Here is a 57,671-nt window from a genome sequence, read left to right as displayed (position 1 = left end):
AAGTGCAGGCACACCGTGGGGTCGATGACCGGCGTATTGGGCACGCTCTGCGGCGAATTGCGGTGGATGGCCTTGCGCGTGCCGATGCCTTCCTCGAACTCGCTCTGCACGGTGCGGGGGCACTTCTCCATGCACAGGCCGCAGCCGGTGCACAAATCCTGGTTCACGTAGCGCGGCGTGGTGCGGATGCGCACCTGGTAGTTGCCCACGTAGCCCTTCACCTCCACAACCTCGCTCATGGTCATGAGGTTGATGTTGGACTCCTGGGCCACGGCCACCATCTTGGGAGTGGAAATGCAGGCCGCGCAGTCGAGGGTGGGGAAGGTCTTGTCGAATTGGGCCATGTGCCCGCCGATGGACGAGCTTTTCTCCACCAAATGCACCTTGTGGCCAGACTTGGCGATGTCGAGCGCGGCCTGGATGCCCGCGATGCCGCCGCCCACGACGATGACATCCGGATGCACGCTCTCCACGCGGGAGAACAGCTCGTCGTGATGGTTCACGCGGGCCACGGCGGCGGCCACCAGGGTGCGGGCCTTGGCCGTGGCCTCTTCCCGGTCGGCCACCACCCAGGAGCAGTGCTCGCGGATGCAGGTCATCTGGAACAGGAAGGGGTTCAAGCCGCCGCGCTGGCAGGCCTTCTGGAAGGTCTTTTCGTGCAAACGCGGCGAACACGACGCCACCACCACCCGCGTCAGCCCAAGCTCGCGGATGTCCTTGATGATGAGATCCTGGCCGGGGTCGGAACACATGAACTTGTAGTCCCGCGCCACGACGACGTTCTTGAGTCCCGCCGCAAAGCGCGCCACCCCTGCTGAATCCACCCGGCCCGCGATGTTGGTGCCGCAGTGGCAGACATACACGCCGATTCTGCTGGCCATGTGGCGACCTCCCCTTTCTGTCGACCCGGCGCGCGGGACACATTGCCCTGGCGCGCGGGTCGTTTTGAACGCCACCATCTCAAAAACCGTGCCGATTGGCGCAGTCCAGTATTTTCATACAATACCGGAACGATGCATTTCACATACAATATGCGTGTGTTTTAATTCATCTGGGAATTGTCTTGCATCGCAAGACGGATTCTTGCATAGCAAGACTGAATCAGACTTTTGCCTGGGGTGTTCCAGGCGCCAAACGGCAAGCGGGGTGGGCAATGAGGACTTCGCGTTTCAGCCGTGGGAAAGCGCGCGCGCCGCGCGCCCAACGCGACGACATGGCCTGTGCGCTCTTGAACGCGGCCTCGGACCACGCGCTTCTGCTGCACGCCGATGGCACGGTGCTGACCTGCAACCGCTCCATGGCTGCCCTGTTCCATCTTGAGCCGGAACAGCTGGCGGGCGAGCGCATCTACGATTTCCTGCCCCTGGAGCAGGCCGTGCGGCTGGCGCAGGCCGTGGAACGGTGCGCCGCCGGGCGCGCGCCGGAGACCTTCGAGGAGTCGCTCTTTGGCGGGCAGGAGCTGGAGGTGCGCATACGCCCGGTGCCGGGCGAAACCCAGGGCCATACCCCGCAGGTGGCGGTGTTCTGCCGCGATGTCAGCGCGCAGCGCGCGGCCGAACGCGAGCGCACGCGGCTGGCCTCGGCCCTGGAGCAGGCGGCGGACGCGGTGATCCTTTTCGACGAACAGATGCGCGTGGAGTATCTGAACCAATCCTTCGAGGCCATGACCGGCTACACCCTGCGCGAATTGCGCGGCCGCCCCGTGGGCGTGCTCTACGAAGGGGACGAGCAGCGCAGATGTCTGGGGGAGATCGCCGAAAGCCTGTCCCGGGGCGACGCCTGGAGCGGCAAGGGCTGCAACACCTGCAAGGACGGCCGGGTCATCTGCTGCCACAAGACCGTTGCGCCCATCCGGGGCAAGGGGGGCCGCATTCTCGGCCATGTAAGCGTCTGGCGCGACGTGACCGATGTGGAAATTCTGGAGCGCCAGCTGCGGCAAGCGCAAAAGATGGAGGTCATCGGCACCCTTGCCAGCGGCATCGCCCACGACTTCAACAACATCCTTGCGCCCATCGTGCTGCTTTCCGATGTGGGGCTGAACGGCCTGCCCGAGGACGACCCCATGCGCCCGACCCTGGAGCGCATCCTCAAGGCCTCGCTGCGCGCGGGGGATCTGGTGCGGCAGATACTGAGCCTCGGGCGGAAGCTGGAATCCGACCAGCCCAGGCCGCTGCGCCTTGGCGCGGTGCTGCAGGAATGCCTTGCGCTGCTGCGGCCGGGGCTGCCCAGCACCATCGGCATCAGCATCCAGGTCCACACAAACGCCGACCTCATCCTGGCCGACCCGGCGCAGACCGGCCAGCTGGTGATGAACCTGTGCACCAACGCGGCCTGGGCCATGCGCGGGGCGGGGGGCGTGCTGTCCTTCAGCCTGGGGGAGCGCCTCGTGCCGCCGGGCGGCGACCCGCTCTTTCCGGAGGCCCAACCCGGCCGCCATGTGCTGTTACGCGTCCAGGACACCGGCCAGGGCATCGCCGCGGAACACCTGGAGCGCATCTTCGACCCCTTCTTCAGCACCAAGACCGATGGCTCCGGCACGGGCCTTGGGCTCGCCGTGGTGCGCAACATCGTCACCCATCTGCACGGGGCCATCCGCGTGGAAAGCCAGCCGGGCAAGGGCGCGGCCTTCGAGGTCTTGCTGCCCCAGGCCGACAGTCTTCCCGAAAGCGCGGCGCAGGGTCCGTCGCCCTCCCCGGCGCCGCCACTGGGCGGCGGGCGCATCCTGGTGGTGGATGACGAACCCGACATCCTGGACGCCTGCGCCCTGGGCCTGTCGTCCTTCGGCTACCAGACGGAATGCCGCCAGAGCGGCGAGGAGGCCCTGGAGCTTTTCCGGCGCGACCCGCACGGATTCGACGCCGTCATCACCGACACCACCATGCCGGGCCTGGCCGGGCCGGAGCTTGTGCGCGAGCTGCTCAAGATCGACCCGCACCTGCCGGTGATCCTGACCACCGGCCACAGTGCGCTGGTGTCCCGCGAACGGGCGTGGAGACTGGGGGCGCAGGAATACCTGATCAAACCTTTCCGGGCGGACGTGCTGGCCGGGGCCCTGGCCCGGCTGCTCAAAGGCCGTGGCGCGGGGCGTCCGGCCCGCAGGCCCATGCAGGAGGACGCATGATGCGCGGCGTGCTCATCGTGGACGACGACTCCATGCTCTGCGAAGCCCTGGCCCTGGCCGTGACGCAAATGGGCTTCGATCCGGACATGGCCGGAAGCCTCAAAGAGGGCTTGGACAAGGCCAGGTCCGGAGACTACAGCGTCGTGGTGCTGGACGTGCGCCTGCCCGATGGTTGCGGCCTGGAGGCCCTGTCCCGGTTCCAGGCCTGCCCCTCGGCCCCCGAAGTCATCATCCTCACCGGCGCCAGCGACCCAGAAGGCGCGGAACTGGCCATACGCAGCGGAGCTTGGGGCTACATCGCCAAGCCGCCCACCTTGAGCACCATCCGCCTGCCCATCCAGCGCGCCATGGAGCACCACCAAGGCAGGCAAAAGGTGCTGCCGCTGGGCCTCAAGCGCAGCGGCATAATCGGGGAAAGCCGCGCCATACAGGCCTGCCTGGACCTTGTGGCCCAGGCTGCGTCCACCCAGGCGGCGGCGCTCATCACCGGCGAAACGGGAACCGGAAAGGAGCTTTTCGCCCGGGCCATACACGACAACAGCGCGCGGGCCGACAACCCTTTCGTCATCGTGGACTGCGCCGCCCTGCCGGACAAGCTGGTGGAGAGCGAACTGTTCGGCTACGAGCGCGGGGCCTTCACCGGGGCCGACCGCCGCTTCGAGGGGCTCATCCGCCAGGCGCACCGGGGCACCCTGTTCCTGGATGAAATCGGCGAGCTGCCTTTGGCGGTGCAAAAGGCCTTTCTGCGCGTCCTGCAGGACGGCCGCTTCCGGCCCGTGGGCGGCGTCAAGGAGGTGGAAAGCGATTTCCGCCTGGTGGTGGCCACGAACCGTGACCTGGACGCCCTCGTCGCTTCCGGAGGATTCCGGCAGGATCTGCTGTTCCGGGTGCGCACCATGAACGTGGCGCTGCCCCCGCTGAAGGAGCGCGCGGGCGACATCGACCTGCTGTGCCGCCATTTCGTGGCCCGGCAATGCCGACTCAGGGGCATTCCCTCCAAGCGCATTTCGCCGGACTACCTGGAGGCGCTCGAGCTCTATAACTGGCCCGGCAACGTGCGCGAGATGATCCACGCGGTGGAGCATTCCCTGGCCGCGGGCATGAACGACCCGGTCCTGGTGCCGTCCCACCTGCCGACGAACATCCGCGTCAGCCTGGCGCGCGGCGCGCTGCCGCAGCAGCGAGCCGAAGGCCGGACGGCCGCCCCGCGCGCCACGGCGTTTGGCGCGGCAGGGTGTCTGCCGCCCCTGCGGCAGGTGCGGCTCAAGGCGATCGCCGAAACCGAGGCGAACTATCTGCGGGAACTGCTTGCCGCAACCGGGGGGAACATGACCCGGGCCTGCGCCGTGTCCGGCCTGTCGCGCCCCAGGCTCTACGCCCTGCTGAAAAAGCACCAGGCAGGCTGATCGCCCTGCCCCCCTTCGCGCCGCGCCAAAGCCAGCTCCGCGCTACGCGCCGAAGTACGGCGTTATGAACGGCCAGAGCATCTTGGTGCCCATGGCGAGAAGCAGAAAGGCGAAGATCTTCTTGAGCTTGCCCACGGGCAGGCTGTGGGCGAGCTTCGCGCCCAGGGGCGCGGTGAGGATGCTTGTGGCGGCCACGCCCACAAGGGCGGGCAGGTAGAGAAAGCCCAGATACCCGGCCTGCCAGCCGGGCAGCGCCGCGTCCATGCCGTTCACGATGTACCCGGCCGTGCCCGCGATGGCGATGGGAAAGCCGATGGCCGCGCTGGTGCCGATGCAGGTGTGCAGCGGCACGTTGCACCAGGTCATGAAGGGCACGGAGAGCGTGCCCCCGCCGATGCCCACCAAGCTGGACACCCCGCCGATGACCCCGCCGGCGCCGAACATGCCCGCCGTGCCCGGCACCTGGCGCGAGGCCTTGGGCTTGATGTTGAGCAGCATCTGCGCGGCCACGTAATACAGAAAGACCACAAAAAAGACGGAAAGAAACTGCGTGGACAGGTGCGCCGCCACCTTGGAGCCCAGGAACGTGCCGATGAGGATGCCCGGGGTGATGGCCTTGACGATGGGCCAGACCACGGCTCCGCGCTGGTTGTGCGCCCGCAGGCTGGAAACGCTGGTGAACATGATGCTGGCCAGCGAGGTGCCCAGCGCCAGATGCTGGATGTAGTCGCCGGGCAGTCCCACCTGGTGGAACACGAAGTTGAGCATGGGCACGATGACGAGCCCGCCGCCCACGCCAAGGAGTCCGGCCAGGACTCCGGCAAAGGCGCCGGTGGCGATGTACAGCAACCAGGCGGTGATCATGGGGGGCCTCCGGGGGGGTTGACGCCCCCTGTTCTCTGCATCAGCGGGGCGCGCGAATCGCAGCCGCCTTTCTACGTCCGCCATCGGCGCTTGTAAAGACACGCCCGCCATCCTGCCTTCGCCCGCCATTGCCACGGCCGACGCGACCTGATATCAGGCGGGATATGTGCGGCATTGCGGGCATTTTCGACCCAACCGGCGGTTTGTCCGCCGACGCCCTGGCGGAAACAGCCGGGCGCATGGCCGATTTCCAGGCCCATCGCGGCCCGGACGGGCGCGGTGTGTGGACCGATGCGGAGAGCGGACTGGCCTTTGGGCACCGCAGGCTCGCGGTGCTTGAACTCTCCGAGGCCGGAGCCCAGCCCATGCACAGCGCCTGCGGCCGCTTCGTGCTGTGCCTGAACGGCGAAATCTACAACCATGCAGACCTGCGCGCCCAGGTGGACGCCGCCCGCGCCTACTCCGGCCGTCCGGCCCTGGCCTGGCGCGGCCGCAGCGACACTGAGACCCTGCTGGAGGCCCTGGCCCTGTGGGGACCCAAGGAGGCCCTGGCCCGCTGCGTGGGCATGTTCGCCCTGGCCCTGTGGGACCGCCGGGACAAGACCCTCGCCTTCGCCCGCGACCGGCTGGGCGAAAAGCCGCTCTTCTACGCCGCCACCCGCGGCCGACTCCTTTTCGCCTCCGAATTGCGCGCGCTCACCATCGGCACGGGCTTCTGCCCCGGAGTGGACAGGAACGCCCTGGCGCTCCTGCTGCGGCTGTCCTGCGTGCCCGCGCCCCACAGCATCCTCTCCGGCGTGCGCAAACTGCCCGCCGGACGGCTGCTGACCCTGCGCGCAGACGACCTGGCGACCGGAATCCTGCCCGCGCCGGAGGCTTACTGGTCCCTCAAGACCGTAGCCGAGGCGGGCCTCGCCCTGCCCTTCGCCGGATCGGACGGGGAGGCCCTGGAGCGGCTGCTTGCCCTGCTGCGGCAGAGCGTGCGCGGCCAGATGCTGGCCGATGTGCCCGTGGGCGCGCTGTTGTCCGGCGGCATCGACTCCTCCCTTGTGGCGGCGCTGATGGCCGAGGCGGCGCGCGGCGACGGCGGCGAGGCCGTGCGCACCTTCACCATCGGCTACGCCGGAGGCGAGGGCGCAGCCTACGACGAATCGCGCCAGGCCGAGGCCGTGGCGCACCACCTGGGGGCGCGCCACACCACCCTAGTCTTCCACCCGGCGGAGGCCCTGGAGCTGGCAAGAAAGCTCTCGCACGTGGCGGGCGAGCCCTTCGCCGACGCCTCGCTTCTGCCCGCCCGGCTGGTGGCTGGCTTGGCGCGGGAGCAAGTGACCGTGTGCCTTACCGGCGATGGCGGGGACGAAATTTTCGCGGGCTACAACCGCCACGCCAAGGGCGCGGCCCTGTGGGCGCAGCTGGCCGGGGTGTCGCCTGGTCTGCGCGGCGCCGCAGCGAGCGCCCTGCAAAGCCTGTCCCCACGCACCTGGGACCGCGTGTTCTCCCTTTTGGCCCCGCTGCTGCCCAAGGACGCGCGCCAGCGCCTGCCGGGCGAGAAGCTGCACAAGCTGGCACTGGCCCTGCCCGTGCGCGTGGCCCCGGCCTTCTACTCGGCCCTGGTCTCGGCCTGGCCCGATCCCGGCGCGCTGGTGCCCAACGCCAGCGAGCCGCCCTGGGTGCTGCGCCAGCCCGCCAGCTGGCCCGCGCCCGCCCTGTGCCCGGAGGGCGGCACCGCCTGGATGCAGTTCCTGGACTCCTCCTGGTACCTGCCCGAGGACATTTTGACCAAGCTGGACCGCGCGGGCATGAGCGTGGGGCTGGAGGCGCGCGCCCCCTACCTGGACCACCGCGTGGCGGAGTTCGCCTGGACCCTGCCGCCGCACATGCGCGTGCGGTCCGGCCAGGGCAAATGGGCCCTGCGCGAACTGTTGGCGCGTTTTGTGCCCCGGCCCCTGTGGGAGCGTCCCAAGACGGGCTTCGGCGTCCCGCTGGACGCCTGGCTGCGCGGGCCGCTCAAACCCTGGGCCGAGGCCCTCATCGACCCGGAGCGCCTGGCCATGGAGGGCTATTTCGAACCCGCGCCCGTGGCCCGCGCCTGGGCCGAACACCAAAGCGGCCGCTACAACCGCCAGTACCGCCTGTGGCCCGTGCTCATGTTCCAGTCCTGGCTGGAAAGCGCGGGCATTTCGGGGTAGAGGTCCGTCCATGCGCATCGTCGTCGTCACGGCTCACGCCCCGTCCCTGGTGAACTTCCGCGCCCCGCTGCTGGCCGCGCTTGTGGCGCGCGGGCACGAGGTCCTCGCCCTGGCCCCGCCCGAACCCGGCGGCGGCGCGGCCACAAGGGCCGCCCTGCGCGGCCTGGGCGTCGGGCTCATGGCCTATCCGCTGGAACGCGGCGGCCGGAACCCCCTGCGCGACCTGCACAGCCTGCTCGCCCTGCGCGACCATTTCCGCACCCTCCGGCCGGACCTTGTGCTGCCCTACGCCATCAAGCCGGTGCTCTATGGCTCGCTGGCGGCGCGCTGGGCCAAGGTGCCGCACACGGCTTCGCTCATCACCGGCCTGGGCTACGCCTTTGGCGGGCTTTCCGACACGCTGGCGCAGGACTTTCCCGGCCGACCGCAAACCATGGGCCGCCGCTGCCTCACCGAGCTGGTGACCCGCCTGTACGCCAAGGCTCTTGCGAAGAACCGCGCCGTCATCTTCCAGAACCCGGACGACCGCGACCTGTTCCAGCGCCTGGGCATCCTCTCGCCCGGCCAGCGCGTGGCCGTGGTGGGCGGCAGCGGCGTGGACCTGGACCATTTCGCCCCGGCCCCGCCCGTTGCCGCGGAAGCGGGCCAAACGCCGGTATTCACCTGCGTGGCCCGGCTGTTGTGGGCCAAGGGCGTAGGCGTGTTCGTGGAGGCCTGCCGGATGCTCAAGCGCAGGCACCCGCACGTTGTCTGCCGCCTCATCGGCCCGCAGGACGCCGTGCCCGACGCCGTGGCCCCGGAGATGTTGCGCCGCTGGCGCGAGGACCGCGTGGTGGAGATTCTGGAGCCGGTGGAGGACATCCGCCCCGTGCTTGCCGCCACCAGCGTCTTTGTGCTGCCCAGCTACAGGGAGGGCGCGCCGCGCTCCAGCCTGGAGGCCATGGCCATGGCCCGGCCCGTGGTCACCACCGATGTGCCCGGCTGCCGCCAGACCGTTGAGGACGGAGTGACGGGCTTTCTGGTGCCGCCGTTCGAGCCCGGCGCGCTCATGCGGGCCATGGAACGCTACGTGCTGGAGCCCGAGCTCATCGCCCAGCAGGGCGCGGCCGCGCGCAAACTGGCCGAGGAGCGCTTCGACGCGCGCCGCGTGACGGCCGACATGCTCGCCGCCCTGCCCCTGCCGGAGAACACGGCCCCGGCCGAGGCCCGATGACCGCCAAGCGGCTGCTGGACCTAGCCCTTGTCCTGCCGGGGCTGGTCCTTGCCGCGCCGCTCATGCTCCTGGTCGCCCTGCTCGTGCGCCTGGGCCTGGGACCGGGGGTCATTTTCCGCCAGACGCGCCCCGGACTCGACGCCAAGCCCTTCACCATCCTCAAATTCCGCACCATGCGCCACGGCCCCGGCCCGGACGCGGAGCGCCTCACCCCGCTGGGGCGGCTGCTGCGCAGAACCTCCCTCGACGAGTTGCCAGAGCTGTGGAACGTGGCGCGCGGCGACATGAGCCTTGTCGGCCCCCGGCCGCTTCTGATGGAGTATCTGCCGCGCTACAGCCCGGAGCAGGCCCGCAGGCACGAGGTTCGCCCCGGCATCACCGGGCTCGCCCAGGTGCGCGGCCGCAACGCCCTGTCCTGGGAGGAGCGCCTGGCCCTGGACGTGTGGTATGTGGACAACCGCAGCCTGGGGCTTGACCTGCGCATCCTGGGCCGCACGGTCCTGGCGGTGCTCTCGGGCCGGGGCGTCTCGGCCCCGGGACAGGCCACCATGAGCGCGTTCACGGGCACGGGCGCCCCCCCTTCCGCCCAGGCCCCGGCACCCCGCAAGGGCCAGAGCGGCCGCGATTGAACATCCACGCGGCTTGTGGTACCCATGCGGAATAAAATCCGACAATCCGGGCCAATGGATGCCCCGCACGGTCCGCAAGGCCGCGCACGGGATGCGGAGGGCCGGACAACGGGTTGCGGCGTTTCTGAACAGACGCGCCCCCGCTTGCGGAATGCCGCAAAATCACGAGTGCGGCCACTGCACGCGCCCGCGCATTCGGGCAGAACGACACCAGCACGGAACAACCAGGCAGCACAATGAAAAACGCATTTATCCCCTTTGCAAATCCCGGCGCCGCGTTCCAGGCGCGCAAGCACGAATACGACGAGGCCTTTTCCCGGGTGATCGGCAGCGGCCAATATATTCTCGGCCCCGAAGTTGAAACCTTCGAGCGGCGCTTTGCCGAGTGGCTTGCCGACGCCTCCTGCGCTGCGGGGGATTGCATCGGGGTCGCCAACGGAACGGACGCCATCGAGATCGCTTTGCGCGCGCTGCAAGGCCTGTTCCCCGTGCCGTCGGGCAAGCTGCCGGCCGTTTTCACGGTTTCGCACACGGCGGTGGCCACGGTCGCGGCCATTGAACGCGCTGGCTGCGTCCCCATTCTGGTGGACATTGACGAAGCGTCCTACACGATGTCGCCGGGTTCGCTCGAAGCCGCCGTAAACATGGTGGCCGCGGAACGGCCCGACCTCGCCCCCATGGCCGTCATCCCCGTGCATCTCTACGGGCACCCTTGCGATCTGGACGCCATCATGGGCATCGGGGAACGCCACGGGATGCGGATCATCGAGGACTGCGCGCAGGCCCATGGCGCGGCCTACCGCGGCAAGAGGGTCGGCACTCTGGGCATTGCGGGCACATTCAGCTTTTACCCGACCAAGAACCTCGGCGCCATTGGCGACGCCGGGGCCGTCTACACCGGGGATTCAGCGCTCGCCGCAGAGATGCGGGCGCTGCGGCAATACGGCTGGAAGCAGCGCTATGTCAGCGCCATTCCGGGCATCAACTCGCGCATGGACCCCTTGCAGGCAGCGTTTCTGGACATAAACCTCCGCCACCTTGACGCGGACAACGCCGCCCGCCGCTCCATCGCCGCACGCTACGACGCCCTGATCAGCAGGGCCACCATCACGCCGCCAGTCGCCAAACCGGAAGTGGAGCACGCCTTCCACCTGTACGTTCTCCGAAGCAAACGGCGGGATGCCCTCGCAGCATTTCTGCACGAGCGGGGAGTGGGCACCGCCGTGCATTACCCCCAAGCGGTGCATTCCCAACCCGCATACGCCGGGCGTGTCATCATCGCACCCGACGGCCTGCCCATCACGGAGCGTGTGGTCCCCGAGCTTCTCAGCCTGCCCATGTTCCCGCAACTTATTCAGGCGGACGTGGAACGCGTTGCACACGCCCTTCTGGCCTGGGACAAGGAGCAGTCGTCATGAGCTTCGCCAATGCCAATGTCCTGATCACCGGCGGTGCCGGCTTCATCGGCTCCAACCTCGCAATCCGGCTCATAGGGGCAGGGGCGAACGTCACCATCGTGGACAGCCTCATCCCGGAATATGGCGGCAATCTCCGCAATTTGGCATCCGTGCACGGCTTATGCCACCTGAACATCTCAGATGTCCGCGACCCCCATGCCATGCGCTACCTCATCCAATCCAAGGACTATCTGTTCAACCTCGCCGGACAGACCAGCCACATGGATTCCATGACCATGCCGTTCACGGACCTCGAAATCAACGCGCACGCCCAACTCTCCATCCTGGAAGCCTGCCGCCAATACAACCCCGCCATCCGCATCGTTTTCGCCGGAACGCGGCAGGTCTACGGCCGCCCCCAGTATCTGCCCGTGGACGAGAACCATCCGATCCGTCCCGTGGATGTCAACGGAATCAACAAGGTCGCGGGCGAAAGCTACCACCTGCTCTACGGAGACGTATACGGCATCCCCTCAACGGTTCTCCGCCTTACCAATACCTACGGGCCGCGCATGCGCGTCAAGGATGCCCGCCAAACCTTTGTGGGCATTTGGCTCCGGCTGCTGCTGGAAGGCAAGCCCTTCGAAGTGTGGGGCGGCGAACAGCTGCGCGATTTCACCTACGTGGATGACTGTGTGGACGCCCTGCTGCTCGTCGCGCAAGATGACAAGGCAATAGGCAAGATCTACAACATCGGCGGGGAGAAGAACGTCTCCCTGCTGCACCTTGCCAAGTTGCTCATTGAGGCCAATGGCGGACGCGGCGAGTATGCGCTCCGCCAGTTTCCGGATGAACGCAAAAAAATCGACATCGGCGACTACTATTCCGACGACACGCGCATACGGAAGGAACTTGGCTGGATGCCACGCATTTCGCTTGAAGAGGGGCTCTCCAGAACCGTGGCCTACTACACCACGGAGCTGAAGCACTACATTTGATTGTGCCGCTCGATCCGGCGGCACTCACGAAGAAGCCGCGGCAACGGGAACAGGCCAAGCCAAGTTGACGGAGCGACTGGCGGGACGCGGCCTCCGGGTTCGGGCTTGCGCCGCTTCCTCCGGCTCGCCCGGCTGCGCCGCAATCAATGAAGGCACTTCAGGACGCCAGGCCACGCACGGCCACGGCGGGCGTCACGAGTCCGGGCCCCACGTCTCCGGTCCTGCGGCGCGTACATACTTGAGGAAGGCGTAGAACGCTCCGTGAACGGCGTTGATGAACCCGGCACGACCGTCCAACAGGCCCAGCTTGAGTATGTAGAGCTTGACGAAGCGGCCGAGCCCATGCACGACGCCAGCCAGCACGCCTCCCTTACGACCGTTGCGGCGCAAATCGTCTGCGCCCTGCTGGGCATAGGAATTGATCTTGTCCAGGTGCTCGCGAAAATTGCGGTAGGGATAATGGATGATGTCGCCGTCCAGCTGCCCCGTGGAGCCCAGCGGATTAAAGCTTTCATGCGCGCCGCTCACGCGGATCTCCATGCCGCCGGGGCGGAACAGCCGCAGAAGCCGGTCCGGATACCACCCGCCATGGCGCATGAACCCGGTGAAATAATAGGACGATCGCGCCATCCAGAACCCGGCGTTGGCCGTATCCGACGCTGTGGCCTTCTGGATGTTCGCGGCGAGCTCCTCACTCAGCCACTCGTCCTGGTCCAGGCTCACCACCCAGTCCACCTGGGGTTCCATAGCCCGGATGTGTTCCAGGGCGAACCGGAACTGCGGCCCCGGTCCCTCCCAGCGGCGCTGAAGCACCTCCGCCCCGGCGGCGCGGGCGATGGCCACGGTTTCGTCCGTGCTCTGTGAATCCACCACGAGGACATGCTCGCAGAAGGCCAGCGAAGCCAGACAACGCGCCAACAGGCGCTCACCATTGTAGGTGAGGACGAGGCCGACTGTTCGGGAGGCCTTGCGTGGGGCCGCTGTCAGGGGCATCCGCACTCACTTGGTTGCAGGGTTGGTCGAGGCGTTTGTCGCGGTCTGGCTTCTACTCTACGCCGACTGGCCGGTCAAGGAGCCGAAACATTGCGCGCGTACGGCCAGCGCGTCACGCCCCCCTTCCATGGATCAACCGCCCGCCTTGGCCAGGCATCCGACTCATGATTGAACATCCGCCCCGCATCTGATACGATTGAAAGATACGCCGCACGGGCGGTAAACGTCCGCCTTCCGGCACGCAGCCCCAAGAGAAAGGCACAATGTCCGAGCGCCCTCCCGTCCGCACCAAGGAGAATTTCCTCGTCTTCGGTTCGCCCGCCATTGAGCAGGCCGAGATCGACGAGGTGGTGTCCTGCCTGAAAAGCCGCTGGATCGGCACCGGGCCGCGCACGGCGCAATTCGAGCGCGACTTCGCCGCGTACAAGGGCGTTCCCGCCGCCGTGGCCCTGCACTCCTGCACGGCGGCCCTGCACCTGGCCATGGTGGCCCTGAACCTCAAGCCCGGCGACGAGGTCATCACCACCCCGCTCACCTTCTGCGCCACGGTGAACGCCATCCTGCACGCGGGCGGAAACCCCGTGCTGGCCGACATCGACCCCATCACCCTGAACACCGCTGCAGATGGCGCTGCGCTTCGACCCCGACTTTTGCCCGAAATGCACCCCCAAAAAAGCAATGGGAGCCCAGGCAGCAGGAGCTGCGTCCCCAGTCCCCGGAGCTGGTTTCGAACGACTGGAATCGGCAGCTGGCATGTAGACGCCGGGCTTTGCTTTCCTTTATAGTCTAAAGGTCAAACCAACGCGGCGGACCATCCGCCGGAGGCATGCATGAAGATCGTTGTGCTGGGCGCAAGCGGACACGGCCAAGTGGTGGCGGACATCCTGTTCCAAATGTGGACCAAGGGCCGCGAAATGGAGCTGGTGGGCTTTCTGGACGACGACCCCGCCCTGGCCGGGACACGGATCCTGGGCCTGCCGGTGCTCGGCACGCTTGCCGACCTGTCGTCCGTTCCGCACGACTGCGTGGCCCTGGGCATAGGCGACAACGCCGCCCGGGCCCGCGTGTACGCGGAGCTGGCCAAGGCCCGCAAGCACTTCGTCACGGCCATCCACCCCTCGGCCATCCTTGCGCCGGACGTGATCGTTGGCGAAGGCGCGGTGCTGGCCGCAGGGGCCATCGCCAACCCTGGCGCGCGCATCGGCGAAAACGCCGTCCTGAACACCGGGGCCAGCATCGACCACCACTGCGTGCTCGGCCCCCATGCCCATGTGGCCCCCGGCGCGCACCTGGCCGGCGGGGTGCACGTGGGCGAGGGCGCCCTGGTGGGCATCGGCGCCTGCGCGGTGCAGGGCGTGGCCATCGGCGCGTGGAGCACCGTCGGCGCAGGCGCTGCCGTTACCCAGGACGTACCCGAGCGCGCCTGCGTGGGCGGCGTCCCGGCCCGGCCGCTCTAAGGCCATGACGGACCCTGGCCAGCCCCGGCTGTTCCTGTCCCCGCCGCATATGGGCGGCGGCGAACGGGCGCGCGTGGCCGCGGCCTTCGCCAGCAACTACATCGCGCCCCTGGGACCGCAGGTGGACGCCTTCGAGGCGGATTTTTCCGGGTACACGGGCATACCCCACTGCCTGGCCGTCAGCAGCGGCACGGCGGCCATGCACCTGGCCCTGCGCTGCCTGGGAGTGAAGCCCGGCGATGTGGTGCTGGCCGCAAGCCTCACCTTCATCGGCTCCGTGGGCCCTGCCGCGCAGCTCGGCGCGGAGCCGGCCTTCGTGGACAGCGACCCCGCCACCTGGAACATGGACCCGGATCTGCTGGCCCGGGCCCTGGACCACTTCGCCGCCCAAGGCCGCCGGGTGGCCGCCGTGATCCCCACGGACCTTTACGGCCAGTGCGCCGACTACGCCCGGCTGCTGGAAGTCTGCGCGCCCTTCGCGGTCCCGGTGGTGGCCGACTGCGCCGAAAGCGTGGGCGCGCGCTTTGGCGAGGGCCATGGCGCGGGCGACGGCTCCCGCCATGCCGGGGCCTGGCCGGGGCTGGCCGCAAGCATCTTCTCCTTCAACGGCAACAAGATTTTGACCACCTCCGGCGGGGGGATGCTGGCCTCTGCCGATGCGGGGTTGGTGGCCCACGCGCGCAAGCTGTCGCAGCAGGCCCGCGAGCCCGCCGCGCACTACGAGCACGCAGAGCTTGGCTACAACTACCGCCTGAGCAACATCCTGGCGGCCATCGGCCTGGGCCAGCTGGAGCTCGTGGAGGCCCGCGTGGCCAAGCGGCGGCGCATCTTCGGCTGGTACCGGGAACTCCTGGGCGGCCTGCCCGGCATCGCCTTCATGCCCGAGGCCGCCACGGGCCGCGCCAACCGCTGGCTCACGGTGATGCTGCTGGACGAGGACGAGTTCGGGGCCGGGCCGGAGGCCGTGCGCCTGGCGCTGGAGGCCCACAACATCGAATCGCGGCCCCTGTGGAAGCCCATGCACCTGCAGCCGGTGTTCGCGGGCCGCCGCATGTTCGGCGGCGCTGTGGCCGAGGGGCTGTTCCGGCGCGGCCTGTGCCTGCCTTCGGGCACGGCCATGGAACGCGCCGACGTGGAGCGCGTGGCCGGGATCATCGCGGAAACCGGACGCCGCGCCAAGGCACAGGGATAGCCCGGCCATGCTCTGCAACCCCAGGAACCGGCACTTCTATCTCATGCTCGGGGCGGAAGCCGCATGCTTCGCCCTGGCGCTTTCCGCAAGCTACCTGCTGCGCTTCGAGTTCCGCCTGCCCGAGGCCTACGCCGCGCAGCTGGCGGTCATGCTGCTCATCGCCCTGCCCCTCAAGCTGTGCGTGTTCCTGGCCCTGGGCCTGTACCGGGGCATGTGGCGCTACACCAGCCTGGCCGACTTCCGCCGCCTGGGCGAGGCCGTGCTGCTCTCCTCCGCCCTGCTGGTGTCCGTGGTGGCCTTCCGCTACGGGTTCGCGGGCTTCTCCCGCGCGGTGCTGCTTCTGGATTGCGCCCTGACCCTGCTTCTGACCGGAGGCCTGCGCCTTGGCATCCGCATAGCCCTCTCCGGCGGGGGCAAACCCGCCAGAAACCTCCCAAGCGGCCCGGCCCGGCGTGTGCTGGTCATGGGCGCGGGCAGCCTGGGCGAGCGGCTGCTGCGCGAAGTGGCGGACAATCCGGCCCTCAATTTCAACGTGCTGGGCTTTCTGGACGACGATCCGGACAAACAGGGGCGCGCCCTGCATGGCCGCGAGGTGCTGGGCAAAGTTGTGGACTGCGCCCGCCTGGCCCGCGAACATGGGGCCGAGGAGCTCCTCATCGCGGTGTCGCACGCCAGCGCCGCAGAGATGCGCAGCATGGTGGCGGCCTGCGCGGCCTCCGGCCTGCCGCACCGCATCCTGCCCGCCATGAGCGCCCTGCTGGACGGCAGCGCCGTGCTGGCTCCGCGCCCGCTGGACTACCAGGATTTGCTGGGCCGTGGCGAGGCCCGGCTTGACCTTGAGGGCGTGGCCGCCCTCATCTCCGGGCAGGTGGTGCTGGTCACCGGCTGCGGCGGCTCAATCGGCTCGGAGCTGTGCAGGCAGGTGGCGCGCCTTGGCCCACGCCTGCTCGTGCTCTTGGACGCCAGCGAATACACCCTCTACGCCATCGACCGCGCCCTCGCCAAATCCGGTTTTCGCGCCTGCGCGCGGGTGCTGGGCAGCGTGGCCGACAACGCCCTTGTCGACGGGGTCTTCGCGGAGCACAAGCCATCGCTGGTGCTGCACGCCGCAGCCTACAAGCATGTGCCCATGCTGGAAGAAAACCCCTGGGCCGCCGTCACCAACAACATCTTGGGCACACGCGAGCTCATGGAGGCCGCCGTGCGCCATCGCGCGGCACGCTTCGTCACCGTCTCCACGGACAAGGCCGTGAATCCGGCCAGCGTCATGGGGGCCAGCAAGCGCGTCACCGAACTGCTTATGGCCCGCTACTCCAGCGGCCCCACGCGCTTCTGCGCCGTGCGCTTCGGCAACGTGGTGGGCTCCTCCGGCTCGGTCGCGCCGCTGTTCCGCGCGCAGATCGAGGCGGGCGGACCGGTGACCGTCACCCATCCGGACATGGAGCGCTTCTTCATGAGCATCCACGAGGCCTGCCAGCTCATTCTGCAAGCGGCGGCCATGGACGGTGCGCACCGGGACCAAAACCGCCAGCCTTGCGGCGGCATCTATGTGCTGCACATGGGCCAGCCCGTGCGCATCGTGGACCTTGCGCGCGACATGATCCGGCTGAGCGGCCGGGACCCCGACGAGACGCCCATCACCTTCACCGGCCTCCGGCCTGGCGAGAAACTGCGCGAGGAACTCATCGGCCCAGGCGAGGAGGTCGCGCCCACCGGGAACGACAAGATCCTCACCCTGCGCGCCGCAAGCCCCCCGCCGCCGCCCGACGACGATACCCTTCACCGCCTGGAGCAGGCCGCCCGCAACCGCGACGCAGCCGCAATCCGCGCGCTGCTGCGGCGCATCGTGCCCGAATACCAGCCCTAGACGGCCTTCCAGAAGCTTCTGCGCACGCGTACCCCAAGCAGCATCGCCGCCAGGGTGATGGCCGCAATGAGCCCCACCCACCAGCCCATGACCCCCATTTGCGGCATCTCCCCGAACAGGGCCGAGGCCTCCCCGGACAGAGCATAGCCAAGGGGGATGCCCACCCCCCAGTAGCAAAGCGACGAAAGGATCAGCGGGACAGTGGTGTCGTGGATGCCGCGCAGGGCGCCGGAGAGCCCCACCTGGATCGAGTCGGCGAGTTGGAAAAATGCCGCGATGGTCAAAAGCGCACGAGTCAGGGCAAGGACGCCTGGATCGTCGGTATAGAGGGAAGGCAACCACTGCGAGAGGGCCAGCAGCGCCGCCGTCAGCGCCAGCCCCACGCCCGAGGACAGAAGCAGACCCGCGCCAACCACGCGGCGCTCGCGCTCGGCGTCCTGCGCGCCCCGCGCCTGGCCCACCAGGATGCTGATGGCGATGGACAGGGCCACGGGCAGGGTGAAGAGCACCAGCGAGAGGTTGTAGGTGATCTGATGGCTGGCCACGGCCACTGTTCCCTGCCGGGCGATCATGAGGGCGATGCAAGCCATAACCAGGTACTCGGAGAGAAAGGCAACCCCGATGGGGAGCCCGGTGCGGAACAGCCGGACGATGGCGGCCAGGCTCGGCGCGTGCAAACGCGCGAACAGCCGGTTCCCTGCGAAGCGCCGCGCCAGGGACACGTAGGCCATTGCGGCCAGCAGGCTCAGCACCCAGCACAGGCCGGTGGCCAAGCCGCACCCCCTGATTCCCAGGGCCGGAAAACCCAGCGCTCCGAACATGAGCACGGAGTTCAACGCGATGTTGCTGGCCACCGCGCCCAAGGCGATAACGGTGACGATCTTCGGCGCTCCCTGGCCCTCGCAGTAAAAACGCAGGCTGTAGAAGAGCCCGCAGAAGGGGAAGGCCCAGGCCAGACCGCCGAGGTACTCCGCCACCAGGGGCAACAGTTCCTCCGGCAGGCCGAAAACGCCCAAGCGTGCCCCGGCGAAATACACGGCCAAGCCCATGCCCCCCGCAAGCAGCAGCCCCAACCAGCAGGCCTGCTGGGTGGTGCTGGTGATGTCACCGGTTTTTCCTGCGCCGCACAGCTGGGCCAGTTCCACCAACAGCCCGTAGAGAATGCCGATGAGAAAGGCCTGCATGGGCACCCACACGGCCACCCCGAGCCCCACAGCGCCCAGGGCCTCGGCCCCCAGCCGACCGCACATGATGGTGTCCACAACACCGTTGGCGATCTGGGCGTATTGCGTCACCAGTATTGGCCCGGTAAGAATGGCTATACTACCAATATCTCGTGATAAACTCTTCTTTTGTGTCAGCATCGCACTCCCTCATCCGCAGGGTTCATGATCCCAGGGCCGCCACGTCCGGACTTGCGGAGCACTCCGCGCACAACCGCCAGGCCTCCGCCTCGTGCTGGAGGTTCCAGTGGCGGCGGTACAATCCCTCTGCCGCCATCAGTTGCTCATGGGTTCCCCGCTCAACCACGCGGCCCCCGCCCAGCACGATGATCTGGTCCGCATGGCGGATGGTGGCCAAACGGTGGGCGATGACCAACACGGTCTTGCCCCGCACCAGGTTGCCCAGGGCCAGTTGCAGGGCAGCCTCATTTTCCGGGTCCAGGGAAGAGGTGGCCTCGTCCAGCAGCACCACGGGCGCGTTCTTGAGCATGGCTCTGGCGATGGACAACCGCTGTCGCTCCCCGCCGGAAAGTCCGCTGTTCACGCCGCCCACCACCGTGTCGTAGCCCTGCGGCAGACGCAGGATGAAATCGTGGCAGCAGGCGGCCCTGGCCGCCTCCACTACCTCCTGCCGGGTGGCACCGGGCCTGCCCATGCGGATGTTCTCCAGCACGGTGTCGTGAAAGAGGTGCACGTCCTGAAACACCACGCACAACCTGCCCAGTAGTTCCTCCGAAGGCAGGGAGCGAATGTCCGCTCCGCCCAGAAGGATGGCTCCCTCCTCCACATCCCAGAATCGCGCCACCAAGCTCGCCATGGTGGTCTTGCCCCCGCCAGAAGGCCCGGCCAAGGCCGTGACGCTTCCTTCGGCGACGGTGAAACTGATGTCCGCAAGCGTCGGGGTGCGGCCATCGTAGGAAAAGCATACGTTTCGGAACTCCAACGCGTGGCCGCGCGGTTCGCCCCGGGGAACAGCCACGGGCAGAGGCGGCGTGTCCAAAACCTCCGTGATCCTCACTGCGGCGGAGCCCATGCCCCTAAGCTCCGCGAAAAAGGCTCCGAGGTCCCGCAACGGATCGAAAAAACGCTGGCCGAGGATGAGAAAGAGGGCGAACAGGCCGAGATCGAGCCGCCCGGCGGCCAGAAGCCACAACCCCAACAGGAGCATGGCCAAAAAGCCCAGGTCCAGCAGGGCGCAATAGGCCAGAATAGGTCCCACGGAACTGAGCTCGAAGCGCATGAGCGAGGTCCGCTGCCTCCTGAGGGCCTCCGCAAGGGGTCGGAAGCACAGCCCTGCAGCCAGACACGACCGGAGTTCCCGGACGCCGGACACATACTCCATCATGTGCAAAAGCACCCGGTTGCGGGACTCCAGGTGTTTGCGCCCGTAGTCCCGCACCGCGCGGCGCGCCAGCCCGAGCACGGGAAGCGCAGCGGCGAACACCAGGCACAGGGGCAGGGCCAGACGCCAGTCCGCGGGAAACAGCAGACAGGCGAAGGCCAGCGGCAGCACCACGGAGGCGGCCAGTTCCACAAAAAACTGGCTGAACACGTTCTCCACGCTGACCATGTCCTGTAGCAGATAGGCCGTCACCGAGCCGGGATCCCTGCTGCGGAAGAAGGACAGGGGCAGGAGGCGCAGGTGTTCGCCGAGGTCCATGCGCGCCCTGACAACCATGTCGCAGGCCATGAGGGTGGAACGAAGGCGGGCCTGTATGGAGGCCAGCACGTGGGCCAGGGCGACGCCGACCAGCCCAGAGACGAGGGCCGACGGCCCGACCCCCCACTGGCTCCAGCCCAGGCCGACGACCCAGGCCACAGCCATGCACGTGACGCCGAGGGCCACCGTGGCCAGCACGGTCATGGACAAAGGCTGGACGAACCCTCTCGCCCCGTGAGAGATGCGGAACACCGCGCGCACGGCTTGGAAAACGCTCATGCCGCGGCCTCTCCGCCCTGGGTCAAAGGCCCGCTGATGCGCCACCGCCTAGCGGCGCCATGTGCGGCCCACATGGCCGCGTAGGTGGGGTCGCGCCGGAGGAGTTCTTCGTGCCTGCCCTGCCCGCTGACGCGGCCTTCCTTGAGCACGATGATGTGATCCGCCCGCTCCACGCTCTGCACACGGTGCGTGATGACCACCACCGTGCGGCCCCGCGCGGCTGCGGAGAGCGCCTGCTGGATCTGCCGCTCGTTCTCGGCGTCCATGGCCGAGGTGGCCTCGTCCATTATAAGCACGGGAGTGTCGCGCAAAATGCAGCGAGCCAGGGCGACACGTTGCCGCTCGCCCCCGCTGAGTTGAACCGTCCCGCCCTCGCCTATGACCGTATCGTAGCCATCCGGCAGAGCCAGAATCCGCTCGTGGCACCGGGCCACGGCGGCGGCTCTGGCGATGTCCTCCTGGCTGGCGTGGGGCTTGCCCAGGGCAATGTTCTCCCGCACCGTGCCGGTGAAGATGAAGGCGTCTTGCCAAAACACGGCCACCGTAGCAGAGAGTTCCTCCTGGCTCATGGTGGCGACGTCGCGGCCGCCGATGCGCACCGATCCGCAGGACGGTTTCTCCACCCCCGCCAGCAGCGCGGCCAGAGTGCTCTTGCCACTGCCGCTGGGGCCAACCACCGCGACCAAGCTCCCCGCTGCAATGGCCAGATTCACGCCGCAAAGCGCCTCCGCTCCGCCGTAAGAGAAGCCGAGATCCGTGGCGGACAGGCTGGAGTCGGCTGGCGGGCCGCCCTGCGCAGGGGCGAGATACTCCGCGACGCCCCCCCGCTCCCCGCCCCCGGGGAGCAACAGGGAGTCCAGGTTGGCCATGATCATGTCCAGCTGGCTCAAAAACGCGCCGATGCGCGTGAGCTTGACCAACGGGCCAAGCACCATGGGCCCCAGCATGAGGAACAGCACCAACTGCGCCATGTGAAGCTGGCCCTGCCCGTGCAGCCAGAGCCCGAGGACGCCCAGGGGCACATGGCTCAGGCCCAACAGGGCCACAAAACCGCCCCAGCGTCCGCTAAGTTTGCGCACCAGCGCGCCCTGCACGTGTCGGAAGCCCGCCACGCTCTCGCGCAGGCGCCCGCAGGCGTTCATGTCCCGGTTATAAATCTTGACCACCGGCATACCCTTGACGAACTCGGAGATGCTGTTGTTCATGCGCTCTTGGGCCGTCCCGTAGGCAGACATGATCCCGTCGCGCCGGGCGATGCGGGCCGACCCGGCCTGCAGCCAGAGGGCCAGAGGCAAGGGCGCCAGAGCGGCCAGGGCCATGCGCCAGTCCAGGAGGAGCAAAGCCGCGCCAATGACCAGGGGCGCGGCCACCGAGGAAACCAAGTCCGGCAGGTGGTGCGACACAAGCATGTCGATCTGGTTAATGTCTTCCGAGAGGATTTTCTTCACCCGCCCGGCGGACATATGGGAGAGCCCCCAGGCCCCGGCGCGGCCCAGGCTTTCGAGGAGACGCTCGCGCAGGGCGGTGGCCACGAAATTGCCCACTCGGTGGCTCAAAAGCCCACCGGCCAGGGAAAGGGCATGGCGCAGGACCATGGCTGCCACGGCGGCCAAGGCCAGAAAGGCGTAGAGGCGCACGCCATCTTGCCCGGCCACGTATGCCGAGAGCGCCAGATACGCAACGAGGGCGGGCGCGAGGGCCAGCAGAGCGCTTGCCGTGGCACAGGCCGCAGCCAACGCAAGGGCTGTGGGCCTGACCCCGGATTCCTGGAATACGCGGGAGATGTTGTTCAGCACGTGGCGGACCTTTTTGAAGAAATTTCGGCACACCCCACGGTGTAGACTGCGAGGTTGGTTTGGGCACTATTTCCGAGGCGAGGCGACTTCGCTACCCACAAAGGGATTATCGCTGCCCGGAAGCGCAAACGAGAGAGTGGGCCGGGCTTGTGTTTGATTTTGAATTTCGTTATCATTTTTTTGACACGGAGGGGTATTCCCTCCATCGAGAACGCCCGGAGGTTGCAGTGACCGGCATCCTAGACATGGCCCTCCCCGCCAAGGGAAGCGGCAGCTTTTTCGAAGCGCTCGAAAGTTTGAGCGCCAACGAATACGAGTCCTTTACGCGCACGGTGGACACAGCCCACAGCAACTACTCGCAAGGCATTCGCGAGCTTTCCTTGCGCTCAGGCTTCAGCATCATCATGGCCGACAACGTGGCTCCGGACCCGAAGCCCAAGGCCTTTTCCTTCAAAAAATCGCCCATGGTGCTCTCGATTTCGCTTTCCGGCCATGGTGTGGTGCGGTTTGCCCATGCTGCGGCCAAGGAAATCCACATCCGCGACAACGACCTCTACATCGGCTACGCGCCCAACTGCTGCGGCGAGACCATCTCCAGCGGAGAACAGTCCCATTCAAGCGTCATGCTCATGGTGGACCCCAGGTTCCTGCGCGACCTCTACGGCGCTCCGCTCATCGCCAGCCTGCCCGGCCCCTTGCGAAACATCATCCTCCAGGAGGAAGGGGGACTGTACGCCCACAGCCTTCCTGCGCCACCGCAGGCTGTCGCCCTGGCGGACAGGATGCTGCGCACCTCGCTGAACCCGGAGCTGTTCAAGGTCTTTGCGTGCAGCGCCGGGCTGGAAATGCTGTGCGTCGTCCTGGACCACCTGCAGGACAAGGCCCAGGCCGACCAGCCTCCCCTGTCGCGGGAGGACCTGCACAAGCTGGACCTCGTTCGCCAGCGCATGGAAAATGACATCGTGACCCCACCCTCCATGCAGGAACTGTGCAGGGAGGTGGGCATGAACGAGTTCAAGCTTAAGCGAGGGTTCAAGCAGGCCTTTGGGACCACGGTCTTCGGCCACCTGCAGCGCCAGCGCGTGAAGACGGCCTACCTCTCGCTGGTCAACGACGGCAAGAACGTGAGCGAGTGCGCCTGGGACGTGGGCTACACCAACGTAAGCCACTTCATTTCCGCCTTCAAGAAACACTTCGGCGTCACGCCGGGCGCCGTGGCCAAGGGCTATCGTGTGGAGAGTCCTTCATAGCCCGCCAAGCGGCTGGCCGTTCCAAGACAGACAGGGCGCAGGCTGAAATTCCAGCCTGCGCCCTGCGCGGTTTATGGTTCCGGGGGTCTAGAAACTGGCCTCCACACGGAAGCCGAAGGCGCTGGGAGCGCCCACGCTGCCCATGTCCGACGCCGCAGTGTAATATGTCATGTAGCGCTCGTCGAAAACGTTGTTCCCGTAGACATACGCCTTCCAATTCTCCAGCTCGTAGCCAACCTTGGCGTTGGCTATGGTCATATTGTTGCGGGTGGAGGTGTTGGCGTCGTCCCAGTACATCTTTCCGTAGTGCAGCACCTCGCCGCGCAGGAACACGCCGCTCTCGTGCCGGTACTGGAGCGCTGCGCTTAAGGTGTGCTCGGGAGTGAGGGGAACCCTGTTGCCTGCGTAATCGAAGTTGCCCGCCGCGCTGACGCCGGCGTACTCCGCAAACTTGGCCCTGGTGAAGGCTGCGGAGAGCTCCAGGTCCAGTCCCTGGGCCAGCCGGGCCGTGACGTCGAGCTCCGCGCCCACGCTGTACGCCTTGCCCGCGTTGTCCGTCAGGTAGGACATGGTTGCCGCCTCGTAGGTAATGGTCTGCAGGTCCTTGATGTCGGAATAGAAAACGTTGGCGTTCACCGTAAGCCGCTTGTCGAAGAGGTCGCTCTTCAAGCCCAGTTCGTAGTCCCAGGACGTCTGCTCGTCAAAGGTGTGGTCTTTGGGGTTGGTCTTGCTGCTCGACCAGTTGAAGCCGCCGGGCTGGTAACCCTTGGCAACGCTGGCATAGGTCATGAACGCATCCGTAAAGCGCTTGGAGAGGGTCAGACGGGGGAGCACTGCGGTCCAGTGGTCGCTGGTATGTTCCCTGTTGCCCGGAGTCACCACGCCCCCGATGACGGTGCTGTGCTTGAAGTCGATGCTCTTGTCCGTGTACTGGAAGCGCAGGGCCGGGGACAACTCCAGGCTCTCGTCCCACAGCGGAATGCCCATCTGGCCGAACATGGCGAAATCTTTTGTCTTTTCCTCATTTGGCGAGTTGGTGTACATGAAGAAAGCCGGGAAGTAGGAGTAGACCTTCTTCCGGTCATGGTCCTTGTAGCTGCCGTACACGCCCATGAGCCAGCTCATGCCCTTTTCAGACTCCGGGGACTTGAGGCGGAACTCCTGAGTGTACTCGGTCTTCTGCACCTTGCGGCCTGAATCCGTGAGGCCCAGGCCCAGATAGGTCAGGTCCTGGGTGTAGTCCACGGCGTCGTTGTGGAAGGTGGTGACGGACTCGAAGCGCGACCAATCCATGTCGTAGCCCAGGGAGAAGGCCGAGCTCAGGGCGTTGCTGATGGTGCGGTCGTCGGGATTGAGCACGCTGCTCAGGGTTGCACGGTTGCCCTTGATCATGGGCTCCATGCCTTTGTACTCGGCCATGAACTCCGTCATGAAGTCCATCTCCAGCCTGTCGCTCGGCGTAAACCGCAGCTGGGCTTTCACACGGCCGGTGTCCTTGGAGTTGCTCTCATCGCTCCTGCTGTTGCGCATGTAGCCTTCGTTGCCGTCGTACTGGGCGGAGAGAGTGTAGAAAAACCTGTCCTCGACGATGGGGCCGGAGGCCAAGCCGCCCACCTCACGCGTCCAGTTCGTGCCTACGGAGGTATAGGCGTTGTACCGGTGCTCGTTGGTGGGTTTCTTGGAAATAATGTTGATGACACCGCCCATGCTGCTTTTGCCGTACATGACACTCTGGGAGCCGCGAAGCACCTCGATGCGCTCGACGTTCAGCAGGCTCGGATCGGTGTTCAGAAAGGAATCCAAGGGCACGCCGTCCACGTAAACGATGAGCGGGTTGGCCTCGACAAACCCCATGGTCGCCTTGCCCCGGAAGGACATGAACTGGTTGTTGCCCACCGTGCTGCCGGAATACAGGTTCGGGATGCGATTGAATACGTCCTGCAAGGTCTCGATCCCGGCGTCCTCAAGCTTCTCGCCGTCGATGATGGTCATGGCGATGGGCGTGTCCTGGGCGTTTTGCTCGCGCTTGTTGGCGAAGACCTTCACCGAGTCAAGCAAATACGTCTTATCCTCTTTCTTCGCCGACGCTGTTTGGGCGGCGGCATCCGCCGCGTGGGCCGACACGCTGGCAACGCCCGCCAGCGCCACTGAAGCCATGAGCACGAAGGCGGCCTTCATGCGGGGGACTCTTGGCATACTCTTCACAACTCCTCCTCGTCATCTCAGGGTGACCATGCGGTGCTAGTTCCGCTGGCGCAAGTGAATTTGATTGTTAACATCATTTCAAACGTAAACTGCTCCCCGGAAACGGAGCTTGGATACCCCAAGCCGCCATTTTCGCAACGCTTGCCCGCTTCCCAAAACCCAGCCCCCCCCGCCGCCTCCATTTCTGTCGCGAACGACCACGTCAGAAATGAAAATGAAACTCAATTTCATAAATCGGGCACCAATACTCCCTTTCCGGGTAACTCGCTGCGCTCACTCGGAATAGTGTCAAATTGGTACGAGTCAATGTTCCTCTACTTTGCGAATCATAAAGGAGACGCATAATGATCAAGATGATCCGCGCAAAGCTGCACGGAATCCGTGTGACCGACAGTAACCTCAACTACAGAGGCTCCATAACACTTGACCCTGTCTTGTGCAGAAAAGCTGGCATTTACCCTCTCGAATACGTGTACATTTGGAACAAGACGAATGGAGAGCGAACCTCAACATACGTCATCTACGGTGAGCCAGGATCAGGATGTTGTGTTCTTAACGGTGCTTCGGCCCGCCGTTGCCAAATCGGCGACGAAGTGATCATCGGCGCATCGTTGTATGTCAACACGCCTGACGACATATGCGCCGTCAAGCCAACCGTCCTCATCTTCGGCGATGGCAACAAGGTTATCGATGTTCTCAAGTATGATGCTCACAAGGATGATGCTGGCGATTTCCACTTCAGCATGGTGCCAGCAGAATAGTTCTTTATTTCGTAACGCAATGTAATAGCGCGGCGGAAAGCATCTGGTCTTTCCGCCGCAAAAGGGCACAGCAGCGCGATGCTTTTGGACAACACAATCTCCATCTACACCAGCACAATTGCTTCTGGTGTCACATTCCCTAGGACTGCAGGCGGAGCACAGCACGACACGGGCTGGGATTACCCAGCGTGGGTTGTGCTCTCCGTAGAGGAGCGGCAGCGCATGTCACGGTTCGTGCGGTTTGATGACGCCTTGCTGTATTGTGCGGCCCATTCATTGAAGCGGCAGGCCCTTAGCCTACACTTCCCCGCGATCGCGCCGAGTGAATGGAGATTCTCCCACGAGGGAAACGGCAAGCCCGTGATCGCCAACGCGGTGGCCAGCGACACAATTCATTTCAGCCTTTCGCACTCCTGGCCGGTGGCGGCCGTAGCCATCTCGCGCGTCCGTCCATGCGGTGTGGACGTGGAAACTGAGGCGGGCGCACCGAAGAACCTGGACGGCATGGACGCAGCGCTCCACCCTGCGGAACAGGCCTGCCTGCGGGACGCAACAGACAAGCGCAGCTGCTTTCTGGATCTCTGGACGCGCAAGGAGGCCGCTGCAAAGGCTCTGGGCTGCGGTCTGGCGTGGGAGTTCAGCAGCTTTCATGTCTGCCCGCGCTGTGGATGCGTCCTGTGCGCTGACGGTTCCCCCGCCTCTGTCTGCGCACGGAGCGTTCCGTTCAGACCAGGCGTCTCCCTGGCCGTTGGCTGGATCGGGCTGGTCAATGATGTCCTGGACATCCAGACGCGCTGCGCCGACGCAAATATGCTGGCACCCCGCCCCACCGGCACACGGAGGCCCCGTCCTGCCAACGGCGGGCCGAACGGGCGATCATTCGCCGAAGCAATGGAGCGCCGCCAGTGATGAGCGCCACACACAACAGCCTTCTCAACAACGGACACGACACGTCTTCGTCCGCAGCCCGCGCAGGCGAGACCATGCTGACGCGTTTTCAACGCATGGTGGAACGCCACGCAGACACAGAGGCCTGCCTGTTTGGCGGAAAATGCCTGAGCTACCGGGATCTGGACCGGATTTCCGGCGTCCTTGCGGCCAAGCTGATCGATCTTGGGCTTTGCCAGCACCGTCCGGTGGGTGTGCTGCTCGAACGGTCACCAGAGGTGGTGACAGCCTTTATGGCCGCAGCCAAGGCCGGGGTACCCTATGTCCCCCTGGCTCCGGACTGGCCCGAGCACCGCAGCCGCGGCATCCTTGACGGATGCGGAGCTGGCCTTGTGCTGACCCACCCCTTGGACCTGCCTCGACGGACTGGCTTTTGCGGTCTGCCCACCCTGCCCGTGGACGTGAACACGCCGGACGAAGCCCGGTCGCTCGCGCCCCCTTCTACGCCGGACCAGGAGCTTGTGCTCTACGTGCTGCACACGTCCGGGTCCACGGGAACGCCCAAGGGCGTCATGGTCAGCCACGCCAACGTGCTGCACTTCGCGGCCAACTTCTGCCCGGAATCGCTTCGGCCTGGGGCCAAGGTGGCCTTCTGCGCCGCGCTCACCTTCGACGCCACGGTGTTCGAGGTTTGGGGCAGCCTGCTGAACGGCTGCACCATCATCGGTGGAGACACCGAGGACATCCTGGACGCGGCCCGTCTGCGGTCCTTCCTTGGGCGAAACGCCGTCGACTCCATGTTCCTGGCCACGGCAGCGTTCAACGCGCTGGCTCTGCAGAACCCGTCCGTATTCGCCCCGCTAGAGGCCCTGTTCATGGGAGGAGAGAAGCCCAACCTTGAGATCGTGCAAAGCGTGCTGGCGGCAGACCCGCCAAAATGCTTCCACCACTGCTACGGCCCTACGGAGACCACTGTAATCATCACCAGGGATATGGTGCGCGCGGTTCCGCCCGATGGTTCGCACCTGTCCGTGGGCCACGCAATCGGGGAAGCCTTCGTGCGCATCCACGATGGGCAGGGCCGGGCACTGCCTGCTGGCGAAACCGGCGAGGTGGTGCTGGGCGGGCCGACTGTGGCCATGGGCTACAAGAACGACGACGCCCTGACGGCCCAAGCGTTCGTCGCGGACCACGAACACTCCGGCCAAAGGCTCTATCGAACGGGCGACATGGGCAGACTCGACGACGAGGGGCGGCTGACCATCCTCGGCAGGCTCGACGACCAGATCAAAATCTCCGGCTACAGGGTCAGTCTCGGGGAGATATGCTCCGTCATCGAGCAGGCGCCCCAGGTGGCCATGGCCCATGTGGCGGTGCCGTCCGGGTTCCACGAGCCGGTGGCCTACGTGGCGCCAAAGCCGGAAAGCGGGCTGACGGAGACCTCCCTGCGCGAATTCCTGGCCGCACGGTTGCCTCGCTACATGCTCCCCGTGTGCATCGTCCTGCTCTCGGAAATGCCGGTCAACGCCAACGGCAAGGTGGACAGGCAACGCCTGCCGACCCCGCCGCTCCTTCTGGCCCCGAACCAAGACCAAGGCACGGTGCTGGGCCTGTTCCAGCGAATCTTGGGCGATGGCGGATTCCGGAAAACGGATTCCTTCCTGGCCCATGGAGGCACGTCGCTCAAAGCAGCCGCCCTCATCACGGTCATCCGGGACGCCACAGGCGTTCTGGTGCCTCTGGACCTGTTCTACTCGTCCCGCACAGCCGAAAGCGTCGAGCTGTTCGTCTCCGTGGCCGATGCGTCCAAAACCTCGGCCCCTGCTGCCACCTCTTACGACGAAGTGGACATCTGAAATGAACACCCCGGACCTTCACGGCGACCTCCTGTTTCTGGATGAGCTGCGGCAGCGCGGCGTGCTGCTTCAGCCCGGCGCAAACGGACTTGTCTGCAGGGCGCGGCCCGGCGTCCTCACCCCAGAGATCACAAAACGCATCGCCGCAGCCAAGCCTCGGTTACTCGCGCTCCTGCTGCGCATGGCTGCCGCGCCGGACATGCCCCGCCTTAAGTCGGTCCCTGAAGACAGACTCCTGCCCTTCCCCCTTACGGAAAACCAGGAGGCTTACTGGCTCGGCAGAGGCGATGAACAGGACTCAGGCAGCGTCGGCATTCACATCTACTTCGAACTGCAGTGCCGCGACTTCGATACGGAACGCTTCCGCACAGCCTGGGCAGCCCTGGTACGGCGGCACGACATGCTCCGGGCCGTGGTGCTCCCCGATGGACGGCAGGTGGTGCTTGAAGGTACGCCCGATCCGGAAATCAGGCAGCATGACTACCGGCTAGGCAGAGAGCGGGACTGGGAGGCGCAGCAAGAGGCAGCGCGTGTGTCCCTGTCGCAGAAGTGCTACGACCTGGGCGCTTGGCCGCAGTTCGCCTTCGAGACCTTCCACCGCAGCGGCGATGCGCTGGTTATGGGCAGCCTGGACTGCTGGGCCCTGGACGGAAGAAGTCTGCAAATCATCTTCCACGACCTGGCCGCCCTCTACAGGGGCGAGCCCCTTGGACAGGCCCCGGAGATCGCCTTCCGTGACTATGTGCTCTACCTGGAGACCCTGCGCGCAACGCCCCAGTACGAGGAATCCTGGGTCTACTGGAAGAATCGCATCCGCACGCTTCCCCCTGCCCCGCGCCTGCCTCTGGTAACCAGGTCGGTCAGTGCTCCACCACGGTTCCGGCGCATGTCCGCGGCGCTCTCGTCGGTTCGGTGGAAGGCCCTGCAGGCCCAGGCGCGCACGCACGAATTGACCGTGGCTAGCCTGCTGCTGGCCTGCTACGCCGAAACCCTCGCCAAGTGGTCAGAACACAAGCACTTCACCATCAATGTCCCGCGCTGGAACCGTCTCCCCGTGCACCCGCACATCAACAATGTTGCCGGTGAGTTCGCCAGCTTTTCCCTCATGGAGGTGGACCGGCGCGAGCCCGTTGCCTTCGCGAGCCATGCCCGCACCGTCCAGCGGCAGGTTTGGGAGGATCTGCGCCACGGCCACATTTCTGGAGTCGCAGTGCTGCGCCAATGGCGCAAGGAGCTGGGAGCAGGTCCGGAGGCCCTGGTCCCCTACGTGTTCACCAGTGAGCCCGAGGCTGACGGCCCACACGCGGGTTCCTGGGTAAGCGCCTTGGAAGGACTGGGCCAAGTTCGGCGCAGCCTGACGCAGACCCCGCAGGTGTGGATAGACAGCCAATACGCCGTTGTCGACAACGGCTTGCGCCTATTCTGGGACGTGGAGGAATCCATGTTCCCAGTCGGGCTGCCGGAAAAGATGTTCGCGGCCTACGTGGATCTCATTGGCGGTCTGGCGGACGGGCCTAAGGCCTGGGAGGCGAACTCGCCCATCCCGCTGCCGCGGGACGAGGCAGCTCGCAGGGCGGCCCTCACAGGACCGGCCGCAGCCGTTGATCCCACGCTCCCCCGCGAATGGCTGGAGCGTCGCGCCGCACGCACGCCGGACCGCGTGGCCCTGGCCGACAGGGACGGCGAGCTCACTTGGCGCGACTACAGGGACCAAGCGATGTTCTGGCAGAACCGGATTTTGGAACTGGGCGTCAGGCCGGGAGAACCCGTGGCTTTGGCTCTGTCCAAGGGACGGATGCAGGCCGTAGCCAGCATGGCGGTCCACGGGGCGGAAGGCGTCATCGTTCCCATGGACCACACCCTGCCGCAAGCCAGGGCCGAAGCAATTCTCCGTGATTGCGGGGCCAGGCTGCTGCTCACAGACGGCAGCGCGGCCTTCCGGCCGGAACCCGCAGGCGCGCTGGCCCTGAACCTTATCGCCCGGAAGCGAGGCAAGAGGCCGCAGCGCCTTGGGCCGAACACGGTAACCCTTTCCCCAGACCTTTACTGCCTCATCTACACCTCCGGCTCAACGGGAATGCCCAAGGGCGTCATGGTCCCCATGCGCGGCATCCTGAACATGGTGCAGGACACATGCTCCCGCCTTGCGCTGGGCCAGAGCGACGCGGCGCTGTCCCTTTCCCCCCTGCATCACGACCTAGCCCTGTTCGACATCGTGGGCGGAATGCTGGCGGGGTTCACCACGGTCTTCCCGGATCCGGGTTTGCTTCGCGATCCGGGCCATTGGCTTGAGCTCCTGACCGGGCGCGGCATCACGATCTGGAACACGGTTCCGGCAATGATGACCATGCTTCTCGACTATCTGGACTCCCACGCCGGGGAAGCCCCCCAGACGCGTCTGCGCTGGGCCTTGCTCGGAGGAGACTGGATACCCACGGACACCCCGCCCCGCCTGGCCGATTTCGCCCCTGGCTGCACGGTCGTCTCCAGTGGCGGTCCCACGGAAACCACAGGCTGGAACATCCTCCACCCCGTCATTCGCCACGATCCGCGCTGGCGAAGCATCCCATACGGTCTCCCGATACAGAATGTCACGTACCACATATGGGACAGCCACAAAAAGGACTGCCCGGAGCTGGTACCGGGCGAGCTCTTTTGCTCTGGCGCGGGCATAACCGCAGGCTACCTCAACGATGAGGAAAAAACACGCAGGGCCTATCTGCGGCATCCACAGACTGGAGCCCCCATGTTCCGCACAGGGGACATGGGCCGCTTCATGCCCAAGGGTCACATCGAGTTCATTGGCCGCAGAGACCAGCAAATCAACCTCAACGGCTACCGCATCGAACTCGGAGAGATTGAGGCGGTCTTGGGCGCGCATCCCCTGGTGGGCCAGGCCGTGGCCTGCGTCCACGGCGGCGGGGGCAACGACTTTCTCTGCGCATGGTGTTCCTGCCCGCGGCCAGACCTGCCGCTACCAGAGGAGGCGGAGCTCAAGGACCACCTGCGAGAGCGACTGCCCCGGCACATGCTGCCGCGCTTCATCGGTCTGGTTCGCAGCTTCCCGCTCAACAAAAACAACAAGATCGACAGGCTGTCCATTGCAGCCTGGCCCCCGCCCGATGACGCGACAAAGGCTCCGGGAGCAGGCGCACAGCCGCAAACCACGACTCAACGCGCCGTGGCAAAGGCCTGGGGGGAAATCCTGCAGCAGCCCCCCGCGCACATGGACCAAAACTTCTTCGAGCTGGGAGGCGACTCCATCGCGGCTATCAGGCTTTACGTAGCGCTGCTGGCAAAAACGCACCCAGGAATGCAGGTGTCCTCAATCTTCTCCAACCCCACCGTCCGCAGTTTGGCTCAGGCCATGGATACGCACAGCCTGGGCGCGTCCCTGGCCGCGCGCTTCCCGGTCGTCCCGAAAGGGCGGGGCAAAGCCGAGGCCCCAGCCACACACGCCCAGCAGCGTCTCTGGTTCGAAGCCCAGACCCGCGCCGAAAATGTCCACCATATCCTGCACTTCACCATCCAGGTCGTCGGCGCGCCGAATCCGGAGGCCATGCAGGCGGCGCTGAACGCCGTTGCCGCCCGCCACGCGGCGCTGGCCACATCCTTCGCCGTCCGGGACGGAGAGCTTGTTCAACGCGTGTCCAGCGACCCTCACATCCGCCTCACCGTCACGGACCTGCGCCAAGACCAGCCGGATACTGCCAGCGCAGTGCTGGAAAGACTTCGCCAAAGCAATGCTCTGGACCCCATCGACATGGGTGCGCCCCCCCTGGCCAGAGCCTCCCTCGTCCTGCTGGGCAACGACGAGTCCCGGCTGTTGTTGGCCTTTCATCACGCGGTGTTCGACGGCTGGTCCTTGGGGCTGTTCATGAACGACTTGACCGCAGCGCTTGCGGGCACGCCACTCTCAAAACCGGACAGCACCCAGGCCCATCTGGCACTGTGGGAACGCCAACCCGAAACGCGGCGGGCCATGGAGGAACGCCTGCAGGTATTCCGGCGGCTGTTTCCGGGTGGCGGCACGCCCACCCGGCTGTGGCCCGATGCCATCCACACCGGATCGCCCCCCACACCAGGCCACGGCAGCACCATAGCGCACATCCCCAGGGAACTGGCATCTTCCGTGGCGGCCCTAGCGGCCAAGGCCGGGGTCACGGTATTCTCCGCATGGAACAGCCTTTTCGGCCTAGTGCTGGCCCGCCACACAGACGCCGCCCGCGCACAAATCGGGACCTACGCTTCCACGCGCGCGCAGCTCGGACTGGAAGACGTCATGGGCATGATGGTCAACCCCACTCCATTGGTGCTGGAGTTCAACCAGGACGTCTCAGTGCTTGCCATGCTCACGGCCAACGGCCAGGCCTTCGCCCAAACCCAGGAAGGCTGCGTGGTCCCCTTCGATGCTGTGGTGCGTGCCGTTTCGCCCGCCAGGGAGGCCGATGGGCACCCGCTGTTCCGCATCGCCTTCAGCCAGGACAATTCCCCCTGCCGGACCTTCGAGGCCGGACCAACGCGCCTGCGGCTTCTGCCGGGCATGCAGCACGCCACTGCGCTTGAGTTGGAAGTCTCACTTCTGGCGCTCCAGGGCGGTGGCCTGCTGCTGAGCGCCACCTTCGATAGGGCCCGCCACAGCACCGAAGGTGTAGGCGCGCTGCTGCGCCGCCTGCGCTTCGTGGCCGAGCAGGCGGTCGTGACTCCGACAATCCTGCTGCGGGATCTGTCAATCCAGACCAGGCGCGACAGCGTGTCTCTCTGCGCCTGGAACGACACACATGTGCACCATGCGTTCACGCGCGACCTGCTGGAACCGTTTTCCGCCGCAGTAAAGAAAGCGCCCGACCACCAGCCCGTTACCGGTAGCAGCCTGCTCGGTCCGAAGGCACCGACCTACGCGGAGTTGGAGCACGACGTGCGGCGTCTAGCCGGATTCCTCAAACAGGCCGGGGTTCGGCCCGGCGACGCACTGGGCCTGCACCTTTCCCCCGGCATAGACATGGCCAGGGCCATGCTGGCCTGCTGGGGCTGCGGCGCGGCATTCTTTCCCCTGGCGGCCACCCTTCCGGCCGAGCGCTTGCGCGGCCAAGTCCAGGCGGTTCATCCCAGGCTCATCCTCACCGAGCAGCAGCACTCCGGCATATGGGGCGCCGACGGCCCGCGCGCCATCGCCCTGGAGGATATCCACGACCATCCCACCTTCGTCCATGCCGGGATCTCCGTTGGATTTGAAGCCAACACGGGGGATACCCCTGCCTGCCACTTCTTCACCTCCGGCTCCACTGGCACCCCGAAGGTCGTGTCCCTGTCCCACGCGAACCTTCTCAACCGTGTCCAGTGGCTGTGGGACGCCATCCCCAGGGAATCCAGGGAGCTTTGGTGCGCCAAGACTTCCCCGTCCTTCGTGGACAGCCTGTGCGAATACCTGTGCCCCCTGCTGCATGGCGGCGACTTGTACGTGTGCACACATGCGGAGGCCTCCGATCCCGAGCTTCTGCTCGACGTAATTGCGCACCGGGGCGTGACACGGCTCACCGTGGTCCCCACCATGTTGCACGCCCTGCTCAATGTCCAAGAGCGCTCACCCCGCGACCTTTCTCGCCTCGCGCACCTTACATGCAGCGGGGAGGAACTCTCCCGCAGCTTGGCCCGGCGTTGCTTGGACGCGCTGCCTCGCGTCTGTCTCCACAACCTGTACGGCTCCACTGAGCTGACCGCCGACGCAGCCTGGCACATGCTAGAGCCCCTGCACAACGGCCCGGTGCCCATCGGAAAACCCATCGCCAACACCACGGTCGTCATCCGTGACTCCGCGCGTAGGCAGCTTCCCCCTGGCGTTCCGGGAGAGATATGCGTGCGCGGGGCAGCCACGGCCTTGGGCTACCTTGACAGTGAGGATGGCGGCTTCTTCCGCTCAGAAGACGGCCCTGGCTTCGCCACCGGGGACCTCGGGGTATGGAGCCACGAAGGCGAACTGATCTTTCTCGGGAGGAAAGACAGGCAAATCAAGATACGTGGCCAGCGGGTGGAGCCTGCCGATGTGGAGAGCGCGCTCTGCCGACTGCCCGACGTGCAGGCCGCCTTGGTATTCAGCCTCGACAAGGATGGCGACGTGGTGCTGGCGGCGGCGCTCAGGCCAAGACCCGGCGCAGCCCCAAGCGCCGAAACCATCCGCGCGGCCCTGCTCCCGCTGCTCCCCACGGCCATGATCCCCTCGGTCTTTCTGGCGCTGGACACGTTCCCACTCACTGCCAGCGGCAAGGTGGACGTGGCGGCCCTCCGGTCTACGGCCGCCTCCCACCCGGAGCCCAGTGAAGCGCAAACCATCAAGGGCCGGACGGGCAGACGACTGGCCCTTATCTGGGAAAAATTGCTTGGTTCCCCCCCCGCCTCGGCCAGGGCAGATTTCTTCGCTTCGGGCGGTCATTCCCTGCTGGCGGCCCGCCTGGCCGCCAGCATTCGCGAAGAATTCCGCATCAACATCCAGACCGGACAGGTGTTCCAACTGCCCATCCTTTCAGACCTCGCCGCAGCCGTCGACATGCTGACCGTAATTCAGCGAACCGCCATGGGAGCAGGGACCGAAGACAGGGACAGGGAGGAATTCTGATATGACTGCGCTCGAAGTCTTGCAGCTCTGCCACGAGAAAGGCATCGTGCTTTCCGCCAACGGGGGAAAACTCACTGCGGACTCTCCCGCCGGAACCTTGGATGAGGCCCTGCGCAGAGCCATCCGCGCCTCCCGGGACCAGCTGCTGCAGTTGCTGCGCGACGCCGCGCCCCCGCCCCCGCCACCGTCCCGCCCAAAGGGCGTCGCATCGCCGCTTTCCCCCTGTCAGGAATTCCTCTGGGCGGCCCAGTCGGGCGAAGCGCCGGACATGTCCATGCTCCACATGGTGGGCTGCTTCGCCTTGGAGCGCTCTGTCTCCGTCGTGCGCCTGGAGGCGGCCTGGAACATCCTCGTGGCCCGCCACGACGCTCTGCGAATGCGTTTTCGCCCAGGGGCATCCGGCGATCCGGAGCAGATTCCGGCACCGCACGACAACGTGAAGATCCGGGTCGTGGTGGCTGCCTCCTCGGAGGAATTCCTTCGGGACAGACTGGCTGTGGCCAAGAGTTTCCGGGAGACGCCCTTCGACCTGGAGCGCCAAGCTCCCCTCCGGGTCGCACTGGTGCTCGGCCCTGGGAAGCAGCACATGGTCTTGGGCCTGCACCACCTGGTCGCCGACGGCTGGTCCGTGCATATTCTGCTTCACGAGCTGTGCGCGCTGCTCGACCAAGAAGACATGGCCGCTGAATCCCCGGAGGATCCGCCCTTCCAGTTCCAGGACTATGCCGTCTGGATGCGCGAGGAAGTGCTACCCCTCCTTGAGGAACGACAATCCGCCTTTTGGCGCCCCAGGATCAAGGCCATGCCCCGGCTCCATGCGCTTCCCACCGACTTTGCGCGGCCGCCCGTGCGCAAACGCGCCACGGGCAGGCTTTCCATGACCCTGCCGGGAACCGTGGTAGTGGGACTCAGGGCTGCGGCCCAGCAAACCGGCGCGAGCCTGTTCGTGATGCTGCACACGGCTTTCCGCCTGGCTCTGTTCCGCTTTGGCCGGGACGCCCAGCCCGTCATCGCCGTGCCCACGGCCAACCGCCAGACCAGAACCGATCTTGAGCATGTGGTGGGCTGCTTTGCAAACAAGGTCCCGCTCCATGTGCGGCTCAATGCGAAACACTCCGTGGCCGCGGCCATAGACGAAGGCCGCCGTAGCCTGATGGAGGCGCTGGCCAACCAGGAAACACCTTTTTCCCGGCTGCTGGAGTCCGTGCCGGGAACGCGAAGCTGGCAACCCCTCAGCCAGATTTTCTTTTCCTACAACAGCCTGGATATTGCCGGTCTGCCACTGCGCCCGGTGCCCCTGCCCCTGGCCGGGGCAGACAGCGATCTAGCCCTGACGCTCTGGGACGCGGGCGACGGACTGGAGGGCATGCTTGAGTTCGATGCGGCGCTCTTTCGCGAGCAAACCGTGGCGGGTTTGGCCTCCCTGTTCCGTTCCGTCTGCCTAGCCCTGCCGAGCGGCCTGGAATCCACGCCGGATAATCTGGACCTTGGCGCTAATGTTTCTGCTGCGGATTACGCCGAACGGGCCGACGACTTTCTGCCCGTGCTGCGCCCAGGCGACACCGCGCTCTTCCTCAATGTCCGGACCTCGCCCCTGGCCAGCGGAACCGCGACAGCGGCGCAGGAATGCGGCGCGGACTGCCGATGGGCGGAAACCCTGCCGCAAGACCTGGCCCCCCGCTGTGCAGTGGTCTTCACCACCCTGCATCCCCTGGACATGGTGGAGCCCCTAAGCAGCGGACGACTCAAAGGCGCGCGGCTATGCTTTTTGAATGTGCTGCCGCACGCCCCCGCGCTGAAGCTGCTGCAGGAAAGTGGCGTCGACGCAAGCCTGCTGCTAGAACATCCGGGCCACAGCCAGCGGCGCATCCTCGTCACCGTGCAGGCCCTGGCCGAACTCCGGGGCACGGAGCGCTTCGTCCCGGCCCTGGTCAGCGGTCCAGCGCCCCACGGGACTGCGGGCGAACTGACCGAGCTTCTCCCCGGTCTGCGCGTCCGGCTGGAGGGCGGTCGGCGCATTCAGCTGCCGCTGCCGGGACCAGAGACACGCTTCGCATGGCTGCATGGCCGTTGCCTGGATATCAACGCACGGGCACGAGCCCTCTCCGCCCTGCTGGGGGGACTGGACCTGGCCCTTGGCTTGCCGCATGGCCCGAACAGCGTGCCCAACCGCAAAACCGAAGAACTGATCGCCTGGCACGTGGGCGAGCCCGGCCCTCTCCCGGAGCATGACGGCGATGCAGTGATGCCGATCCATTGGGTGGAGCTTACCGCCATGCCGCTGACGCTGGACGGAGAACCTGATTTCCGCGAACTGTCACGCTTGCCCGTTCTCTCGCAAATGGCGCTGGCTACACTCCCCGGAGCATCGTTGGTGCCTGCGGCCGACAAGCCGCACCTGGTCCACCACACGGATGTGGCGGCCCAAGGAAGCCACTGCGCCGTGGTCCCCCGGTACGAGGCCACCGGGCAGGAAGGCCCTGCTCCCCAAAGCACAGCCGACCACGCCGGGATGTCGCTGGTGCATGGCGGCGATCAGAAAGGCAACCCGCGCGCTTTTTCCTTTGTCCAGGCCATGGAGGAAGCGGCCCACACTGAGCACATCTTCATTGGTCATGCGGGCCAACGCATGCGGATCACCGGTAAAGTGCTGTTGCAAAGGGCCAGACGCCTGCTGGCAGGCTTGCGAATGAGTGGGCTTGTCTGTGGAGACGGCCTTATCGTCTTCTGCCCCGACCAGACGGACATCGTTGCCCTGTTTTGGGCCTCGCTGCTGGGTGGCTTGCGCCTGACAATTTTCCTCCCACCGGTGGAGGGACAAGCTCCGGAACCCGTTTTGCAGCGGCTGGAGCACATCATGACGGCCCTGGGCTCGCCCGCCCTGGTCACCACGCACGGTCAGCGGCTTCCGGGCAATGCAGGGGCTGTGCTCCATGTGGAGGAACTGGAAAGCGACACCGAGGCCGAGCCGTCCCCGGCAGGGCCGGAGGGGCTCATCTACATGGCTTTCACCTCCGGCAGCACGGGCAAGCCCAAGGCCGTGCCCCTGGCGGCCCGGAACATCGCGGCCATGCTTATGGGCAAATCCCAGCGGCTGGGCCGCCTGGAAGACGAAACGCTGCTGTCCATGACATCGCTGGACCATGTGGCCTCGCTCTTCGCCCACTGTTTTTTGGGCACCTTGCGCAAGGCCCGGCAGGTATTCTGCCCTGTGCAGCACATCCTGGCCGACCCTTGCCGCATCCTGGATTTGACCACAGAATTTCGCATCACCCGGACCTGGGCGCCGGAATTCCTCTGGCGGCAGCTACGCAGCTCGGTGGAGAGACTGGAGCGTCCCAGGGCTTGGGACCTTTCCAGCCTGACCCACGTTTTCTCCGGGGGCGAACCCACCAGGGAAAAAACCTTTACAGCCCTGGAGGAGGCGCTGGCCTCCCATGGCCTGCGCCGAGGCGTGTTGGCCAACGCCTGGGGCATGTCCGAGACCTCGTCCTTCTTCACCATCGCCGCCCCCTGGCGCCCTGGCCAGGCACAGGTCCACGCCAGCATAGTGGACGCGGGAACGCCCCTGCCCGGTATGTCCATGCGCATCGTCGACGCCAGGGGCCAAGTTGTACCGCAGGGCCGCATCGGCTCCCTTGAAGTGGCCGGGGCCGCAGTGATCGACGCCTACCACGACAACCCCGCAGCGAACGCCAAAGACTTCAGCGCGGACGGCTGGTTCCGCACCGGGGACCTGGCCCTCATCGTGAACGATCAGCTCATTCTCTACGGCCGCGAGAAGGAGATCCTCATCATTCGCGGGCAAAACCTCTCTCAGGTGGAAATTGAGGGAGCAGTGGAGGCCCTGCCTGGCGTTGTCCCCGGCTTCACTGCCGCACTGGCCTGCCGCGACTCCGCCACCAGGCAGGAGGAGGTACTGCTCTTTTGCTCCACAGACCTGCACACCCCCGAAGAAACGGCCGCGCTCATCCGGAGCATCCAGTCCGTGCTGTCCCTTGGCTTCGGGGTGACGCCCCGGCACGTCATCCCTGTGTCCAGAAGCGACATTCCAAAATCCGGTCTGGGGAAAATCCAACGCGCGGCCCTCTTGAAACGGTTCCTCGCAGGCGGCTTCGCCGGGGCCTGCCGCAAGGCGGACCTGCTGCTGGCCAACGAGCGCACCATGCCGGATTGGTTCGCCGCACCGACCTGGATACCGGAAACCCTGCACAAAAGCCTGGAGATTGACCTCAGAAGCTGGTCCTTCGTGCTGGTCGGACCGGACACGCCGCTTCGCGCGCCCTTGCAGGAAGCCTTGCAAAGCCTGGGGGTCGAGGTCGTTCACAGGCGCACCTCCGGGGCGGGGCGCGACCTCAACCCTGCGAATGCCGACCACTGGGCCGACCTGGTGGGGACGGCGGGGCGCCAGACCGGCATCGTACTGCTGGTGCCAGAAGAACAGGATGGCCGAGAAAACGGTGGGCTCGACGACGAACGCTTCGGTCGGTGGCTGGAAACCGGGATTCGCCCTGTATTCTACGCTCTCAAACTGCTTGTGCGCAAGGAATTGCCCGAGCCCGCGCTGGTATGTGCTGTGACCGTGCGGGGCCTTGCCGTGAAGCAGGCGGGCAGCAGCCCTTGTTCGCCCGGCGCTGCTCTGATTTCAGGCCTGCTTGCCGCACATCGCCGCCAGAACATTCACCACCGGGTGCTGCACCTAGACATCGACCGGACGCCGGAGTCCGACAAAGAGGCCCTCCGGCGCACTGCGGCGGCCTTGGCGGCGGATCTCTGCGCCAGCACCGCCCGTTCCGTTGTGGCCTTCCGTGGCGGCCAACGCTTGGCGCAGGCTCTTGCGCCCCTGAACCACGATCCCGCCAAAGCGGGCTGCGCATGGGAAAAACCGTTCCGGCCAGACGGCTTCTGCGTGTGCACCGGCGGCCTCGGCACGGTTGGTCAAGCCCTGCTGCCCCAGGTCCTCGCCTACACCGAGGCTCGCCTGCTGATCATCGGCCGCACCGAAGAAGCCCATGTCCAGGATAGGATCAAGGCGCTCACCGCAGGGACAAAGGCCGACCGGGTGCGCTACGTTCAGGCGGACCTCGTCGACTGCGCGGCCCTTGACCGGGCCATGGAGGGGGGATGCCGCCACTTCGGATGCCAACCGACCGGAGTGCTGCACCTTGCCGCCGACACAAGCCCCAGCCACATGGGGGACCTCGGTTTCGACGTTTTCGCCAAAGCCGCCCTGGAGACCCGGCGCGCCTTGGAAAACTTCAAACGCTCCTTCGAAGCCCACGGAGGCAGCGGCCCCTTCCTGAACTTTTCCACCGTATTCTCCCGCTGGGGTGAGCGGGGCTTCGGAACATACGGCGCGTGCAGCGCACTCAAGGAAGCCCTGATCCACAATTGGGCCGCGCGCAATCCAGGGGCGTTTCTCAGCGCTGCATGGACCCTGTGGATGCGGGAGAACCGGTCTGAGGAGGATCACATGCAGCGCCGCGTGCTTGCCCAGCGAGGTTTCCTGAGCATCGCCCCGCGCCAGGGATTCGTGAGCATGATTGCGTTGCTACAGCGAGGATCGGCCCTGGCCCTGGCAGGACTGGATCACAGCAATCCGGCCATCGCCGCGGATATGCGGACACGCGCGAGCTTGGCGCGACGCATCCGCCTGGAAGGCATCCGTCGGGAGCCCGGCTATCCCCTGACGCACCCCCTGTGCCCGGACCTGCCCGCCGGGCTGATGCTGGCCAAGGCCGACATCGAGGCCCGCCATTCTTCCAGCTCCCTTTCGGCCACGGAAAACCGCATGGCGGCCGTCTGGAAGGAGGTGCTGGGGCTTGAGCACCTGGACGTGAGAGGCAACTTCTTCGAACTCGGCGGCAGCTCGGTGCTGCTTCCCCGGCTCAGGGCCAAGGTGCTCAAGACCTTTGGGGTGGACATCGGCGCCACCGGAATATTCCAGCACGCCAGCGTACGGGAGATGGCCCGCGCTGTGGACGGCAGCGCGCACAGCGACAACCGTGACGCCCCGGACCTCGACGGCGGGGACGGCGCTTCGGCAAGACGGGCGGAAGCCCAGCGCGCGGCGCGGCAACGAAAGCGGCCCCGCGCCGCTGCAGACAAGTAACGCCCGGCCAAGCCCAGGTGGAGGAAACACATGGCGATGCACAGCAAATGGGAATCCGATGCGTACACGAACGCCGTGGCGGTCATTGGCATGGCCGGACGCTTCAGCCAGGCCGAGGACCTGGATCAGCTCTGGCGCAACCTGCTCGACGGAGTGGAGGTTGTCCGGTCCCTGGACACGGAAGCGCTGCGCGTGGCGGGATGTCCGGCACGTCTCAGAAATCACCCCTGCTTCGTGCCTATGAGCGCACAAATGGGGGGGGTGGACTTCTTCGACGCCGGTTTTTTCGGATACACGCCGGCGGAGGCGCGCAGCATGGATCCGCAGCTCAGGCTCATGCTGGAAGCCTCATGGCACGCTTTTGAGGACGCGGGAGTGGTTCCCGGCCCGGACTGCGGCCTAGCCGGGGTCTTCGCAGGGGCGCAGTTCAGCCTCTACTGGCCCTGCAACGTGCGGCCGGACTATTTTGCCAACCAGTGCCTGGCCTATCTGCAGCCCGCCCTGTTCAACGGGCAGGACTTCCTGAGCACCTGGATATCCTACAAGCTGGGCCTGTGCGGCCCCAGCGTCAACGTGCAAACCGCCTGCTCCACCGGCCTAGTGGCCGTGGCCACCGCCTGTCAGAACCTGCTGGACCACAGCTGCGACCTTGCCCTGGCCGTGGCCGCAAGCGTCAGTTCGCCACGCGGATGGGGCTACCTGGCGGAACCGGAAAGCATCCTCTCGCCCACCGGGCATTGCCGCCCTTTCGACGCCAGGGCCTCGGGCACCATCAGCGGAGAGGGCGCGGGCGCCGTGCTGCTCAAGCGCTTGGGCGACGCCATCGCCGATGGCGACGCCATTCACGCCGTCATCCGCGGATGCGCGGTGAACAACGACGGCGCGGCCCGGCCCGGCTACTCCAGCCCGAGCGTTCAGGGCCAGCGGGCAGTAATCCGCATGGCGCAGAGCGCGGCCGGGGTGCGCAGCGGCGAGGTGCAGCTTGTGGAGGCCCACGGCACAGGCACAATCTTGGGCGACCCCATCGAGTTCGCGGCCCTGGACGCCGTGTTCCGGAACGATGCGCGCACGGCTCCTTGCATCCTGGGCTCGGCCAAGGCTAATTACGGCCACCTGGGAGCCGCGGCCGGAATGCTCGCCCTGCTCAAGGTCATCCTCTGCCTTGAGCACGAGACCTTTGTCCCGCAGATCAACTATGACGAGCCAAACCCCGGAATGTCCCTTGAGGGCAGCGCCTTCCGCATCCTTCGGGAGCGCGCCGAATGGGAATCCGGCGGCCCGCGCATCGCCGCCCTCAGCTCCTTCGGCTTCGGCGGAACCAACTGCCACGCGGTGCTGGAGCAATGGCCACGCGAGCCCGACGGCTTCGAATCCGGGAAGGATTCCGGCATCCACAGCCTCTACCTGAGCGCGGCCAGCCGCGACGGGCTCGCAGCGCTGTGCGCGCGTTGGGCCGAACACCTTGAATCCCGGCCGGAACACCCCCTGCGCGGGCTTTCCGTGCAGAGCCTGCGCACCCGCAAGGCGCTGCCCTGGCGCGCCGGGGCCTGGGGCCGCAACAGTGAAGAGCTGGTGCAGTCGCTGCGCCGCGCCGCCGCTTCTCCGCCGATGCGGCCTGCGGAAACAGGCACCCGCAGCCTGGTGGCGGTCTTTTCCGGCCAGGGTGCGCAGGCGCCGGGCATGGTGCGCGCGCTCTGCAACAGCGACGAGACCTTCCGCGCCAGCCTGGAGCGTTCAGCCAGGCTGGTGGAGCGGCACGCCGGAACGGATCTCGTGGGGCGGGCGCTTTCGCCCGAAACCACCCCGGAGGAGCTGAGCCGCACCGACCTGGCCCAGCCCGTGCTGCTGTCCATCGGCTGCGCCCTGCACGACATGCTTCGCCAGCGCGGAGCGCGGCCGGACGCGTTTATGGGCCACAGCCTGGGCGAATACACGGCCGCCTGCGCGGCAGGGGTATTCTCGCTGGAGGACGCCGTGCGGCTGGTCTGCGCGCGCGGACGCCTCATGGCCGCGCTGCCCGGCGGAAGCATGATGGCCGTGGCCGCGCCGCCCGAGGCGCTGCTCCCCTGGCTTGAGGCCGTTCAAAGCGTCCCCGGCCAGCCCGCCCCCGTCATCGCCGCGCACAACTCCCCGGAGCAGACCGTGGTCTCCGGCACGCCGGAGGCCGTGGCCGCCCTGGCCGGGCAGCTCTCCGGGCAGGGCCTCCGCTGCACACGGCTGGCCGTGTCCCACGCCTTCCATTCGCCGCTCATGGAGCCCATGATCGAGGCGTTCCTGGATGAGCTGCGGCGTACAACATTCCACGAGCCCGCACTGCCGGTGATCTCCAACATGACGGGCAAGGCCGAGACCACGCTGCTTTGTACGCCCGAATACTGGAGAAGCCACACCCTGAGGCCCGTCCTGTTCCGGCAAGGCCTGCTTTACGCCGTGGAAAACGGTGCGGCCGCCTTCATCGAAATCGGGCCGCGGCCGGTGCTCGCCGCCCCGGCCGCGCAAACCCTGACCGCCCAGGCCGGAGCCTGGAGCTGGACGCCTTTGCTCGACGCCGCGCGGGTGCAGGGCGGAGACGAGGGTCAGGCGGCAGCCCAAGGACTTATCGAACTGCATGTGCAGGGCGTGGCCCTGAATCCGGCCGACGCATCCGCCCGCAGACTCCGGCTGCCTTTGTACCCCTTTACCCGCGATAGCCACTGGCTGGACATGCCCGTTCCGGCCGAGGCAACGCTGGAAAGCATCCCGGCGGCCAATCCGGAAGCTCCGGCCTGGCCGGGCGCGGACGACGATAGCGGGGAACCGCAGCTGCTGGACAAATTGGCGGCAATCTGGGGATCGGTGCTGGGTCTAGAGGAACTGGGCGAGGACGACAACTTCTTCGCCCTTGGCGGCACATCTATCGCCGCTATTCGCATTCTTACGGCCATCCGGACCACAACCGGGGCGACTGTCAGCCTCTCGGAATTCAGCACGGCAAACACCCTGAACGCCCTGGAGCGGCTTGTGGACGCCAGGCTACGCGAGCAGTCCGCGCCCGCCGGGGCTGCGGCGTCCTGAAGCCCCCCGCACAACCGCATACGAGGACACAATGGCACGACGCTTCACCTTCTCCAAAGACCAGCTCAACGCGGCCATACCCCATAGCAATACGCAACCGCGCCTGCGGCCAGGGCCCGAGGACAGCAGATACGAACCCTTCCCCCTGACAGACCTGCAACAGGCATACTGGATCGGGCGCAGCAACGGCCTCACAGGCGGCACCGGGATGCAGCTCTACCTGGAGCTTCGCTGCCATGGACTGGACCTGAACAGGCTCGCCAGGGCACTGGACAAGCTGGTGCTGCGGCACGACATGCTACGTTGCGTTATTTGCGACGAAGGGCTGCAGCGCGTTCTGGAGACGGTTCCATCCATGGAAGTTCCCGAGGAGGACTTTAGCGCCCTGGACCCGGAACAGCAGGCCGCGCGTCTCGCGGACACAGCCCGGAGTATGCAGGAAGCAACGGCCGACCTGCGGCGCTGGCCCCAAAGCCAGGTGCGTTTCTCCCGCACCGGAGGGCCGGGGCAAGGCCGTCTGCATTTCAAATGGGACATGTGGTGCTTCGACGGACGCAGCTTCCAGATCGTCATCGAGGATCTGGCCGCCCTATACCGTGATCCCGAGGCGTCCCTGCCGCCCTTGCGGCTGCGCTTCCGCGATTACGTGCTGGCCGTGGAGGAACACGTCAAAAGTAAGGACAGCGAGCGCGACCTGGCCTACTGGCGAAAACGGCTGGCGACGCTCCCTCCGGCCCCGGCCCTGCCGCGCCCGCCGTCCGAGTGCGCCGTCGGTGCTGAGCCGCGCGGATTCTTCACCCACACCCGAACCCTGTCGCGGGAGCACACCGCCGCCATCCAGAAATCGTGCGCCCACCACGGCCTATCCCTCACGTCCTTCATGGGCGCGCTCTACGGGGAAGTCATCGGCCTGTGGAGCGGGATGCGGCGTTTCACCCTAAACTTCCCGCGCTTCAACCGGAACCTGGACTGGCACCCGGATGTGTCCGACATGGTGGGGGAATTCGCCTCCTTCACCCTGCTGGAGGTGGACTTGGACTCCGGCGCAACATTCTTGGAGCGGGCAAAGCACCTGCAGTTGCGCATGTGGACGGATCTGGAGCACGGCAGCGTTTCAGGGCTGCGGTTGCTGCGCGAGCGCGCCAGCGACATGGGCGGCCTGGACCTCCAAGCCATGCCGGTGGTTTTCACGGCCATGCCCGACAGGCGCGCCGTCGGCAAAAACCTGGAGCAGGCCATCGCGACCTTCGGCGAAGTGGCGAACTCCAAAGGGGAGACGCCCCAGGTGCAGCTCGACTGCCAGTATTTCCTGCTGGACGACAGCCTGCGGGTCAACTGGGACATCCAGCAGGGGGCATACCCGGCCGGTGTCCCCAACGACATGTTCGACGAATACCTCCGCCTCCTGAAATGGTTCGCCGACGACGAAGACGCCTGGAACGCAACGCATCCGGCCAGCATCCCTGCGCGGCAGCTCTGCGCTCGCGATAGGCAGAACGTCACCCCGCTCGCTTTGCCCGACACCACGGTCTATGGGCTATTCGAGGCCAGAGCGGAGCGTTTCCCGAGCAAGATCGCCGTAATCAGCGGAGTGGAGCGCATTTCTTACGGAACGCTGTTGCGCCACGCGCGGACCATCGGCGCGCGCATCCGGCAGGCGCTCGATTCCGGCGCGGACGCACCGCGGCCCGGACCGACGCCTGTGGCGGGCGTGCTGCTCCGGCGCGGTTGGAAGCAGGTGGCGGCGGTCCTTGGCATCCAGGCGGCCGGGCTGGCCTATCTGCCCCTGGATACGGGCGCGCCGCCCGCGCGGACCCAAAGTGTCCTGGCAGCCAGCCGTCCCCGCCTGGTGCTGGCCGAAGGCGCATTCCTGCACACAGGCGGCGGCGACCCCACGCCCTTCGTCTCCGTAGACGACCTGCTTCTTCCAGCCGAAAGCTTGCCCCCACCGCGCGGACCGGTGCAAAGCGACCCTGCGTACATGATCTTCACCTCCGGCTCCACGGGCGCGCCCAAGGGCGTCACAGTGGGACACAAGGCGCTGCTCAACATGGTGGCCTACACCAATGGCCGCTTCCGCATTGACGAGGACGACGTATTTCTGGGCGTTACCGCCCTGCACCACGACCTTTCGGTCTTTGACATCTTCGGGGCCATGGCCGCCGGGGCGGCCATGGTCTGCCTGGACCATGACAGGGCGCTTGATACGGCCCACTGGGCGCGGATGGTGCGCGCGGAGCGCGTCAGCATCTGGAACAGTGTGCCCATGCTCATGGAGTGCCTGCTGGCACAGAAGGGTGGCGAGGCCTCCCTGCCGGACTTGCGCTTGGCCATCCTGGGCGGAGACTGGCTCGATCCGGGCATCATTCAGCGACTTCGAGCCGCCGCGCCCAAGGCCCGTCTCGTCTCCATAGGCGGCCCAACCGAAACCACCGTATGGAACATCATGCACGACACCGCCGACACGCCGGACGGATGGGACACCATTCCCTACGGCAGGCCCATAGACAACGCCAGCTACCACATCCTGACACCAGTGCTGCAGGACGCTCCGGACTGGGTCTGCGGGGAGATGTATTGCGGCGGCGCGCCCCTGTGCATGAGCAGCAACACGGACCCAACGCTCGATGCGCTGAACTTCGTGGCCCATCCGCGCACGGGGGAACGGCTTTACCGCACCGGAGACATGGGCCGCTACCGTCCCGACGGACTTATCGAAATAATGGGCCGCAAGGATTTCCAGCTCAACATCAACGGCTACCGCCTGGATCCGGCCGAGGTGGAAAACGAACTGCACCGGCATCCGGACATCCGGCGGGCGGTGGTGTGCGCGGTGGGGGGGCGCGGTGCCGAAGTGCTCGGAGCGTTCCTGCTTCCCGGTCCGAAAGGAATCAACCCGCGAGGGGTTCGGACATGGCTTTTCTCGCGGCTGCCCGTGCAGATGCAACCCAAGGCCCTGTTCGTCGTGGACAAATTCCCCCTGACTCCGAACGGCAAGTTGGATCGCAAGGCGCTGGCCGCTACTCCCCTTTCCCGTACTGCACAGATGCAGGAAGAACAGCGCCCCCCGGCCAACGCCATGGAACTGCTGCTTGCGGAACTGTGGGAGGAGGTGCTTCCGTCCCCGGCACCCGGTGCCATGTCCAACTTCTTCGAACTTGGAGGGAATTCCCTCATGGCCATGCAGCTCATGGCACGCATCGAAGACAGGCTCTTTATCCGCCCCCCCCTGGCGCGATTCTTCGCCGCGCCCACCATCGCTGAACTGGCGGACGCCCTGCTCGAACAGCTGGCCGGGACACGGCGCCAGGAGGAAGCGGCATGAGCATGGACAAGAATGCCCTGGCCGCCCTGCCCCTGGAGGAATTGCTGCGCTTCGCCAAAAACGCCGCAAAACGGGATGCAGCCCCGCAAGCATCCTACGGCCCGGAGGACGAACTGGTGACGCAGCCGTTGCTCTCCTTCGCCCAGGAGCGGCTCTGGTTCATGGACAGGCTCTCGCCCCTGAACCCGTTCTACAACATTCCCTTCAATCTGGAGATCACGGGCCGCCTGGACCGGGAAGCCCTAGCAAAGGCATGGGAGACGGTCATCACGCGGCATGGCTGCCTGCGCAGCCGCTTCCCCGCCGATGGCGACGGCAGCCCCTCCGTGGACACATTGCCGTCAGAGCGCCTGGCCCTGCGCACGCGGGACATGGCCGCCATGGACCCGGAGGACCAGCTTCGGCTTCTGGACGAGGCCGCCCGTCGCGAGGCGACCACGGGCTTCGACCTCGACAGCGGCCCGCTCCTGCGCGGCACGCTCATCCGCCGGGGCGAGGAACTGCACAGCCTGCTGGCGACCTTCCACCACATTGTCTTCGACGGCTGGTCCGTGGGCATCTTCTACAAAGACCTCTTCACAGCATACGACGGCATCCGCAGGGGCCGCGCCCCGCATTCAGCGCGCGCCACCCCCACATACGAGCAGTATGCCCAGTGGCAGCGTCGGCGCATGACTCCCGACTACGTGGACACGGAGCTGGCCTGGTGGACGCGCCAGCTTGGGGACACGCCGGACCTGCGCCTGTGGACCGACGCCCCGCGCCCGGAGGTGCAGAGCTTCACCGGCGGGGCGGTGGAGTTCACCATCCCGCAGGGCACGGCGCAGCGAATGGAGCTGGTCGCCCGGCGGCACAAGGCCACGCCGTTCATGGCCTGGCTGGCGGTTTTCAACCTCATGCTCTCGCGCTTCTCCGGCCAGACAGACTTCAACGTGGGCTGCTCCCTGGCCGGGCGCGACCACCCCGCCACCGAAGGCATCATCGGCTTCTTCCTGAACAACCTCGTGGTCCGCAGCGAATGCACCCGAAACACGCCCTTTTGCGAGTGCCTGGCGCAGCTGCAGGACACCGTGCTGCGGTCCATGGAGCACGCGGACCTTCCCTTCCAGCTTGTGGTCGGCGCCCTGGACAGGGGCCGGGGCCTGGACCGCAACCCGCTGTACCAGGCTGGGTTCACCTACCAAAACACCCCGCCGCTGGACATCGCCCCCGACGGTCTCTCCCTGCGTTCGGTCATGGCGCCCGTGGCGACCACACATATTGACGTGGAACTGTTCATCTGGCCCGAGCAAGATGGCCTGCGCTGCCACCTCGTCCACGCCACAGACATCATCAACGAGCTCCGGGCACGCAAAATGGCCCGGATGATCGCGGAGATGGCCGAAGTATTCAGCCTCAGGCCCCATACGCCGATCCACGATGTTCCCGCGCCTGATACCCCCTCGATCCTCCACGGGACCGGGCTGCGTCACGAGTTTCTCCCCCCCTGGCAACGCCTGGAACGCCTGCGCAAGGCGAAGGGCAGCGCGGCCGCGCTCCTGCTGCCAGGCCAAAACGGCGGCCGGGACGCGTCCAGAGACATCAGCGTGGACGGCCTGATGTTTCTAGCCGAAGGCATGGCCGCGCGCCTCACCGAGATGGACGTTGCGCCGGGGGGCACGGTGGGCATCCTGCTGCACCCTGGTCCGCTGCTCATCGCCGCCATGCTGGCCGCGTGGCGCCAGGGCTGCGCCTGGCTCCCGCTCAACCCCGACCACCCGGCAAGCATGAATCAATGGATCGTGGGGGACTCCGACTGTTGCTGCATCATCAGCGATACAGCCCTATGGGAGGCGCACAGGCCCCCCACGGACGCGAAGACCCCGGTCTGTTTAGCGGATCAGCCCCACGGCTCGGTCCCGATCCCGGCATCGGCTCCGTTGCCGCAATCACCGGCCTGCCTGCTGTACACCTCCGGCTCCACGGGCAGGCCCAAGGGCATTGTGCTGTCCCACGAGGCCGTGAACACCCGCCTGTGCTGGATGTGGCAGGCCCTGCCCTGGAAGACGGGCGACGTGGCCTGCCAAAAGACCTCCCCCTGCTTCGTGGACTTCCTGTGGGAGACATTCGGATCCGTCCTCGCTGGGGTGCCCCTGGTCCTTCCCGGACCGAAACCGACGCGCGACATGGACCGACTGCTCGCCGTCATGCGCGGGCACCGGGTAACCCACATGGTGCTGGTTCCCTCCCTGCTCTCCGCCATGCATGAGGTTGGGCCGGGGCTGGGCAGCACAGCCCCCACGCTGCGGGTCATCCTGAGCAGCGGCGAGCCGCTGCCCCCGAAGCTGGTGCGCAAGACCCACGCGGCGCTGCCCGGCGTGCGCGTCTTCAACCTCTACGGGTCCACAGAGGTCATGGACGCCACTTGGCACGAGGCATCAGAGCACGATGCCCCGTCCGTGCCCATCGGCAGACCTATAGACGGCACAACTGCGGTGATCCTCGACGAGGCCATGCGACCCGTGCCCAGGGGTGAAACCGGCGTTCTCCACGTATGCGGCCCCTGCGTAGGGCATGGTTACCTGGGGGCGGCAAAAGAGCGCGGGGCCATGTTCCGGCCGCCACAGATCCCCGGCCTTGAGACTCCTGAAGGCAGGTGGTTCCGCATGGGCGACCAGGTCTCCCTCGGTGAGGATGGCCTGTTGCGCTACCACGGACGCCAGGACCGCCAAATCAAGATACGGGGCGTGCGCATGGAGCCGGAGGCCATCGCGGCCGTGCTCGCCAGGCATCCCTCGGTAAAGGAGGCCGTGGCGGCGGCCAGGCCAGGGCCGGACGGGGCCGACCGCCTGGTGGCCTACATCCTTCCGCACGCCAAAGGCGCGCCGCCAGACTCCGCGCAACTAGCCCAAACCTTGCGCCCATGGGTGGGCGCTAGGCTGCCGTCGGCCATGGTCCCGGACCTGTTCGTCCCCGTGGCGGCCTGGCCGCGCACGCCCTCTGGCAAAATCAACGTCCGCGAGCTTCCCATGGCCCCGGTCATGCCCGCGGCCACCGCTCCGGCCACCCCGGTTGAGGCCGACATTCTGGACGTATGGCGGGCGGCGCTTGAGACGGACGCCATCGGCGTGCGGGACAACTTTTTTGAGGTGGGCGGCACCTCGCTGCTGGTGGTCAGTGTCCATGAACACCTGCAACGCAGGCTGGACAAGCGCTTCCCCCTGACCGTGCTGTTCCAGAATCCCACGGTGGAAAGCCTGGCCGCCTGGCTTGGCACCGGGGTCAAGGGCCAGAGCCCGCGGCCTTCCGCTACTCGCCGTGCCCGGCAACGGGAACACGCTCAAAAACGCCGCAGCGCACGGCACATCGCATAAAAACCAGGAAAAATGAAAAAAACATACCACTACACCGATGAGTGCATCGCGGTCATTGGCATGGCCTGCCGCTTTCCCGGCGCGGAGAATCTGGACGCCTTCTGGGAGGGGCTGTTGCTGGGCAGGCAAGGCATGGTCACGCTGAGCAGGGAGGAACTCGGGCGCGGCCCCCACGCAGCCTTGCTTGAGGATCCGCAGTACGTGCCCATGGCCTGTGGCATCCAGGGGCACGACCACTTCGATGCAGACTTTTTCGGCCTCTCGCCCCACGAAGCGGCCATAACCGATCCGCAACAACGCCTGTTGCTCGAATACGCCTGGAAGGCCTTCGAGCACGCTGGGCACGCACCGGGAGATTCACGGGGGACCGCCACTGGCGTGTTCGCCAGTTGCGGCCTCAGCTCCTACCTCCTTATCAACCTGTACGGCCACCTGACTGCGGGCCGACTGGACATGACCGAGGCGCTGCTTGGCAACGACAAGGATTACGCGGCCACACGCCTGGCCTACAAGCTGAACCTGCGCGGTCCGGCCATGACGATCCAGAGCGCGTGTTCCTCGTCCCTGACCGCCCTGCACATGGCCTGCCAGGCGCTGCTGGGCGGCGAATGCGACCGTGCCCTTGTGGCCTCGGCCACCCTGCTGGGGCCGCAACTCGGCTACCTGTATCTCGAAGGGGGAATGCGTTCGCCCGACGGACGCTGCCGCCCCTACGATGCCCAAGGCCAGGGCACGATCTTCGGGTCCGGTGTCGGGGCGGTTCTGCTCAGGCGGCTGGAGGACGCCCAGGCCCAGGGCGACCATATTCTGGCCGTAGTCCGGGCCACAGCGGCAAACAACGATGGCGGCGACAAGGTGGGCTTCACCGCCCCAGGGGTCAACGCGCAGGCTACTGTCATCGCCGAGGCGCTCCGGCTCTCCGGGGTGTCCCCCTGGGACGTGGACTTCGTGGAAGGGCACGGCACCGCTACGCCCCTGGGCGACCCCATAGAAGTTGCGGCCCTTGGGACGGCGTTCCTGGAAGCCGCACAGGCCCCTTCTCCGGAAGGACGCTCCATCCTGCTCGGCTCGGTCAAAGGCAACATCGGCCATCTGGATGCCACGGCGGGGCTGGCCGGGTTCATCAAAGCCGTGCTCTGCCTGCGCCACGGCCAAGTTCCCGGCACTGCCAATTTCAAGCAGCTCAATCCTCTCTTCGGCCAGGACATCGCGCCCTTCACCGTGCGGGCGGATTGTTCCGCCCTGCCCGAACACGGACCAGCGCGGCTGGGAGGGGTCAGCGCCTTCGGATTGGGCGGCACCAATGTCCACATCGTGCTCCAAGGGCCTCCACTCCACGACGACACAGCCGACTCCCCGGACGGTCCGTTGCTGTTTCTGCTCTCCGGGCGCGATGCCGACGGCCTGTTCCGCACCCAGGCGGACCTAGCCGCCCACCTGGACCGCGATCCTCCCTGTATGCCGGACCTTGCCCACACCCTGCTGCGCGGCCGGGCAGTGCTCCCAGCCCGCAGGGCCATGGTGGCGGCCAGCCTTGAGGAACTGAAGGCCGCTCTGGCGCGGAGGCAGGATCCCGCCCGATTCGTCCCAGCGGGAGAGGCGCGGCCCGCCGCGTTCCTCTTTCCCGGCCAGGGCGCGCAACATCCGGCCATGGCGGGCAGCCTTTACCGCTCGGACCAACGCTTTCGCGAGCTGTTCAGAAACATGGCGGAGATGGTGCGCGCCCAAGGCGGTCCGGACCTGCAGGCAGTACTGAGCGCCTGCTGGGAGGGCGACGCGGCGGCGGCCCAGCGGATCGCGCAGACGCAGACAACCCAGCCCCTGCTTTTCGCGTTGGAGTACGCCCTGGCGCGGCTGCTCATGGAAAACGGCCTCAGGCCCGCGTACCTGCTGGGCCACAGCATTGGAGAATACACGGCGGCCTGCCTGGCCGGGATATTTTCCGAAGAAGACGCGGCGCGCTTGGTTGTCGCGCGCGGCGCGGCCATGGGTCGGGCCACGGGTGGGGCCATGCTGGCCCTGTCCATCGGGGAAGGCCAATTGGACATGCTGCCCAAACCGCTGCGTGCCAGGGTGGAGCTGGCTGCAGCCAACACCTCCTCCAGTTGCGTGCTCTCCGGGCAGCGGCAATATCTTGAAGCCTGCGCCGAATTCCTGGCCCGCGCCGGGGAGCAGGGCACCCTGCTCAAGACCTCCGGCGCGTTCCACTCCTCATTCATGGACGCAGCGCTCCCCAGCTTTCGGGACGAGTTGGAACGTGTGCCCATGCGCCCCCCCCAACTGCCCGTGGTGAGCAACCTCACCGGGACCTGGGCCGACGCGTCCATGGCCACGCCGGAATACTGGCTGCGCCAGTTGCGCGGGACCATACGCTTCGCCCAATGCCTGCGCACACTCTTTGCCCAGCGCTGCCTGGGGGTGGAGCTTGGGCCGGGCAGAACCCTGTGCTCCTTCGCCCGGCAGGAGCTCGGAGACGAGTGCGTGGCCGTGTCCGCCTTGGGTGGCCGGGGGCAACGCGAGCCAGAATCGGCCCTGGAAATTCTCGGTGAGGTGTGGACTGCCGGAGGCGAGCTGGCCTGGGATGGCTGCCCCGGCATCCGGCCGGGCAGAACCGTGCCACTGCCGGGCTACGCCTTCGCGCGGCAGCGGCACTGGATCGCTCCCTTGGCGGACGCGACCGTCGCGGGGCGAAACGCGCCGTCCACGGCCCCAGCCGCCACCTTGCCCAAGCAGTCCAGGGCCAGCCGGGACGGCTACGCGCCTCCAACCACGGAATCCGAGCGCATCCTGGCAGAAATATGGGAAGAATTGCTATTGATGCGCCCCGTCGGCGTAGAGGACAACTTCATTGAGCTGGGCGGCAACTCCATGCACGTGCTGCGCATGGTCCGCATGGGGACAAACCGCGGCCTACACTTCACCGCAAAGGATGTGTTCACGGCCAAAACCATCGCCGCATTGTGCCGATGCATGGAGCAGAACGGGCACATGCGGCGCGACGGGGCCAACGCAGTAGGCGACCGCGTGGAAACAATCGAGGACCATAGATTCGACGGCGTTTCGGATGATGACTTGCAGGCAATACTCGCCGCCACTGGAGCAGACAAATGAACGGTACGACACACGTCATAGAAGACATCTTCCCCCCCACGCCGCTGCAAATGGGAATGCTGTATCACGCCGAGCGCTCGCCGAACGGCTCACAGTACATACAGCAATACAGCCTTCACGGCAGGGGCCGCATGGATCCGTCTATTTGCCGCGCGGCCTGGGAGGCCGTGACCACCAGACACCCGGCCTTGCGCACGTCATTTCATTGGAAGGGCCTGGAACGCCCACACCAGGTGGTGCGCCGCGCCGTGAAGCTTCCCTTCCTGTACGAGGACTTGGCACGGATGAATAAAAATGAGCGGACCCGACGGGTTGAATACTTCCTTGTCCAAGACAGCCGATTGGGCTTCGACCTGGCCACAGCCCCGCTACTGCGCATCGCGCTGCACCGCCTGGACCGGGACACGTTCCGCATGACCATGACCCTGCAACATATCATTTCCGACGGCTGGTCCATCGGCATCGCGCTGAGCGAATTTGCCGCCGCCTACGGACGCATCGCCGAAGGTATAGACGCAGGATTGGGCACGGCTCCCTCGCTCAAGGCCTATGTCCGGCACGTGGCCGCCAAGCCCAGGGAGGAATCCCTGCGTTGGTGGGCGCAACGCCTGCGAGGTGTGAGGCCCTGCCTGCCCATGGTCGATCTGCGCCGGGAAGGTTTCACCGATACCGCCGACAGCTTTGCCCAGCGCACGCTGTCGCTGTCCGGAGAGGAAACCCAGGCCATGGTTCGGGCAGCCAGCGCCATGGGGGTGACCTTGAACACTGTATTCCTGGGCGCCTGGTTGCTGACCCTGGCCCTGCACAGCGGGCAAAATGACATTCTGACAGGCGTGACCGTGGCCTCCCGCCCGGCCGCTGTTCCAAACGTGGAGGAAACCTTCGGCCTGTTGTTGAACATCGTGCCCCTGCGCGCGGACTGCCCCGGCACGGCCGTCGTCGGCGCATGGCTCAACGCCATTCAGGACCACATGGCCGAGGCCTCGGAGCACGACCACTTGCCCCTTGGCGACATCCGGGCCTTATGCGCCCGGCCGGACGAAGGCTTTCTGGAAACCCTGGCCGTGTTCGAGAACATGCCCGCAGCCGACGGCGACACCCTCAGGCTGGGCTTCACCTTCCACGAGGTCTCCGGCTTCGAGAAAACCAGCTATCCCCTGACAATGGTTGGGTATCCAGGCGATCGGCTGCGCCTGGCCCTGCTGCACAACAGGGGCGAGTTCCCGGAGTCCGCGGTTGCGCAGCTGCTGGAGTCCATGCGCCGCGCCATGGCTTTCCTGGCCCAAGGACCACAAGCCCGCCTGCTGGATTTCTTCGCCGCCCACGCGCAAGAGGGCCGAGTCGCCTTGGGCCGCCAGGCCGCCTACCCGGAGTTCGCTCCCTGGAGGATGCTGGAGGCCCTGGACACGGCGGACGGCGCCGCTGCGGCGCTTCTCCCCGCGCAGGGGCCGCCCGTCACCCGCCGGGAGCTTGCGGATACCGCCTTGGCCATCGCCTCGGGGCTGGCGGCCAAGGGGGTCGGCCCGGGGCAGCTCGTGGCCTTGCGCCTGGACGCCGGGACCGGGCTCATCGCCGCGATGCTTGGCGTATGGCGGCTGGGCGCGGCCTGGACCCCGCTGCCGCCGACCTATCCCCCGGCGCAGGCTGCGGAGATGCTCCACCGCGCCCGGCCGGACCATGTTCTTTCCACCCGCGACCTGTGGCTTCCCGTGATCGAGGCCTGCGGGGACCGGCCACGGCGTACCGCGCTTTTCCTGGAGGATGTCCTGGCCGAAAGCCGGACGGGTGCGCCGCTGCCCGCCTCCACGGCCCCTGAGGCGGAAGCGCGGGCCTGCCTGCTGCACACCTCCGGCTCCACCGGCTTCCAGAAGGGCATCGACATCTCCTTCCGCGCGCTGGGCAACCGGCTGCACTGGATGTGGGAAGAGCTTCCCTGGGGGCAAGGCGAACGGGCCTGCCAGAAAACCTCCCCGGCCTTCGTGGATTATCTTTGGGAAACCTTCGGGGCGCTGCTGGCGGGCGTTCCCCTTGTGCTTGTCGACGCGGCCGACGCCCGCGACCCGCAGGAGCTCGTCGCCATCCTGGAGCGGCGCAGGGTCACCAGGCTCATCGTGGTGCCCTCCCTGCTGGGGGCCATGCATTCGATCGAAGGAGGCCTGCGGGCCAGGCTGCCGGACCTGCGTTTTTTAACCTGCAGCGGCGAGGCTCTGAGCCCTGGCCTGGCTCAAAGAACCAGACGCGACCTACCCGAGGTTCGGCTGTTCAACCTATACGGCTGCGCCGAAGTCATGGGCGACGCCACCTGGCACGAGGTGACCGAGCCCTGTCCCGGCCCGGTTCCCATAGGCGAGCCCATCGCCAACACGGATGTGGCGGTGCTGGACGGAAACCGCCTGCCCGTGCCCGCCGGAACAGAGGGTCAAATCCACGTTGCCGGGAGCTGCCTGGCCTCTGGTTATGGGCATGATCGGGAAGCCACTGCCAAAGCGTTCATACCTGGAAGGTTGCTGCCGTTTTTCCCGCCACAGCGGCCGCTGTGGTTCGCCACCGGAGACAGGGGCTGGACGGACGAGGCCGGGCGGCTGTTCTTCGCGGGACGGGAGGACAGCCAATGCAAAATTCGCGGCGTCCGCGTCGAGCCTGAAGAAATCCGAGAGGCTCTGCTTGAGCATCCGCGTGTGCTGGAGGCCGTGGTGCTGACCCCGGAACACGAGGGAAGCCGCCGCATCGTGGTCTATGTGCAACCATCCGCAACCCCGGCCGCCGGGTCGGCCGACGAGGAACTGGCGGACATCAGGCGTCATGTGACGGAAAGGCTCCCACTGTCCATGCGTCCACACGCCATCGTTGCGATCCGAA

General features: G+C 66.4%; 29 protein-coding genes (2 of these 29 cut by a window edge). 22 read left to right on the top strand and 7 right to left on the bottom strand.

The annotated features are described in order from the left end of the window. A protein-coding gene (locus CHB73_RS12230) for a CoB--CoM heterodisulfide reductase iron-sulfur subunit A family protein (RefSeq protein ID WP_089274872.1) crosses the window boundary here: on the bottom strand, nucleotides 1-881 show its start. Its footprint begins 1,135 nt before the window's first position; the window shows 881 of its 2,016 coding nt (coding positions 1-881); its start codon is at nucleotides 879-881; the stop codon falls past the left edge of the window. 272 nt (nucleotides 882-1,153) lie between these two features. Here CHB73_RS12230 and CHB73_RS12225 point away from each other — a divergent pair, with 272 nt between their 5' ends. Continuing rightward, on the top strand, nucleotides 1,154-3,121 hold the full coding sequence (locus tag CHB73_RS12225) for a hybrid sensor histidine kinase/response regulator (protein ID WP_089274871.1): 1,968 nt from the start codon (nucleotides 1,154-1,156) through the stop codon (nucleotides 3,119-3,121). Next, nucleotides 3,118-4,527, top strand: coding sequence for a sigma-54-dependent transcriptional regulator (locus tag CHB73_RS12220; protein WP_327438380.1), 1,410 nt, complete (start codon nucleotides 3,118-3,120; stop codon nucleotides 4,525-4,527). The genes CHB73_RS12225 and CHB73_RS12220 overlap by 4 nt, the downstream gene beginning before the upstream one ends. Before the next feature lie 42 nt (nucleotides 4,528-4,569). Here the strand turns inward: CHB73_RS12220 and CHB73_RS12215 are convergent, their stop codons facing one another. Continuing rightward, the gene (locus tag CHB73_RS12215; protein ID WP_089274870.1) at nucleotides 4,570-5,391 is read right to left on the bottom strand and encodes a sulfite exporter TauE/SafE family protein; all 822 of its coding nucleotides are present in this window, start codon (nucleotides 5,389-5,391) and stop codon (nucleotides 4,570-4,572) included. A gap of 164 nt (nucleotides 5,392-5,555) precedes the next feature. Here CHB73_RS12215 and asnB point away from each other — a divergent pair, with 164 nt between their 5' ends. The 5 genes from asnB to CHB73_RS12190 all read left to right on the top strand — a co-directional run bounded on the left by asnB (nucleotide 5,556) and on the right by CHB73_RS12190 (nucleotide 11,817). Continuing rightward, a complete protein-coding gene (gene asnB / locus CHB73_RS12210) occupies nucleotides 5,556-7,580 on the top strand; it encodes an asparagine synthase (glutamine-hydrolyzing) (protein WP_089274869.1) in 2,025 nt (674 codons plus the stop codon). Nucleotides 7,581-7,590: 10 nt separating this feature from the next. Continuing rightward, entirely contained in the window at nucleotides 7,591-8,793 is a 1,203-nt protein-coding gene (locus CHB73_RS12205; RefSeq protein WP_089274868.1) for a glycosyltransferase family 4 protein, read from the top strand. After that, nucleotides 8,790-9,422: a sugar transferase gene (locus tag CHB73_RS12200; protein ID WP_089274867.1), complete on the top strand. Its 633-nt coding sequence runs from the start codon at nucleotides 8,790-8,792 to the stop codon at nucleotides 9,420-9,422. The genes CHB73_RS12205 and CHB73_RS12200 overlap by 4 nt, the downstream gene beginning before the upstream one ends. Nucleotides 9,423-9,658: 236 nt before the next feature. After that, nucleotides 9,659-10,840: a DegT/DnrJ/EryC1/StrS family aminotransferase gene (locus CHB73_RS12195; RefSeq protein WP_089274866.1), complete on the top strand. Its 1,182-nt coding sequence runs from the start codon at nucleotides 9,659-9,661 to the stop codon at nucleotides 10,838-10,840. Beyond that, entirely contained in the window at nucleotides 10,837-11,817 is a 981-nt protein-coding gene (locus CHB73_RS12190; RefSeq protein ID WP_089274865.1) for an NAD-dependent epimerase/dehydratase family protein, read from the top strand. Before CHB73_RS12195 ends, CHB73_RS12190 begins: the two co-directional genes overlap by 4 nt. Nucleotides 11,818-12,009: 192 nt before the next feature. Here the strand turns inward: CHB73_RS12190 and CHB73_RS12185 are convergent, their stop codons facing one another. Then, nucleotides 12,010-12,810 (bottom strand): glycosyltransferase family 2 protein, encoded by an 801-nt coding sequence (locus tag CHB73_RS12185; RefSeq protein WP_089274864.1) that lies wholly within the window; start codon nucleotides 12,808-12,810, stop codon nucleotides 12,010-12,012. A gap of 263 nt (nucleotides 12,811-13,073) precedes the next feature. Here CHB73_RS12185 and CHB73_RS12180 point away from each other — a divergent pair, with 263 nt between their 5' ends. From CHB73_RS12180 to CHB73_RS12165, 4 genes are read left to right on the top strand one after another with little or no spacing between them, the layout of a single operon-like run. Continuing rightward, a complete protein-coding gene (locus tag CHB73_RS12180; RefSeq protein ID WP_089274863.1) occupies nucleotides 13,074-13,595 on the top strand; it encodes a DegT/DnrJ/EryC1/StrS family aminotransferase in 522 nt (173 codons plus the stop codon). A 45-nt stretch (nucleotides 13,596-13,640) separates the two neighbouring features. Beyond that, nucleotides 13,641-14,267, top strand: coding sequence for an acetyltransferase (locus tag CHB73_RS12175; protein ID WP_089274862.1), 627 nt, complete (start codon nucleotides 13,641-13,643; stop codon nucleotides 14,265-14,267). Between the two features lie 4 nt (nucleotides 14,268-14,271). Beyond that, nucleotides 14,272-15,459, top strand: a complete 1,188-nt coding sequence (locus CHB73_RS12170) for a DegT/DnrJ/EryC1/StrS family aminotransferase (RefSeq protein WP_089274861.1) — start codon at nucleotides 14,272-14,274, stop codon at nucleotides 15,457-15,459. 7 nt (nucleotides 15,460-15,466) lie between these two features. After that, entirely contained in the window at nucleotides 15,467-17,326 is a 1,860-nt protein-coding gene (locus CHB73_RS12165; RefSeq protein WP_089274860.1) for a polysaccharide biosynthesis protein, read from the top strand. Here the strand turns inward: CHB73_RS12165 and CHB73_RS12160 are convergent. Genes CHB73_RS12160 through CHB73_RS12150 form a run of 3 tightly spaced genes read right to left on the bottom strand, consistent with a single transcriptional unit; the run spans nucleotide 17,323 to nucleotide 22,284 of the window. Beyond that, the gene (locus CHB73_RS12160; RefSeq protein ID WP_089274859.1) at nucleotides 17,323-18,690 is read right to left on the bottom strand and encodes an MATE family efflux transporter; all 1,368 of its coding nucleotides are present in this window, start codon (nucleotides 18,688-18,690) and stop codon (nucleotides 17,323-17,325) included. The two genes, CHB73_RS12165 and CHB73_RS12160, sit on opposite strands and share 4 nt — an antisense overlap. A 22-nt stretch (nucleotides 18,691-18,712) precedes the next feature. Continuing rightward, entirely contained in the window at nucleotides 18,713-20,488 is a 1,776-nt protein-coding gene (locus tag CHB73_RS12155; protein WP_089274858.1) for an ABC transporter ATP-binding protein, read from the bottom strand. Next, on the bottom strand, nucleotides 20,485-22,284 hold the full coding sequence (locus CHB73_RS12150; protein ID WP_179217026.1) for an ABC transporter ATP-binding protein: 1,800 nt from the start codon (nucleotides 22,282-22,284) through the stop codon (nucleotides 20,485-20,487). Before CHB73_RS12150 ends, CHB73_RS12155 begins: the two co-directional genes overlap by 4 nt. Nucleotides 22,285-22,511: 227 nt before the next feature. Here CHB73_RS12150 and CHB73_RS12145 point away from each other — a divergent pair, with 227 nt between their 5' ends. After that, a complete protein-coding gene (locus CHB73_RS12145; protein ID WP_089274856.1) occupies nucleotides 22,512-23,534 on the top strand; it encodes a helix-turn-helix transcriptional regulator in 1,023 nt (340 codons plus the stop codon). A gap of 87 nt (nucleotides 23,535-23,621) precedes the next feature. Here CHB73_RS12145 and CHB73_RS12140 read toward each other — a convergent pair whose 3' ends face one another. Beyond that, the gene (locus CHB73_RS12140) at nucleotides 23,622-25,730 is read right to left on the bottom strand and encodes a TonB-dependent receptor (RefSeq protein ID WP_089274855.1); all 2,109 of its coding nucleotides are present in this window, start codon (nucleotides 25,728-25,730) and stop codon (nucleotides 23,622-23,624) included. Between the two features lie 353 nt (nucleotides 25,731-26,083). Here CHB73_RS12140 and panD point away from each other — a divergent pair, with 353 nt between their 5' ends. The 10 genes from panD to CHB73_RS12090 form a co-directional block, all read left to right on the top strand. Beyond that, entirely contained in the window at nucleotides 26,084-26,500 is a 417-nt protein-coding gene (panD, locus tag CHB73_RS12135; RefSeq protein WP_089274854.1) for an aspartate 1-decarboxylase, read from the top strand. A 78-nt stretch (nucleotides 26,501-26,578) separates the two neighbouring features. After that, nucleotides 26,579-27,409 carry a 4'-phosphopantetheinyl transferase family protein gene (locus tag CHB73_RS12130; RefSeq protein WP_089274853.1) on the top strand — a complete coding sequence of 277 codons (831 nt, stop codon included), beginning with the start codon at nucleotides 26,579-26,581 and terminating at the stop codon, nucleotides 27,407-27,409. Beyond that, nucleotides 27,409-29,244 carry a non-ribosomal peptide synthetase gene (locus CHB73_RS12125; RefSeq protein WP_089274852.1) on the top strand — a complete coding sequence of 612 codons (1,836 nt, stop codon included), beginning with the start codon at nucleotides 27,409-27,411 and terminating at the stop codon, nucleotides 29,242-29,244. The genes CHB73_RS12130 and CHB73_RS12125 overlap by 1 nt, the downstream gene beginning before the upstream one ends. Before the next feature lies 1 nt (nucleotide 29,245). Beyond that, entirely contained in the window at nucleotides 29,246-35,857 is a 6,612-nt protein-coding gene (locus CHB73_RS12120; RefSeq protein ID WP_179217024.1) for a non-ribosomal peptide synthetase, read from the top strand. A gap of 1 nt (nucleotide 35,858) precedes the next feature. Next, complete coding sequence (locus CHB73_RS12115) at nucleotides 35,859-41,969, top strand: condensation domain-containing protein (protein WP_089274850.1); 6,111 nt, start codon at nucleotides 35,859-35,861, stop codon at nucleotides 41,967-41,969. Between the two features lie 30 nt (nucleotides 41,970-41,999). Then, on the top strand, nucleotides 42,000-45,023 hold the full coding sequence (locus CHB73_RS12110; protein WP_089274849.1) for a type I polyketide synthase: 3,024 nt from the start codon (nucleotides 42,000-42,002) through the stop codon (nucleotides 45,021-45,023). Nucleotides 45,024-45,054: 31 nt separating this feature from the next. Continuing rightward, a complete protein-coding gene (locus tag CHB73_RS12105; protein WP_089274848.1) occupies nucleotides 45,055-48,348 on the top strand; it encodes a non-ribosomal peptide synthetase in 3,294 nt (1,097 codons plus the stop codon). Then, a complete protein-coding gene (locus CHB73_RS12100; protein WP_089274847.1) occupies nucleotides 48,345-51,701 on the top strand; it encodes a non-ribosomal peptide synthetase in 3,357 nt (1,118 codons plus the stop codon). Before CHB73_RS12105 ends, CHB73_RS12100 begins: the two co-directional genes overlap by 4 nt. A gap of 12 nt (nucleotides 51,702-51,713) precedes the next feature. Beyond that, on the top strand, nucleotides 51,714-54,812 hold the full coding sequence (locus CHB73_RS12095; RefSeq protein ID WP_089274846.1) for a type I polyketide synthase: 3,099 nt from the start codon (nucleotides 51,714-51,716) through the stop codon (nucleotides 54,810-54,812). Continuing rightward, nucleotides 54,809-57,671, top strand: partial view of a non-ribosomal peptide synthetase family protein gene (locus tag CHB73_RS12090; RefSeq protein ID WP_089274845.1) — the 5' portion only. Its footprint extends 1,541 nt past the window's final position; only the first 2,863 of its 4,404 coding nucleotides appear in the window; it begins with the start codon at nucleotides 54,809-54,811; its stop codon lies off the right edge, out of view. Before CHB73_RS12095 ends, CHB73_RS12090 begins: the two co-directional genes overlap by 4 nt.

The sequence above is a fragment of the Humidesulfovibrio mexicanus genome, assembly GCF_900188225.1.
GTDB classification, from domain to species: Bacteria; Desulfobacterota; Desulfovibrionia; order Desulfovibrionales; family Desulfovibrionaceae; genus Humidesulfovibrio; species Humidesulfovibrio mexicanus.
This window is presented reverse-complemented; position numbering and strand designations above follow the sequence as displayed.

Excerpts from the sequence above, each read along its gene's own strand:
- CHB73_RS12105 (WP_089274848.1), top strand. The coding sequence starts at position 45,055 with ATGGCACGACGCTTCACCTTCTCCAAAGACCAGCTCAACGCGGCCATA.
- CHB73_RS12155 (WP_089274858.1), bottom strand. The coding sequence starts at position 20,488 with ATGAGCGTTTTCCAAGCCGTGCGCGCGGTGTTCCGCATCTCTCACGGG.
- CHB73_RS12190 (WP_089274865.1), top strand. The coding sequence starts at position 10,837 with ATGAGCTTCGCCAATGCCAATGTCCTGATCACCGGCGGTGCCGGCTTC.
- CHB73_RS12180 (WP_089274863.1), top strand. The coding sequence starts at position 13,074 with ATGTCCGAGCGCCCTCCCGTCCGCACCAAGGAGAATTTCCTCGTCTTC.
- CHB73_RS12205 (WP_089274868.1), top strand. The coding sequence starts at position 7,591 with ATGCGCATCGTCGTCGTCACGGCTCACGCCCCGTCCCTGGTGAACTTC.
- CHB73_RS12125 (WP_089274852.1), top strand. The coding sequence starts at position 27,409 with ATGAGCGCCACACACAACAGCCTTCTCAACAACGGACACGACACGTCT.
- panD (WP_089274854.1), top strand. The coding sequence starts at position 26,084 with ATGATCAAGATGATCCGCGCAAAGCTGCACGGAATCCGTGTGACCGAC.
- CHB73_RS12170 (WP_089274861.1), top strand. The coding sequence starts at position 14,272 with ATGACGGACCCTGGCCAGCCCCGGCTGTTCCTGTCCCCGCCGCATATG.
- CHB73_RS12175 (WP_089274862.1), top strand. The coding sequence starts at position 13,641 with ATGAAGATCGTTGTGCTGGGCGCAAGCGGACACGGCCAAGTGGTGGCG.
- CHB73_RS12200 (WP_089274867.1), top strand. The coding sequence starts at position 8,790 with ATGACCGCCAAGCGGCTGCTGGACCTAGCCCTTGTCCTGCCGGGGCTG.
- CHB73_RS12095 (WP_089274846.1), top strand. The coding sequence starts at position 51,714 with ATGAAAAAAACATACCACTACACCGATGAGTGCATCGCGGTCATTGGC.
- CHB73_RS12115 (WP_089274850.1), top strand. The coding sequence starts at position 35,859 with ATGACTGCGCTCGAAGTCTTGCAGCTCTGCCACGAGAAAGGCATCGTG.
- CHB73_RS12195 (WP_089274866.1), top strand. The coding sequence starts at position 9,659 with ATGAAAAACGCATTTATCCCCTTTGCAAATCCCGGCGCCGCGTTCCAG.
- CHB73_RS12110 (WP_089274849.1), top strand. The coding sequence starts at position 42,000 with ATGGCGATGCACAGCAAATGGGAATCCGATGCGTACACGAACGCCGTG.
- CHB73_RS12140 (WP_089274855.1), bottom strand. The coding sequence starts at position 25,730 with ATGCCAAGAGTCCCCCGCATGAAGGCCGCCTTCGTGCTCATGGCTTCA.
- CHB73_RS12185 (WP_089274864.1), bottom strand. The coding sequence starts at position 12,810 with ATGCCCCTGACAGCGGCCCCACGCAAGGCCTCCCGAACAGTCGGCCTC.
- CHB73_RS12100 (WP_089274847.1), top strand. The coding sequence starts at position 48,345 with ATGAGCATGGACAAGAATGCCCTGGCCGCCCTGCCCCTGGAGGAATTG.
- asnB (WP_089274869.1), top strand. The coding sequence starts at position 5,556 with ATGTGCGGCATTGCGGGCATTTTCGACCCAACCGGCGGTTTGTCCGCC.
- CHB73_RS12160 (WP_089274859.1), bottom strand. The coding sequence starts at position 18,690 with ATGCTGACACAAAAGAAGAGTTTATCACGAGATATTGGTAGTATAGCC.
- CHB73_RS12120 (WP_179217024.1), top strand. The coding sequence starts at position 29,246 with ATGAACACCCCGGACCTTCACGGCGACCTCCTGTTTCTGGATGAGCTG.
- CHB73_RS12130 (WP_089274853.1), top strand. The coding sequence starts at position 26,579 with ATGCTTTTGGACAACACAATCTCCATCTACACCAGCACAATTGCTTCT.
- CHB73_RS12220 (WP_327438380.1), top strand. The coding sequence starts at position 3,118 with ATGATGCGCGGCGTGCTCATCGTGGACGACGACTCCATGCTCTGCGAA.
- CHB73_RS12165 (WP_089274860.1), top strand. The coding sequence starts at position 15,467 with ATGCTCTGCAACCCCAGGAACCGGCACTTCTATCTCATGCTCGGGGCG.
- CHB73_RS12215 (WP_089274870.1), bottom strand. The coding sequence starts at position 5,391 with ATGATCACCGCCTGGTTGCTGTACATCGCCACCGGCGCCTTTGCCGGA.
- CHB73_RS12225 (WP_089274871.1), top strand. The coding sequence starts at position 1,154 with ATGAGGACTTCGCGTTTCAGCCGTGGGAAAGCGCGCGCGCCGCGCGCC.